Here is a 57115-nt window from a genome sequence, read left to right on the forward strand (position 1 = left end):
CTCCATCGCCCGCACCTTGGGCGCGCCCGACACCGTGCCGGCGGGCAGCGTGGCGGCGAGCACGTCGGCCGGGGTCTTGCCCTCGGCGAGGGTGCCGGCCACCTGGCTGGTCAGGTGCATGACGTGGCTGAACTTCTCCAGCGTCATCAGCTCCTCCACCTCGCAGGTGCCGAACTGGACCACTCGGCCCACGTCGTTGCGGGCCAGGTCGACCAGCATCAGGTGCTCGGCCCGCTCCTTGGGATGCTCTGCCAGTTCGGCGCCCAGCTTGCGGTCGTGTTCCGGCGTGCGGCCCCGAAAGCGGGTGCCGGCGATCGGCCGGGAGATCACCCGGTCGCCCAGCAGCTGCACCAGCGGCTCGGGTGAACAGCCCACCAACACCAGCTCGGGCTCGCGGACGAAGAACATGTAGGGGCTGGGGTTGATCTGGCGCAGCACCCGGTAGACGTCAAAGGGATCGGCGTCGAGGTCGAACTCGTAGCGGGTGGACAGCACCACCTGAAAGATGTCGCCGTCGAGGATGTGCTCCTTGGCCACCTCAACCGCCTGGCAGTAGGCGGTCTCATCCAGGCTGGCCCGCACCGGCGGCACCGGATCGTCGCTGCGGGGCGGGTGGACGAGCGGCTCGTCGAGCGGACGGGCACCATCGGCGGTCAGCGTGTCGAGCGCCGCCACCGCGTTGTCGAACAGATCGTCCAACGTCGCCTCGTCGGCATCGGGCGGCACGACGACGTTGACGATCAGCGTGACCCGCTGGCTGAAGTGGTCGTAGGCGGCCAGCTCGCCGATCACCGACTGAACCGCCTCGGGAAACCCGCGGTCGTCGAGGGGCGTATCGGGCAGGTGCTCCACCTCGCGGACGACGTCGTATCCCAGATAGCCGACCAGGCCGGAGTGCAGCGGCGGCTCGGCGCCCTCGGGGAATCCGATCGACTCGCTGCTCGGGGCGGTCAGGATCCGCCCCATCGCCTCGATCGTCGCCAGCATGCCGACGGGGGGCAGCTCGGCGAGCAGGTCGCTGAGTGGCCCCGGACGGGCGTCGACCGTGACCTGACCGCCGGCCAGCGACAGGCGGGCCAGTGGGCGGCGGCCGACGAAGGACCACCGACCCCATCCCCCGCCCAGTTCGACCGACTCGAGCAGGAAACCCGGCTCGTCGCCCTCGCACAGGCGGGCGAACGCCGCCACCGGGGTGGTGAGATCGGCGAGCAGCTGGCGCCAGACCGGCACGACGGTGAAGTCGGCAGCCAGCTCGCCGAAGCGCTCGCGGGTCAGCTCGGAGTTCATCGTTCGGCGTTCTCTGTAACGAGCGATCGAAAGAAGCAGCTGCGTGAGCCGGTATGGCAGGCGGCCCCTACTTGATCGACCCGGAACAACAGCGCGTCACCGTCGCAGTCGTACGCGGCCGAGCGCAGGTGCTGCACATCTCCAGAGGTATCGCCCTTGCGCCACCGCTCCTGGCGGGAGCGCGACCAGTAGACCATGCGTCCGGTCTCGATCGTTTCGATCAGGGTCTCACGGTTCATCCAGGCCACCATCAGCACCTCGCCGGAGTCGTCGTCGACGACGACGGCGCAGATCAGGCCGGCCTCATCGAAGCTCAGGGCGTCCAGCGGTGGGTCGACGGCGCTCACAAGTACAACCCGGTCGAGCCCTCGGCCAGACGTTGGGCGGCCACGGCATGCACGTCACGTTCGCGCAGGATGATGAACGTTTCGCCCCGCACCTCCACCTCGAAGACGTCCTCGGGGTTGAACAGCACCTGGTCGCCTTCCTTGACGCTGCGCACGTTGGGCCCCAGGGCCCGCACTTCGGCCCAGCTGAGGCGCTTGCCCCGTTCGGCGGTTGCCGGGATGAGGATGCCGCCGGTCGAGCGCCGCTCGCCCTCGGAGTCGGGCGCGACCAGCAAACGGTCGGCGAGCATCTTGATCGGCAGCGGTTCACCGTCGTGGTCGACGGGTCCGCTCGAGGTAGGGGTTTCGGGGGCGCTGTGATCAGTCATCGGCACCGGGCAACCTACTCGCCCGGGCTCCCCCGCCGGCGGCTAGTCGACCGTCCAGGTCGTGCCCGACGCGAGCATGGCGGTCAGGTCGTCGCGGCTGCCCGGACCGGTCACCTCGGCAGCGCGATGCACCGGCGCGGTGACGTCGCGGAAGATGCCCATCGGTGTCGGCTCGGTGGGTTCGGGCGCCATCAGCGCCAGGGCCATGGCCGCGGTCGGACTCACACGTCGTTCCTCGTGCACGTAGAGGCTGCCGGCGCCCACCTCGTCGACCTCGACCACCCGAGCCCCGTCCAGGTCGATATGCACCCCGGCATGGCCGTCCTCGCCAAAACGGGCGGGCTGACCGTCGACGAGCGGGATCAGCATCTCGGAGCGGACCGACTTGCCGGTGACGTCGGTGAACGCACCGTCGTTGAACACGTTGCAGTTCTGCAGGATCTCGACGAAGGCGGCCCCCTGATGGGCGTGTGCCCGGCGGAAGATCTCCTGCATGCCCACCCGGTCCATGTCGTGGGTGCGGGCGACGAACGTGGCGCCTGCGCCGAGCGCCACCGCCAGCGGGTTGAGGGGGGCATCGACCGAGCCGAACGGCGTGCTCTTGGTGGTCTTGCCCACCTCGGAGGTCGGGGAGTACTGCCCCTTGGTCAGGCCGTAGATGCGGTTGTTGAACAACAGGATCGTCAGGTTGACGTTGCGGCGCAGCGCGTGCAGCAGGTGGTTGCCACCGATCGACAGCAGGTCGCCGTCGCCGCCGACGACGAACACCGACAGCTCGGGTCGGGCCAGCGCCAACCCGGTGGCCAGCGCAGGCGCCCGGCCGTGGATCGAGTGGATGCCGTAGGTGTCCATGTAATACGGGAAACGGGCGGCACACCCGATGCCCGAGATCACCACCGTGTCCTCCCGGCGGATGCCCATGTCGGGCAACGCCAGCTGCATCGCGGCGAGGATCGAGTAGTCCCCGCAGCCCGGACACCAGCGCACCTCTTGGTCGCTTTGCCAGTCGGCCCGCTTGGTGGTCGGGATCCCGACGCGTTGTTCGTCGAGGACAGGTTCGTCGATCACGCTCATCGCAGTACCTCCGAGATTCGGGCGGTCAGTTCGGCCGCCGAGAACGGTTGCCCCTCCACTTTGGAGACCGGGTGGGCATCGACGAGAAACTCGGCGCGCAGCAGGCGGCTGAGCTGGCCGGAGTTCAGCTCGGGGACCACGATCGTCGAGTAGCGCCCGAGCACCTCGCCCAGGTTGGCCGGAAACGGGTTGAGATGGCGCAGGTGCACGTGGGCGGTGCGGTGACCGGCGTTGGCCAGGCGGGCCATCGCGTGGGTGATCGCCCCCCAAGTGGAGCCCCAGCCGACGATCAACACGTCGGCGTCGACATCGCCTTCGACGACGGCCGGCGGGATGTCACCGGCGATACCCGCCACTTTGGCGGCCCGCAGGTCGGTCATGCGCTGGTGGTTGTCGGGGTCATAGGAGATGTTGCCGGTGCCGTCCGCCTTCTCCAGGCCACCGATGCGGTGCTCCAGCCCCGGCGTGCCGGGCACGGCCCACGGTCGAGCCAGCGTGTCGGGGTCACGCTCGTAGGGCCAGAAGTCGCTCCCACCATCGGGGCGCTCGTGATTGGGTTCGGTCGTCTTGGCCACCGAGATGTCGGGCAGCTCGGACACGTCGGGCAACCGCCACGGCTCCGATGAGTTGGCCAGATAGCCGTCGGACAACAGGATCACCGGCGTGCGGTACTTCAGTGCCAGCCGGGCCGCCTCGATCGCCACCTCGAAACACTCCCCCGGCCGTGACGCAGAGATCACCGGCAGGGGACTTTCGCCGTGACGGCCGTACAAGGCGATCATCAGGTCGGACGCCTCGGTCTTGGTCGGCAGTCCGGTCGCCGGCCCGCCCCGCTGGATGTCGACCACGATCAGGGGGAGCTCGAGCGACACGGCCAGGCCGAGCGCCTCCGCCTTGAGTGCCAGGCCCGGCCCGGAGGTGGTCGTCACCGCCAGGTCGCCACCGAAGGCGGCGCCGATGGCGGAGGTGATCGCCGCGATCTCGTCCTCGGCCTGAAAGGTGCGAACGCCCGCATCGGGGTGGCGGGCCAGCTCGTGAAGGATCGCCGAGGCGGGGGTGATCGGATAGCTGCCCAGAAAGACGGGCAACTCGGCACACACACCGGCGGCGATCAGCCCCCAGGCCAGGGCGGTGTTGCCGTCGACCGAGCGGTAGGTGCCCGGAGCGCGTTTGCTGGCGGGCACGATGACCGCGTTGGCGCCCAGCTCGGCGGTTTCACCGAATGCGTGGCCGGCGCTGAGTGCCCGGCGGTTGGCCTGGCGCACCGCGTCGTCACCGCTGAACTTCTCGTCAATCCAGGCGTTGACCGCCTCGGTGTCGCGGGTGTACATCCAGGCGAGGATCCCGAGGGCGAAGAAGTTCTTCGACCGTCCTGCGTGGCGGCCCGAGACGCCGGTGCCCTTCACCGCCAGCTTGGTGAGGCTGGTCATCGGCACGTCGATGACCTCGTAGGCGTCGAGTTCGGCGGTGCCGCGCGGGTCGGCGTCGTAGCCGGCCTTGGCCAGGCTGCGCTCGTCGAACCCGTCGCCGTTGAGGATGAGGGTGCCGCCCTTGGCGAGTCGGGCCAGTTCGCTGCGCAACGCCGCCGGGTTCATCGCCACCAGCACGGCGGCGTCGTCCCCGGGGGTGGTCACCTCCCGGTCGGCGATGCGCACCTGGAAGGCCGAGACGCCCGGCAGGGTGCCCGCCGGAGCTCGGATCTCCGCCGGGAAGTCCGGCAGCGTCGCCAGGTCGTTGCCGGCCAGCGCCGCCAGGGCGGTGAACCGGTCCCCGGTGAGCTGCATGCCATCACCGGAGTCCCCGGCCAGCCGGATGGTGACGTCGTGAACGATTTGTGGTGTGGCCACATCGAGCGACATGTATTCCCCTTGAAAGTGCGGTGAACCAGGTCTACCCGTCTGCGGGAACACCCAACCAATCAAAGCTGGCAGCGTTCACATATGAGCCGCCTCCGGCGGCCTTTGCGGCGACGGTAGCACCGTCGGCGCAAGGGGCTAGGGAGCCTCGCTCCCCGGGGCGGACGGCCCGGGGCGGACGTCCACGCCGGCCGCAGCCAGGTGCGCTTTGGCCTCCCCGATCGTGTGCTCGCCAAAGTGAAAGATCGAGGCGGCCAGCACCGCGTCTGCGTGGCCCTCGGTGATGCCCTCGACCAGGTGGTCAAGGCCGCCGGCCCCCCCGGAGGCGATGATCGGAACGTTCACGACGTCGGCGACCGCTGCGGTCATCTCCAGGTCAAAACCGTCGCGGGTGCCGTCTCGGTCCATCGAGGTCAACATGATCTCGCCGGCACCCAGCTCGACGACCCGGGCGGCCCACTCCAGCGCATCGAGGCCGGTCGTGGTTCGCCCGCCGTGGATCACCACCTCGTAGCCGCTGGGAGCATCGCCCCGGCGGGCGTCGATCGAGACGACCACGCACTGGCTACCGAACTCGGCCGCCAGCGCACCGATGAGCCCGGGGTTCTCCACCGCAGCCGAGTTGATCGACACCTTGTCGGCCCCTGCCCGCAGCAGGCGTCGGGCGTCGTCGACCGACCGGATGCCGCCGCCGATCGTGAACGGGATGAACACCACCTCGGCGGTGCGCGCCACCACGTCGACGATCGTCTCGCGCTGATCGGACGAGGCGGTGATGTCGAGGAACACCAGCTCGTCGGCGCCCTCCGCGTCGTAACGGGCGGCCAGCTCGACCGGGTCGCCGGCGTCGCGCAGGCCGACGAAGTTCACCCCCTTGACGACGCGTCCTGCGTCGACGTCGAGGCATGGGATCACGCGGGCGGTCTTCATTGGCTCTCCTGAACACTGGTGACGAAGTTGTCGAGAAGATCGAGCCCGACGAGGCCCGACTTCTCCGGATGGAACTGGACCGCCCACACGTTGTCGCTGGCGACGGCGGCCACCCCCGGGCCGCCGTACTCGCAGGTGGCGATCACCGTGTCGTCCATCGGGGCCACGTAGGAGTGAACGAAGTACATCCAGGCGTCCTCGACCCCGGCGAGCAGGCGGTGGGTGGGCTCGGTGGCCTCGAGCCGATTCCACTGCATTTGGGGGTGCTTCACCCCGTCGGGCAGCCGACGGACGGTGCCCTCGAGCACCCCCAGCCCGGGGCGGCCCGGCGACTCATCGCTGGCGTCGTAGAGCAGTTGCATCCCGACGCAGATGCCCAGAAACGGCCGGCCGGAGGCCGCAAAGCTGCGGACGGATCCGGCCAACCCCGAGGCGTCGAGCGCGTCCATGCATGCACCGAAGGCACCGACCCCGGGCAGCACTGCAGCTGCGGCGCCATCGATCACCTCGGGGTCGCTGACGAGCGCCGCGTCTGCGCCAAGGTGTTGCAGGGCCTTCTCCGCCGACCGCAGGTTGCCGATCCCGTAGTCGATCACGGCGATCTTTGGAGTGCTCACCGGCGTGGCGGGGGTGACAGGGTGCCCTTGGTCGAGGGCACACCTCCCCCATCGACCCGCACTGCGTCGCGCAGGGTGCGGGCCAGCCCCTTGAACGTGGCCTCGATCAGGTGGTGGGTGTTGGTACCCGCCCGCTTGGTGACGTGCAGCGTGATCGCGGCCGACGTGGCGAAGCTGACGAGGAAGTGCTCGGCCATCTGGGGGTTGAACGGCGGGTTACCCAGCGGCAACGCCTCGTTGACCGGCAGGTCGACCACCACGAAGGGCCGGCCCGAGAGGTCGAGGGCCACCTCGATCAACGCCTCGTCCAAGGGGTAGAGCCCGCTGGCGAAGCGCCGAACGCCGGCCTTGTCACCCAGCGCGTCCCGGAAGGCCTCGCCCAGGGCGATCCCCACGTCCTCGACGGTGTGGTGGCTGTCGACGTGCAGGTCACCGGTCGCCTTCACCTCGAGGTCGAACCCGCCGTGGCGGCCGATCTGGTCGAGCATGTGGTCGAAGAACGGCAACCCGGTCGACACCTCGACGGTGCCGGCGCCGTCCAGGTCGATCGCGATCGCGATGTCGGTCTCGGCGGTGGTGCGCCGCCTGGTGCCCGTGCGGCCCTCCGGTCGATCAGAAGTCATGGGGCCAGTCTGCCCCCCGAGGCTGGCTTGGGTGGAACCGGATTCCGGTTTCGAGCCATGATGTGCGCTCTCGGACCGGCGCTAGGGGGCGATCGTGGGATCACACAGGCGTTGGAGCGGCATCCGACTGGCCTCGTTATTCATGGTCGGCACGATGACGATCGCCACCGGTGCGTGTGCCGACGACGACGTCACCGCCGGGGCGCCCGAGGTGCCCGGGCCCGCTTACAGCGGCTCGGTTCGGGTGTCGGCGCTCGACAACATCTACCGACCCGAGGCGTTGAAGGTGGTGACCGACACCGAGGTGGTGTGGAGCAACGACGGCCGCAACGACCACAACGTGATCGAGAACCCCGACAACCAAGGGTCGGACGACGCTGGTTTCGGCGTGGAGACCGCCGACTTCGCCCCGGGTGACGAGTACTCGGCCACGTTCCCGACCCCCGGCGCCTACCGCTACTTCTGCTCGCTGCACGCCACCGCCACCGCCGGCTCGATGCGGGGCACGGTCGTCGTGGTCGACGCCGACTCGGCCACCGACGTGGTCGAGGGCTGAACCCAATCGCTCAACAGGACATCCCATGGGGGGAATGATGACCAGACCACACAAGCCCACCCGGATGCTGGGGGTGCTGTTCGCGTTCGCGTTGTTGGTCTCGGCCTGTGGCGGCGATTCCGAGGACGCGGGCTCCGCCTCTGAGACCGACCAATCGGATGGGGATCAGGGCGCCTCGGGCACGACCATCTCGGTGCCCGAGGACCACCAGACGATCCAGGCGGCGGTCGACGCGGCCAAGCCGGGCGACATGATCATGATCGGCGAGGGCACCTACAACGAGGCGGTCGACGTCGAGACCGACCGCCTCACCATCCGGGGTGCAGATCGCAACACGACGATCCTCGACGGCCAGTTCAAGCTGGAGAACGGCATCCGGGTGCTGTCGGCCAAGGGCGTCGCCGTCGAAAACCTGACCGCACGCAACTACACGACCAACGGGTTCTTCTGGACCGGCGTCGACGGGTACCGGGGCAGCTACCTCACCACCTACCGCAACGGCGACTACGGCATCTACGCCTTCGACTCGGTCAACGGATTGCTCGAGCACAGCTACGGATCGGGCAGCCCCGATGCCGGCGTGTACATCGGGCAGTGCTACCCGTGCAACGCGGTGATCGACGATTTCGTCTCAGAGAACAACGGGCTCGGGTATTCGGGCACCAACTCCGGGGGCAACCTGGCGGTCGTCAACTCGGTCTTCCGCAACAACCGGGCCGGCATCGTGCCCAACTCGGGCAGCTACGAGCTCTGCTACCCCGAGCGGGAGACCTCGGTGATCGGCAATCTGGTGTACTCGAACAACAACGGCGACACCCCGGCCATCGACGTGGCGCTGCTGGCGATGGGCAACGGCATCGTCGTCCCGGGCGGGGTGCGCAACACGATCGAACGCAACCGGGTGTGGAACCACACACGCACCGGCATCGGGCTGGTGCCGTTCCTCGAGGAGGACGCCAACGACAACATGCCGGAGGCCTCCGACTGGGAGCAGCCCTGCGACGAGCAGAAGGCCAAGCCGGCGACCGCACCCGAGGACGTCGAGAACCCGTTGCTGTGGAACCCGCAGGAGAACATCGTGCGCGGCAACGTCGTCTCCGAGTCGGGCATCGCCGACCTGGGCATCGGTTCGGTCGACACCGACCTCTCCGAACTGGGCAACTGCTGGTCGAACAACAAGGCCACCACCAGCCGGCCCAAGGACCTCGAATCGCTGGCGCCCTGCGACGGCGACCAGGTGGGCAAGGTGGCCGCCAAGGGCTGGGACGTCGACGAGCTGGATGTGGTGAGCTGGCTGGCCGAGCAGGGCGACCAGCCCGAGCCCAAGGACTACAAGGACTCCCCCGAGCCGCCCGAGCAGGACAACATGCCCGACGCCGCCACCGCCCCGGCCGAACCGGCCACCAACATGCCGCCCAAGGTGGACCTGGCCAGCATCGAGGTGCCCGAGAAGCCCGTTTCGTGAGGCGGGCGGGCCGGTTGGCCCTGGCGGCGCTGTGCTCGCTGATGGTCGTTGCGGCGTCCTGCGGCGGCGGCGGCGGCGGCGGCGGCGGCGACGATGCGGCGCGGGCCGAAGCGCTGGCCAAGCGGACCGGCCCACAGGGACGGGTCCCCCAGTTTCTGGTCGAATGCACGTTCAGCCACTTCGCCCCCGACGACCCGATCGTCTGGCCGGACGCACCCGGTCGCTCCCACAACCACACCTTCGTCGGCAACGACTCGGCCGAGGCATCGTCCACCGTTCAGTCCCTCGACCGAGCGGGGACGACCTGTCGCAACCAACAGGATCGGGCCAGCTACTGGGCACCGACGCTGTACGACCATCGCCAGCCGGTCGTCCCCGACAAGGCCGACGCCTACTACCGGCCGGGCCCGATGGTCGACCCGACCACCATCGAAACCTATCCGCACGGGCTGAAGATCGTGTCGGGCGACCACACCAAGAACGCCCAACCGCCGGAGGTGGCCCGCTGGAGTTGCGGCACCGGCGGCGAGCGCCAGGCGACGGCGCCAGAGTGTCCGCCGGGGCGCAACCTCCGCCTGGAGGTGGTGTTTCCCGACTGCTGGAACGGGACCGATACCGACTCGGACGACCACCGCAGCCACATGTCCCGATCGGTGGGCGGGCTGTGCCCCGACACCCATCCCGTACCGGTGCCCGAGCTGATGTTGGCCTACACCTACCCGATCAGCGGACCGGGCCACGAACTGCTGCTCGCATCCGGGGACACCGGGACGGCCCACGCCGACTTCTTCAATGCCTGGGACCCCGACACGCTCGCCGGCGAGATCCGCTCGTGTCTGCACCGTCAGGTGATCTGCGGGGTGGCCTCCAACCGGCCGACCAGCTGACCCAGCTAGCCCAGTCGGTCGATCAACTCGCCGGCGCGGCCGCTGCCATCGGGGCGGGCCGAGCGGGCGCGCTCGACCGCCTGATCGAGGTTCTTGCGTGCCTTGCGGCCCGTGACGTTCGCCGACTCGAGCAGCGCCTCGGCCTGAGCCTCGGAGGCGCCCTGGAGACGCTTGGCCGCCTTGTTCGCCTTCTTGCGGCCGCGACGGCTGGCATCCTGGGCGGCGTCGCGCAGGTCGTGTGCCCGCTCCTCGCCGGCGAGCCTCAGCGCCACCGCGCCGTCGACGGCATCCTGGCGGGCTCGTTCGACGGCCGCCTTGGCGTCGGCCTTGGCCCGCTTCCGCGCCTTGCGGCCCTTCACCTTGGCCGCCTCGGCCTCGGCCTTGGCGCTGGACAGCGCATCGGCCATCAACGTCTTCGCCTGCTTGCGGGCCTTCCGGGACGACTTGGCCACCGAGTCGGCCTCTGCCCGAGCGGCTTCCTTCAGCGACTTGCTCGCCTTCTTCGAACCATCGAGGGTGTCCTGCGCCAGCGCCTGCAGCTCGGCGCGCACCTCGTCGGAGGTCGCCTTGTTGCGCTTGGCGGCCTTGCGCGACAGCTTCTGCTGCTCGGCCTTCGCGGCCTTGGCCGCCTTCTTGCGGGAATTGCGGCTTTGCTTGGCCACTTTTTGACCCCGCTCACCGGCTGCACCGGCAACGTCGCCGCCTTCGACGCGGGCGACCTCGGCCACCCGGTGGGCACTCTTCAGGCCGGCGTCGGCCAAGTCGGAGAGTTCCTCGCGGGCAGCGTCCGCCAGCTTGGCGGCCATCGTCTTGGTCTCCTCGAGCGTCTCGCCCAGCTCCTCGCGAGCCGACCCGGCCACCTCACCGGCCTGCGCCTTCAGCACGTCATAGAGCCGCTTGGCGCTCTGGGCGCCTTCATGGGCCTGTTCGGCGGCGGCGTCCTTGGCCTTCGCCGCCGCACGGGACGCATGCGCGCCCGTGTTGGCAACGGTGCTGCGAACGTCGTCGGCTGCGTCCTGGGTTTTGGTCATCGTTCCTCCGGGCAGTGAGCGTCGACCGCCGATCCTAGCGGCGGCTGCCCGATGTTCAGTACCAAGCCGAGGGCATCGATAAACACCCGGTTCTCCTCGGGTGTTCCGACCGTGACCCGCAGGCAGCCCTCCAGCCCTGGCCACGATGCGCAGTTGCGTACGAGCACTCCCCGGTCGACCAGCGCCTGCCACACCTCCTCGCCCGAGCCGTCGTCGGGCCGGAACAACAAGAAGTTGGCCGAGGACGGCCAGGTGCGCACCGGCAGCTCCGCGAGCCGGGCCTCGATCCAACCTCGCTGCTCGGTGATGCGCGACACCCGCCGGTCCATCTCGCCGACGTAGTCCAAGGCCAGCTCGCCGGCGGCCTGGGTCATCACGTCGAGGTGGTACGGCAGGGCCACCCGCTCGAGATCCTCGATCAGCCAGGTGGGGCCCAGCAGGTAACCGAGGCGCACCGCCGCCATCGACCAGGTCTTGGAGAAGGTGCGGGTGACGACCATCGGTACTGCGTCGGCATCGTCGACCCCGCGCACGAGCTCGATCGCCGACCAGGGGGCGAACTGCCCATAGGCCTCGTCGACGACCAGCAGCGTGCCGGTCTCACCGCACGCCTCCAGGGCGGCCCGCACCGTGTCGGGATCCTCGGCGACGCCGGTCGGGTTGTTGGGGTTGCAGAGAAACACCAGGGCCGGGCGATGGCGGGCGATGGCCTCGCCGACCGTGTCGGGCGCGAGGGTGAAGTCCTCGGCCCGAGGCTCGCTGACGACCTCGGTGCCGGTCACCCGGCAGATGTGGCTGTGCAGCGCGTAGGTGGGCTCGAACGTCAGCGCGCGGCGCCCGGCCCCGCCGTAGGCCAGCGCCAGGCTCTGCAGGACCTCGTTCGACCCGTTGGCGGCGAACACCCGGTCGGGCGTCGTCCCCTCCACCTCGGCGATTCGGGTACGCAGCGCCTCGGCGCCCCGGTCGGGATAGCGGTTCCAATCGGCGCCCGCCAGCGCCTCGGCCAGGCGAGGGCCGAAGTCGGCCGGGGGCGGCTCGGGTGCCTCGTTGGTGTTCAGCCGCACCGCAACATCGAGCTGGGGCGAGTGGTAGCCGGGGATGAGAGCGACGTCGTCGCGCACCGCCGGACGGATGAGGCTCATCGACCGATCCCCCGCTGGCGCACCGATTGGGCGTGGGCGATCAGGCCCTCCGCTTCGGCGAGGGCGATCACGTCGTCGCCGAGTCGTGCGAGCGCGTCCCGGTCGAGGGTGACCGTGTGGTGCTGGCGCAGGAAGTCATCGACGGTGAGCGCCGAGGAGAACCGGGCGGTGCCGCTGGTGGGCAGCACGTGGGAGGGGCCGGCAACGTAGTCGCCGACCGAGGCCGGGCTGAATCGTCCGCAGAACACGGCGCCCGCGTTGCGCACCCGCGCCGCCACCGCCTGGGCGTCGGCGAGGTGCAGTTCGAGGTGCTCGGGGGCGATGTGGTCGCTGACCGCCAGGGCGCCGTCGAGGTCGTCGACGAGCACCGCGTGCCCGGCGCTGGCCAACGTCGCCTCGATGTCGGCCCGGCGGGGGGCCCGAGCCACCTGGGCAGCGATCTCGACGTTGATCGCAGCGGCGACCTCGGCATCCCAGGTGATCAGCCAGGCCAGCCCGTCGGGCCCGTGTTCGGCCTGGAGGATGACGTCGGCCGCCGAATCCCCAGCGGGCACGCTGCCATCGGCGATGACCACCACCTCGGAGGGGCCGGCAAAGGCGCTGGGCACGCCGACCTGCCCGGCGACCTCGCGTTTGGCCAGCGCGACGAAACGATTGCCGGGCCCGCAGATGACGTCGACCGCCGGGATCGACTCGGTCCCGTACGCCAGCGCAGCGATCGCTTGGGCCCCACCGACGGCGTAGACCTCCTCGACCCCCGCCGCACGGGCCGCCGCCAGGGTCACCGGGGTCACCCCGTCCGGCCCGGCGGGCGGCACGCACACCGCCACCTGGTCGACCCCGGCGACCAACGCCGGCACGGCGGTGTGGATCACCGTCGAGGGGTAGGCCGCTCGGCCGCCGGGCACATAACAGCCGGCCCGCGTCACCGGGGAGTACGAGGACATGATCCTCACCCCGGTCGTCGGGTTGACGAACTCGCTCGGAGCGCGCAGCTGGTGGCGGTGGTAGGCGGCGACCGAGTCGACCGCCCGTTGCAGCGCCCCCCGAACCGCCGGATCGGTCGCCTCCCAGGCGCGATCGATCTGCTCGTCGCTCACCCGCAGGGCCTCGAGCTGCGCACCGTCGAAGCGGGCGGTGAGCTCGATGAGGGCGGCGTCGCCCTCGGAGCGGACCCTGGCGATCAGGTCGCGCACCACCGTCAGCGGCTCATCGCCCGCCAGGTCGGGACGGGGAAGGTCGGAGGTGGGGTCGGGTGCCCCGCGACGGTCGAGAACGTTCAGCACGAGCGCGCAGGCTATAACAGGCCGATGAGCATCGTCGCCGAGCTATCCGCCCTGTCCACCGCACTGGACGAGCTCACCGCGAGGGTCGTCAACCTGGCCGACGCCCGAGGCTCCGACGACGAGGACCCGATCCGATCGGACCTCCAGGAGGTGGAGCGCCACCTCACCCAGGCCGGTCGGCGGGTGGCGAAGTCGCTGCGCTCACTCGATGTGTGAGGGCATCTCGTTGCCGACCGAGAACGTGGTGAGCAGCGACGCCAGCTCTCGGGGCCGATCGCCCTGCACCGAATGGCCTGCATCGGCGACCGACGTCACCCAACCGTCGGGCTGACGGCGCAGAAACTCCGCCTCGTCCTCATCGTCGACCACCGGCGAGGTCGCTCCGCGCACGAGCAGGGTCGGCATCTCCAACGCCGAGACCGCCCGCCACAGGTCCTCGTGGGCGTCGTCGCTGCGCTGGCCCATCGGGCGCCGGTCGTAGTTCCACACCCACGACCGGTCCTCTTGGCGATGGGCGTTGTGCAGGATTCCCCGACGCAGTGAGGACGCGCTGCGCGTCGGGTTGAACTCGGTGGTGCGGGCGAAGATCTCGGCGAAGCTGGGGAACGACTGCGGGCCCTCGATGAAGGCGTGCACGTCGGCGGCCTTGTCCCGGGTCACGCCGGGGGTGATGTCGACGAGCGCCAGTCGGCGACAACACGAGGGTCGGGCGGCGGCGAGCGCCAGGGCGGTCAGGCCACCGAGGGACATCCCGACCAGCGCCTCGGGAACAAACCCGAGGCGGTCGAGTGCGGCACCGATCGTGGCCGCCGAGGTGGCCGGATCGTAACGACCGTCGCTGCGCCAACCCGATGAGCCGTGCCCGGGCAGGTCGAAGGCCACCGCATCGACGGTGGGATCGGTGCCCAGCACCGGCGTGAGCGCCGGATCGGACAGGGCGAGCAACACCGTGTCCCAGGTGTGGGCGTTCTGGGCGCCACCGTGCAGAAACACCCACTGCGGGGGGCCGCTCCCCCAGCGGAGATACGACAGCGGGGGCTCGCCGCCGCCGATGTCGACCCGGTGACGGGTCACGTTGGGAACCTCGGGGCCGCCCAGGTCGTACTCGGCGCGGTTCTCGTCGAAGAACGCAAACTCGTCGTAGACGAAGTCCGGGTCGTCCGGGTCGTGATCCGCGTGATCGGGGTGGTGGCTCACCGCAGTCATTCTTACCAGGGCGGTGCTTACCAGGGCGACGCAAACGTCACAGCCAACATCAACCCAGCAACGAGCTGCGCCGCCAAGGCCTGGCGCTGGCAGCGGATCGGGATGGCGGCGGCCGCCACGGTCAGCCAGGGAACGAAGGGCAGCCAGATGCGCTCCACCTCGCCCTTGGACAACCCGGACACCTCGGCGGCGGCCAACCCGGCGAGCACCCCTCCGACCAGGATCCAGGCACCGGCGCGGCGACGACCCGGAAGCGACACCAGGACCACCGGCCCCACCGCGATCGCCAGCGCCAAGAGGTTGGACAAGCGAAAGAAGCCGCCGGGCCTCAGCGAGGCGATGCCCTCGTGGTAGGCGGTCACCGTCACCCGAAGACCATCGAGCAACCAGAAGCCGGCCCACGCCATCAGCGCCACCGGCACCACCGCCCCCAGCACCGCCAGGCCGGCCGGTGCCCACCGGCGTCGCCACGCCAACAACGCCAGGCACAGCCCGGGCGGGACGAGAAACAGCGGTGCCCCGTAGGTGCCCAACACGAGCAACCCGGCGAACGTCCCTCCGAGGGCGGCCATCGCACCACCCGCCCAAGTCGGTCGAGCCCCACCCTCTCCCGGCGCAACGCAGCGTCCTTCCCCCGAACGCGGCCAGGCGCCGCTGCGCACCGCCGCCAACGCCAACGCTGTGCCCGAGGCCACCGCCACCGCGGCAAACACGGCGTCCATCGACGTGGCCACCCACAGCACCGACGGCGTCAACCCGACGAACACGGCCGCCCGTCGGGCCTCCCGCTCGGTGGCCAGCGCCCGCACGGCGATCAGCACCAGCGGGCTGGCCAGGCATGCCACGCCCACCAGCACCAGCGCCGTGCCGCTCGCCCCGCGGATGCCGATTCGATCCAACGCTTCCAGGCCGAGCACGGGCCCGGGCGGGTGGCCCTGCACATGGATGGGATAGCCGCGCAGCTCGTCGACGAACCGGCCGATGAACACGAGCGGGTCGGTCGGCGAGTTCCGCGCGGCAGCGAGGTATTCATGGGGGTCGTCCAACGGTGCGCCGAGGCCCGTCCATCCGCCGGGCAGGTTGATCGCCAGGGTCCATCCCAGGCTGACCAGCCAGGAACCGGCGAGCAGCCCCACCCAGCTCAGGGTGCGCGTCAGCCTCGGCCACCAGACGACCAGCGCGCCGCCGAGCAGTGCCGCAACGATCAGCTCCGGGGCCCAGTCGGTCTCCCACAGGCCGAAGAGCGGTGCGGCGCCGAGCATGATCGTTCCGCCCGAGTCCCAGATGTGTTGCTGCCAGGCCCCCATCACCCAGAGCAGACCAACCCCGACGACGAGGATCGCCAGCCCCGATGCCACGCGCCACGGGGACCAGCGGGCTGGCTGATCGTCGATCGGATCCGTCGTCACCGGGTCTTACACCTGGGCTGGGGGACGCCGCAACGGGGCATGGACGAACTCGGCCAGGCCAACCTCGGGCGCCACCCGCGCACGGAAGCCCAATGCCTCGGTGGCCAGCGCCGGATCGGCGGTGACGTGGCGCACGTCGCCGGCCCGGTAGCGCCCGACCACCTCGGGTGCCAGGCCCCGCCCGTCCTCAGCCGCCATCGCCGACGCCATCCCGAGCAGGGTGATCGGCCGACCGGAGGCGATGTTGAGCGCCCCTCGGTAGGGCTCCGAGCGCTCGAGGGCGGCGACGTTGGCGGCGGCCACGTCGGCAACGTGGACAAAGTCCCGCCGCTGCCCCCCGTCCTCGAACACCTGGGGGCGGGTGCCCGCCTCGAGCTGGGAGCGAAAGATGGACGCCACGCCGGCGTAGGGCGTGTCGCGGGGCATCCGGGGCCCATAGACGTTGTGATAGCGCAGCGAGGTCGTCACCACCCCCAGCTCGGCCTCGGCCGTCGCGCACAGGTGTTCCTGGGCCAGCTTGGTCGTCGCGTAGACGTTGCGCGGGTCGAGCGGGGCGTCCTCGGGCACCAGTTCGGTCGACAGCTCGCTTCCGCAAAGCGGACACCGGGGCTCCCAGCGCCCGGCCTCCAGGTCGGCGCTGCGCCGGGCCAGCGGCACGACGACGCCGTCGGACTCACAGCGGTAGCGCCCCTCGCCGTAGACCACCATCGACGAGGCCAACACGATGCGGCCCGACCAGCCCGCAGCCGACATCGCCCCGAGCATGACGGCGGTGCCGAGGTCGTTGTTGGTGACGTAGGCCGGAGCGTCGGTGAGGTCGACGCCCAGGCCCACCTTGGCCGCCTGATGACTCACCGCATCGAGGCCGTCGAGCATCCCGTGCCAGGTGGCCGGATCGGCGACGTCGGCCCAGCGCCACTCCGCCTCGGGGTTGAGCCAGTCGGGGGCGCCATCGTGGGCGGCCGGATCGAGGTTGTCGATCACCGCCACCCGGTGGCCCGCCTCGATCAGCTGATCGACGATGTGGGAGCCGATGAACCCGGCCCCGCCGGTCACCAGCACGTTCATGCCCGTCCTCCCATGTCCCGATCTCCCGTGTCACGACTTCGTCGGGTAGGTCCCGGTGTTTCGGTCGCCTACCGTGTGTCAGCTTGGACGCCGCATCGCCCGCACCACCAAACGACGCCATCGCCGTCGATGTCGTCCTGCCCGCCCTGGACGAGGTGGAGGGCGTCCGCTGGCTGCTCCCCCGGCTCCCAAGCGGCCACCGGGCGATCGTGGTCGACAACGGTTCGACCGATGGCACCGCCGAGGCGGCGGAGGCGGGCGGTGCACTCGTCGTGCGAGAGCCGACCAAGGGGTTTGGCGCCGCCTGTTTCGCCGGGCTGAGCGCCGCCACCGCACCGGTGGTGGCGTTCATGGACGCCGACGCCAGCTTCGACCCCGCCGACCTGCCGAAGGTCACCCAGCCGGTGCTGGAAGGCCGAGCCGACCTTGTCCTCGGGGCGCGTACGCCCGAAGGCCGGTCGGCCTGGCCGCTGCACGCCCGGGTGGCCAACCGGTTCCTCGCCTGGGAATTGCGTCGACGTGCCGACGTCGACCTCACCGACCTGGGTCCGATGCGGGCCGCCCGCCGCCGGGACCTCCTGGCGCTGGGGATCGCCGATCGACGATCCGGCTGGCCCCTCGAGATGGTGTTGCTCGCCGCCGAGGCAGGCTGGGACATCGAGGAGGTGGCGGTGCGGTATCTGGCGAGGGCGGGGCGATCCAAGGTCACCGGGACGATCCGAGGCACGATGACCGCAGTATCCGACATGAGCCGGGTCCTCGCCCGTGGCTGAGCGCGACCTGACCGTCATCGTGTTGGCCAAGGCCCCGGTACCCGGTCGGGTGAAGACCCGCCTGTGCCCGCCGTGCACCCCCGAGCAGGCGGCAGCGCTGGCGATGGCCGCCGTACTCGACACCCTGCACGCCGCCGCCGACGTGGATGCCACCCGGCACCTGCTCGTGCTCGACGGCGACCCGGGGGGCTGGGTTCCCGACGGCTGGGAGGTGGTGCCCCAGTGCGACGGTGGCCTGGACCGTCGCCTTGGAGCCGCTTTTGCCGCCGCCGGTGGGCCGGCGGTGCTCGTCGGCATGGACACCCCGCAACTCGATCCGGCCGTCGTGGCCCGGGCCGGTGCCGCCGTGGTCTCCGCACCCGGCGTCGGGGTGCTGGGCATGGCCAACGACGGCGGGTTCTGGATCGTCGCCCTCTCTGCGGGCGGGCCAGAGGACTTCGAGGGTGTCCCGATGAGTGACGCCGACACGGGCGCCCTCCAGCTGGAGCGGTTGATCGAGCGGGGACACCGGGTGGAGCTGGTCGAATCGCTCACCGACGTGGACTCGTGGGATGAGGCGCGGGTGGTCGCCCGCGCTGCGCCGACGGGCCGCTTCGCCACCGAGGTCGAACGCGTCGCCGCCCGCCTCGGCTGAGGCGGGCGGCGATCTCTCGGGTGGGCCGTACAGGATTCGAACCTGTGACCCCCTGCGCGTCATGCAGGTGCGCTAGCCAACTGCGCCAACGGCCCGTGAAGTTTCAACCTTACCGCACCGCCGCAGTACCCATGATCCCAGGGATCAGTTTTTCGGGCGGGATGCCTGCTTCTTGCCCCGACCCAGGAACGTGCCGACCAGGCCGAGCACGGCACCCGCCAAGCACAACCACAGCCCGATGAGCGCGTTGGCCTCATCGAGTTGCAGGGACACGAGCAGGTACACCACCCATCCCAGGCCGGCGAGCGACCCGACCAGCGCCAGCGTGCGCTTCAGTGCACCGACGCCGCTCTTCATCGAGGCGAGGTACAGCACACCGGCGATGACGAGCACCGCTCCCGCCGCCAATGTGCCAGGGGCACCCCAGAGTTTGTCCTGGGCATTCTTGAACCCGGTGAGGACCACCCGCTGGCCCCCGACGAGCCCCTCGCCCCAATCGAGAAAGCTGCCGACAATCAGCGCCACACCGCCGAGCAACAACAACAGGCCCCCGAGGAGGGCCATCGGCCCGCCACCCCGGGTTGGCCCGGTCGGGGCGGCCGGCTGCTGAGGTACCCCGTAGGGCTGCTGGTACTGCTGGGGCTGGTACTGCTGTTGGGGCTGCTGGTACTGCTGTTGGGGCTGCTGGTACTGCTGCTGGGGCGGTCCCGCCGGCTGTTGCTCCACCGGCGGCTGCTGGATGATCGGCTGTTGCATCGTGGGCGGTGAGCCGGGCACGGTCCAGCTGCCGGCCGGCGGGGCCTGGGGGCCGGAGGGCGGCGGAGCCGTCGGCTGCTGCCACTGCTGGGTCGCCTGCTGATCCCAGGACTGAGGTGCGGCCCCCGACTGGTCGTCCCCGGCCGGCGAGAGGTCCGACCATGCGGGCGCTCCGGGTTGGGCTTGGCCCCCCGTTTGGACCTGGGGTTCTTGCGCGGTCGGTGGCACGTAGGGCGGCGGCTGGCTCGCAGGCCGGGCCTCGACCGGGGCCTCTGCCGGCACCTCGGGCTCGGGCTGGGGCTGGGGCTGGGGCTGGGGTGATGCCTCCTGGTGCTCCGGGGCTGGGTCGCTCGGTTCCGTTCGGCCGGCCTCACCGACCGTCGAGGTGTCGCTCGCCTCGTCCGGGGACGGTTGATCGCCGCCGTTCGCGTTGGTGGCCTCGTCGTTACTCGCCATCGGTCCTCCTCGGTGTCACCTCGACCTGACCAACCAAGGTAGTCACTCGAGGTCTCCGCTCAGGGGAACGCCGAACGCGAAGCGGGGCCGGACCCTGACAGGTCCGGCCCCAACCGAGGCCACGACCGGATTCGAACCGGTGTACAAGGCTTTGCAGGCCTCTGCCTAACCACTCGGCCACGTGGCCACGAGCTAGCATCGTACCTGCTACGCCGGACCAATCAACACTCCGGGATTCATGACCCCGTTTGGGTCGAGGCGTCCCTTGACCGCAGCCAACGCCGCCGCGAACAGTTGCGGCCGTTGCCGGTCGTAGGCGGGACGGTGATCGCGGCCGACGGCGTGATGGTGCGTAGCGGTCGCCCGCTGCGCATCGATCACCTCCATCGAGGCCGCTTTGACCATGTCCCAGCGGTCCACCCGCTCGGACGCGCTCGTCGGCCGGTCGCCGATCGGTCGGGCGAGCACCGTGTAGTAGGGCGCCAAACCGTCCGGGTAGGCGTGGGTGATCCGCATCGACACGATGCCATCGAGCCCCGCCTCGGCCATGGCGGCCTGAAGCCCGGCGCGCAGCGCCGCATCGGTCTCGGCGAAGCGGCTCCACAGGCAGGCGGTCTCGAAGGTCTCGATCACCGCGCCCAGGGCGATCAACGCATCGCGCCGGTAGGGCGCACGCAGGAACGACGAGCGCCAGGCCTCCTCGGCACCGGCCCGCCCGGAGGACGCCCCCTCGGCGTCGGGAACGGCGGGGTCGTGGCGGATCGAGACCCCCTCGTCGTCCACGACCCCGGAAAAGTCCCGGCACAGCGCCAGCGCACGGTGCAGCGGTTGGTCCAGCGGATGATCGGCGCCCTCGAACCCAACGATCAGGACGGCGCCGGTGCCGCCAGGAACGTCGGTGCTGGCCAGCAGCGCCTCCACCGGATCGAGCAGGCGGCAGTTGCTGGGCCAGAGCCCGCTTTGGGCCAGCGCCCGCAGCGCGTCGACGGCGTCGGTCATGGCGGCGAAACCCACCGAGGCCGACGCCCGGTACGCCGGGCGGGGCTGCACCCGCAGCCAGGCGTCGCAGATGATGCCCAGCGAGCCCTCCGATCCGAGCACCAGCCGGTCGGGCGACGGCCCGGCCCCGCTGCCGGGTAGGCGACGGCTCTCCCATGGCCCAGCGGGCGTCTCCATCGTGATCGATTCGACGAAATCATCGATGTGGGTGGGTCCGGTGGCGAAGTGGCCGCCGGCCCGGGTGGCCACCCATCCACCGACCGTTGAAAACTCGAGGCTCTGGGGGAAGTGCCGCAACGTCAGACCGTGAGGGCGCAGCGCCTCGTTGACGGCGGGGCCGTAGGTGCCGGCGGCGAAGTGGGCCGCCCGGTCGGTCGTGTTCAGCTCCAGGAGGCCCGATAGGGCCTCCAGGTCCACCGAGACCGCCGGGCCTCCCACGTCGGGCTCCACGCCACCGCAGACCGACGACCCGCCGCCGTAGGGGATCACCGCCACGTCGACGTCGCCCGCCCACCCCAGTATCGACGCCACCTCGGTCCGGCTCGATGGGCGCAGCACCGCATCGGGCGGATGGTCGAAGCGACCGGCGTGGGCACGGGCGACGTCGCGGTACGACCGCCCGTAGGCGTGCTGGGCACGGTCTCGGACGTCGGTCGAGGCCATCCCCGCCAACGAGCCAGGCACGGCCACCCTCGGCCTCGGCAGGGCCAGGTCGCGCACCGGCACCGCCGCCGACGGCGTCAGGTCGTCCCAGCCCAACCGGCGATGCAACATGGCGGCCAGGCCATCCTGATCGGCAATGGTCGGCTCATCGGCCGCCCTCCCCCACGCCCAGTGCGATCTCATCGTGTGCCCCCCCCCTCGTTCGATGAACGATATCCCCCAAAAACGCCGGTACCCCCCGGCAGAACCGGGGGGTACCTCATGGAGCGGACGACGAGGTTCGAACTCGCGACCTCAACCTTGGCAAGGTTGCGCTCTACCAGCTGAGCTACGTCCGCACGGCCTGAGACTGTACTACACGACCCTCGACGGATTCCTATCGCTCGCCGCCGTCAGGACTCGTCACCATCGGGCTCCTCGGGTCGCACGACCCGCACCCCACGCTGGTATCCCCGGTCTTCGGGATCGGGTGGTGGAAGGGGGGGAACGTCGGGCCGGTGGCCACCGCCGACGCCCTCACCCCAAGGGCCGGCCGGGCGGTCGCGACGACGGCGCCGCACCACCACTTGCGGTTCATCCTCGCCGGGTCCGTCGCCGCTCGCCGGCGGCCGCTTCGGGGCGGACGTCGTGACGATCGCCGAGTCCTCGACGGGCTGAGGCGGCTGCGGAACCCGACGGGCCTTGGTCGGCTCCCGCTCGACGGCCCGTTCGACGTGTGGGCGGTTCTCCGCATCTGCGAAGGGCCTGTCCGGTTGTGGCGGCAGGTCCTCGGGGGCTGGCACCTGATAGGCGCCGCGACCTTGGGGCGTAGGAGGCACCGCATCGGGCGGCGGAACCTCTGGTCGCCCGGGCGACGCTCCCGAACCGAGGGTGCTGATGTGCTCACCCAGGGGATCGGCGGCATCGACCGGCGCCGGCGGCGGGTCCTTGGGCGGGACCGGGGACGACCCTGAAGCCGGATGCCCGGGTTCGCCGAGCGGTGACGACGGGAAGCTGGCCATCACCCGGCGGCCAGGCGCCGGCTGCGCAGGCGGCGCAGCCTGGTCATCGGGCAGCTGGGCGTCGGATGGGCGCACAGCGGCCATCGGTGCCGGACCCGAGGCCGGGACGTCGGGCCGAGCCGGCTCGTCGTCGGGCTCGGCATCGTCGAAGTCGGCATCGTCGCCATCAGCGTCGGCGTCGGCGTCGCTGCCCTCATCGTCCTCGGGTGCGGTCGACTTCCAGAACAGCAGGGTGGCCACGGCGATCACCGCCGCCAGCACGAGCAGTCCGATGATGATCAGGTTGAGCAGCTTCTCGTCGCCCTGGGCCGCGTCGTCGGGCGTCGGGGCACTGTTGCCGTCGTCGGCGATCGCATCCGGCGGCACGGTCTGATCCGCGGGTGCCTGGGCGTCGGCCGCAGTGGTCGCCGGTTGGGTCGCAGCGGGATCCGGGTCCTGAGCCCCGGCGATGCCGACGGCACCCAGGCCCAGCATGGCGCTCCACGCCGCCACGATGAGGGCGGCCCGGGCCACCCGTCGGCGTCCCGGTTGGTTGGTGGTCAACTCCAGCTGCACGCAGCACTCCTTGAATGGGCTCCTCGTGGCCCTCGGCCGCCCTCCAGTCAAGCACGAACCGCCGCTCAAACCGGTGACGCTCCCCACCGTGGGCGTCTCTGATGCAGCGAACACCACCAGGTGGTGCGCCCACCGACGCGCCCTCGCACCAGCGGGGCACCGTCACGAGGGCAAACGCCGTCGGGGGCCCGCTGGGGCTGAAGGTCACCGGTGTGGGATCCACCACGCTTCGAGAGCTCGGCGACCACCAACGCGATCGTGTCGGCCAGCAGTACGAGCTCGTCGTCCTTCAGCGTTCCGGCCGGCGTCTCGGGGTGCATCCCGGCCCGCCACAGCACCTCGTCGACGAGCAGGTTGCCCAAGCCGGCCAAGCGTCGCTGATCGAGCAGCGCCGCCTTCAACGGCGTCGTGGTCGTCCCAAAGGCGTCGGCGAGTTGCTCGGCGTGGATGCCGACCGCGTCGGGACCCAGGTCGGACAGGTCGGCATCGAGCTCGACCGAGCCCAGGCGCCGAGCATCCTCGACCGCCAGGCGGTGCGCCACCTCCTCGCCGGGGTGTTGAAGCGACAGCGCGAACCGCACCCACGCCTCCTCGCTGCGTTTGGGGCCGTACACCAGCTCGTCGATCGGGGCGTCGTCGTCCCACAGCAGCCGCCCGGTCATGCCAAAGCGCAGCGCCAACGTCGGCCCATCGGTACCGAGCAGCACCACTTTGCCCAACCGCCCCACCTCGACGACCTCGGTACCGACCAGCGCCGAGGCCAGGTCGTCGCCGCTCAGCCCGCCCCGCACCCAGGAGGGATCGGCCAGCATCACCTCCACGATGGTCGCCCCCACCGCCCGCCCGGCCGTCCTGGCGTAGGCGGCCGCCTCGATCAGCTCGGGCACGCGTCGAGCGCGCTCAGCAGATCGCTGACCACGTCGTCGGGATGCTCGAGGCCCACCGAGATGCGCACCGTGCCCGGGCGGATGCCCGCCGCTTCCAGCTCGTCGGGAAACAGGCTGACGTGGGTCGTCGACGCCGGATGGGTCACCAGCGTTTCCGGGCCACCGAGCGACGGCGCCAGCTGAGCGATCCTGGTCGACTCGACAAACGCCCTCCCGGCCTCGAGTCCGCCGCTCAAGTCGATGGTCAACAGACCGCCGGCCAGGTCCATCTGGGCGGCCGCCAGTTCGGCCTGTGCGAAGCCGGGCAGCCCCGGATACACAACCTCGGCCACCTTGGGGTGATTCGACAACTCGGTGGCCAGCCGGGTGGCGGTCTCGGTCTGGCGGGCCACCCGAACGCCCAGCGTGCGCAGGCCGCGCAGGCCGTTGACCGCATCGAAGGGCGACGCGTTGGCGCCCTGCAGCACGGCGAAGCCCCACACCCAGTCAAGCAGCTCCTTCGACCCGGCCACCACGCCCAACGAGGCGTCGTTGTGACCGGCGAGCGCCTTGGTGGCCGAGTGCAGCACCAGATCGACCCCGTAGCTCAGCGGGCGCTGGGCCAGGGGCGTGGCGAAGGTGGAGTCGACGACGGTCATCGGTCCGGCGATCGCCCCCAGACGTCGCAGGTCGACCAGGTCGAGGCGGGGGTTGGCCGGGGTCTCCGCCACGCACAGCACGGTCTTGCCCGGCCGGATGGCGGCCTCCCATGCGTCCGGGTCGGTGCCGTCGACCGCGGTGACCTCGATCCCGAAGCGGGGACACACCGCCGAGAACAGCATCTGGGTGCCGGCGTACAGGCGGTTTTGGGTGACGATGTGATCGCCGGTGGAGCACAGGCCCAGCACGACCGCCGACATCGCCCCCATGCCCGAGGCGAACGCCCGCGCCGCCTCGGCTCCTTCCAACTCGGCGATCGCCTCCTCGAAGGCGGCCACGCTCGGGTTGCCGTAGCGGCTGTAGAAGTTGGTCGACCCGGGTGCGCTCGCCAGGCGTCGGCCCTCGTCGACGCTTTCGAGGGCGAAGGTGGTGGATGCGTGCATCACCGGGGCCAGCGCCCGGCCGTCGGCGGAGCGGCCGGCGCGGATGGCCGTCGTCTCGAGATGGTCGGTCACGGTCGGCCTCTTTCGTCGGTGCGGTCGGGTTGGGCGGGGTGGTCGTCGTTCGGCTCACCGGCCGGTTCGTCGCCGGCGAGAAAGCTCGACACGATCGGGCCGATCTGATCGATCGCCAGAAGAAACCCGTCGTGGCCCTCGCTGCTGTGGATCGACCGGAAGCCGGCGGTGCCGCCGGCCGCCCGCAGGCCCCGGTACAGGTCGAGCTGCTGATACGGAGGGTAGAGCGCGTCCGAGTCGATCGAAATCACCTGGACCGGTACGGTGATCCGGCGCAGCGCCGCTTCGATCCCGCCCCGTCCGCGGCCAAGGTCGTGGAGGTCCATCGCCCGGTTCATACGCAGGTAGCTGTTGGCGTCGAAGCGTCGAGACAGCTTGTCCCCGTGGTAGTCGAGGTAGCTCTCGACGTCGTAGCGGACCGCGGCGTCGAGGTCGCCGCGCGCCGCCACACGAGCCCGTCCAAACCGTTCGGCGTAGGCCGACTCGCTGCGGTAGGTGATCTGGGCCACCGATCGCGCCACGGCCAGTCCGGCGTGGGGGCCACAACCCGGGGCCCGGCCGTAGTAGTCGCCGCCGGCAAAGTTCGGGTCGTTGGCGATCGCCCGCCTGCCGACGAGCGACCAGCCGATCTGTTGCGCCGAGGCCGCCGTCGTCGTCGCCATGGCGACGAGCCGTCCCAGACGGTGGGGGTACATCACGGCCCACTCCAGCCCCTGCATGCCCCCCATCGAGCCGCCGACCACCGCATGCCACACCTCGATGCCCAAATGGTCGGCGAGGTCGGCCTGGGTGCGGACCATGTCACGAATCGTCACCCACGGAAAGCGGGACCCGTAGGGCCGACCCGTGCCCGGTTCGGGGTGGGCAGGCCCGGTGCTGCCCTGGCTACCGCCGAGCACGTTGGGGCAGACCACGAAGTAGCGGTCGGTGTCGATCGGACGCCCGGGGCCGATCATGGCGTCCCACCAACCCGGCGTCGGGTGCGCCGGCCCCGCGCGACCGGCCGCATGGCTGTCACCGGTCAGCGCATGGGGCACGAGCACGGCGTTGTCGGCGGCCTCGTTGAGCCTTCCCCACGTTTCGTAGGCGACGGTGACCTCGGAGAGCTGGCCGCCCGCTTCGAGCTTCAGGGTGCGCCCCCGCCCGACCGGGGCGAACCGGCGGCGCCCCGGCGGGTCACCGGGCACCCAGGCACCGCTGACCGGCAACGGATCCTGTGACGCTGGCGCGCCCGATGGCTGATCGGGTGTTCGCTCGGTGGGGGCAGTGGTCATGGACGCTCGGGGGTAGGTGAACCGCGGCGTCGGGGCAACACACAAGGCGACGGACACGTTGGTTGTCCCGGTGGACCGCATCCCCACCGCTAGGCGGGATGGCACCTTGGGTGTCCGTCCCAGGTTGCCGGACCCGACACCAACGGGTCGCTCGAAATGCTGTTGACGAGCCGAAGGGTAGTCCAGGGGCCATCCGGCCGCATGTTGGGGAAGCGCTGGGTTTAGCCGTGGCAAAAGGCGTACCCTTGCCCCGATGGATCTCGTCGAGTCAGCCCCGGAGCACGCGTCGAGCGAGTCTCCCCCCGTGACGACCGCCGCTGGCTCCGGCTGCCCCATGCACGCAGCCTCCGACGAGGCCGTCGCCCTTTGCCCGGTCGATGCGGCCGCGATCGCCGCCGGCACCCCCGAGCGCTCCGCCTGGGATCTTCGGGCGCGCCGGGTGCTCCGTCTGCCCGCCGACGCTCCCCGGGAGAGCCTCCTCGGCGCCAACAACGCCTTCGCCAAGTCGATGTGGATCTCGGCGACCCGCTGCCTCGTGACCTACGTGGCGCTGCCCCTGCTCGGGCCACTCGTCGGCCTCTCCGGCGTCTTCGGCCCGGTGCTGGGCATCGTGTTGTCGCTGGTGTCGATGACGGCGATCTTCTTCTCGGTACGCAGGTTCTTCGCCGGCGATCACCCCTGGCGTTGGCGCTACTCGGTGATCGGCGGTGGCGTGTTCATCCTGTTGATCGTCCAACTGTTTCAGGACGCCCACACGCTGCTCAGCTGACCGGTCCCGACCCCGAGGGCCTCCGCCGATGGCTGCGCCCGGGCGGGTCAGAAGTCGATGACGACTCGCGCCGGTCCAGTGAGTTCCGATGTGTCCTCGACGGCTGTAACGCCTTCGATGAGCCAGGAGTTGGCTCCCTCGCGGTTGACCGACCCCACGACCGTCGACTTGAAGTCGGTGGATGCGGGCCCGCGGACGTCGCCGTCAAAGGAGACGATCACGCGGCCCGAGTCGTCGATCACGTCCCATGGCGGCACCGATCCGTCGAACTCGAAAACCACCCGATTCCTGCTGCCCTCATCGCCGGTCCGAACTTCAACCAGGTTGTATGTCGCCCGTGCGCCGGACTCGTCAGGCGGAGCGGTTGCCGAGGCGAAGGTCGGACCGGAGAGGTCGACCACCAACCGGTTCGGCCCATCCAGCCACTCGTGTGTCATGACAACGCCGGCGGGAACCGGCACCGTCCACCGGGTGCCCGCCTCCCCCACCACCGGGGTACCGATTCGGGAAGTGTCCAGGATTTCTTGATCCATCGCACCTCCGATCTGGTTCTCGGTGAACTGCACGGTCAGTTCCGAGCCAGACACCCCCACGTTCACGTCGGGTCGCGGACCCGACGTGAACTCGAACACCAGACGGCTGTAGTCGTCGTGCTCGCCGGTGCGAACTTCGACCAGGTTGAACCTCGGTGCTACCGGAACGGCCGTCCGCTGCGGCAGGGGCTTGGGGGCCGCGGTCGGTTTGGTGGTCGCGACCGTGCCCGCCTCCCCGCCTGCAACCAGCGTGGTCTTCGCCAGGGAGAAGTCGGGGGCGTCCGTTCGAAGGGACACCTCGCGCCCGGCCGTCACGGCGCAGTTTGTGAACTCGAAGTCCAAGCGGTGTGACGAACCTGCATTCGGCACCTCGTCGAAGCTGAACTTGGCCGAACACAACACCTCGGAGGTGTCCACCCCGACGACCTCCCATCCCGCTCCCATGGTGAAGCTGCGCCCATCGGGCCAGCAGTCGGGAACCTCGACGTCAACCTGCGCGCGGGTCGACGCTCCGCCTTGCACCCCCGTAGCTGTGGCCACAAGACCCGATGTGCACCGTTCTCCTGCGTCGCCTGATGCGGTCTCGGAACCGCTGCCACACGCACCCAGCGCCACCACGAGCAGGCTCGTCACAACCAGTCGAACGGATCCGGTCCTGTGTGATGAACGCCGCACCGATGCCCTCCAGATTCTTCGAACGAACGGTGGTCGATCCCACCGAAGCGTATTCGGGGAACCTAGTTCGCCGGTGGCGGTCCCGCCAGAGTTTCGAACCATGCACGTACCTCGTTGCCATTGCCGATTCCCGACGCTCTCAACATGAGCTCGCGCACCGCCTGCATCGTTGCGGGATCGACGCCTGAACCCAGTGAGCACCGGCCTGCGAGCAGCGCCGCCGCCTCGTCCCACGGCTCCCGGTGAACCGGCAGCTTCAGGTCGGCGAGCACGGAGGTCGACACCCGCACGCCCGCCCGACCCAGGCCACTGCCCGCCATCGCGCTGACGACGGCCAGCGTGCTGACCGGGGAGCACAGCACGGCCAACAGGTGGGCCAGGTCAATGCCGTCGGGCACCCCGCTGATCACCGGGGTGAGCCCGATGGCCCGGCCCTGACCGTCGGGGGCGGCCTCGATCACCCGGGTCTGGCTGGCGACGAGCACCTTGGGCACGAGCTGGCGTCGGGCCCAGGTCGCCCCCGGGTGATCCGGGTCGTCCAGCGCAGCCAGCGCTACGACCGGCGCCCGCCATGGACGCTTCCCGAACCGCATCGGCTTGCGCCCCCATCGACACACACCGGGGTCGATCAGCCCGGACGAAACCAGCGCGGCATACCCCGCCGGGAGGGCACGTTCCGCCATCTGCTCGTCCGGTGCCGCGCCGTCGAAGCCCGGGGCCTCCTTTGCCAGCTCGAGCATGGCGTAGTACTCGTCGCGAAACCCGGCGCTGAACCGGGCGACCTCGCCCAGGCGGCCGGCGGACCGACCGGTCGGCGACCGCAGCGCCGGCAACCCCTCGGCGGTGGCGACCAACGCGCCCCAGCTGTCCTGGCGCAGCACGTCGGCCGGCACCCGCCCGACCTCGTGCTCGGCCTCCGCCCCGCCGACCACCCGCACCTCCGTGACCCGAGCGCCCCTGCGGATGAGCACGGGTGCCCACACCTCGACCGATGCCCCAAACCCACCGTCGCCCACCCAGGCGGCGCACACCTCGGTTCGGCGGACCAACTCGGCCCGAACGGCGCGCGCATCGCGGGCCGCCAACACCGAGCGGGGTTGGACGAGGCACACCGCTCCCCCAACCGAGATCAACTCGGTCGCCGCCAGCAGAAACAACGCCGCGGTGTCGGTGTAGGCCCCGACCGCTGCCCCGAAACGGGAGGCCAACGATGCGCGGCGCTCGGCATCGTGGCGGGTGCCCGCCCGAAGCTGGGCGAGGAACGGCGGGTTGCCGACGATCAGCCCGACGGCATGGTCGCCGACCGACGCCACCAGCTCCTCGGGTTGGGTGAGGGAGTCGCAGCACGTCAGCGCAGGCTCGTTCAGGGCGACGCCGACGCGGTGACCACCCTCGTCCAGCGCCCACCTGGCCAGCGCGGCCCGAGCGACGACCAACGCGTCCGCGTCGAGGTCGGCTCCGACCAGACGGCTGAGCGCCTCGTTGGCCGTCGGCGGGTGAGCAGCGGGGTCCGACGGCTTGGTCGGGTTCGCAACCAGAAGACGGCCGACCGCCACCAGGAACGCACCGGCGCCACAGGCCGGATCGAGGGCGACCTCGCCCTCGACAAGCGCGGCGCCCTCGGCGCGTCCACCGGCCGGACGAGCCCCCACCGCCAGCGCCACCAGGCCCGAGGCCAGTGCCGGACGGGTGAAGTGCACGCCGGCCGCCCGACGGGCGGCGTCGGCCAGCATCAGCTCATAGAGCGGACCCAGCAGGTCACAGATCGGCACCCCGGCCGGAGGATCGAGGGCACTGGCCGAACCTCCCGACAGGTGATCGACGACGTCGCACCACCCGGGCAGGTCCGATGGCGCCCGGCCGTGAAGCGCCAGGGTGGCCACGGCAGCCAAGGGGGCGACCCCGTCGGCCCGAAAGTCCGAGGCGGTCCGTGCCAGCCAGCGCCCGGCCGGGTCGGACAACGCGTTCAGACGCTTTCCGACTCCAGCTCGTCGAACACGGCCAGGTTTTCCAGCCTGGAGTCGTTGGAGAACACCTCGACCATCGGCAGCTCCAGGCCAAGCCGGCGCTGGATGCGCCGCACCTCGAGCTCGTCCTTCCACAGCACCAGGCTGACCACCCGGCCCGACGCGCCGGCCCGTGCGGTCCGGCCCGAGCGGTGCAGGTAGGTCTTGTGGTCGGCGGGCGGATCGAAGTGGATCACGACCTGGACATCGTCGACGTGGATGCCACGGGCGGCCACGTCGGTGGCCACCAAGGCGCCGAGGCGGCCCTTCATGAAGTTCGACAGCGCCTTCTCACGATGCTTCTGGGGCACGCCGCCGTGCATCGCCTCGGCCTCGATACCCAAGTCGTTCAGTTCCTGGGCAACCCGGTCGGTCCCGTGCTTGGTGGCGCAGAACACCAGCGTGCGACCGGTGTTCTCGATGATCGACGCCGCCACCTTGGCCTTGTCGCGATCGTGCACCTTGAGGAACGTGTGGTGCATCTCCTCCACGGTCTCACCCTTGGAGGCCACCTCGTGGAAGCTCGGGTCCTCCTGGTAGCGGCTGACCAGCGTGTTGACCACGCCATCGAGCGTCGCCGAGAACAGCAGGGTCTGGCACTTGCCCTCGACGTTGCGAAGGATCCACTCCACCTGAGGCAGGAAGCCCATGTCGGCCATGCGGTCGGCCTCGTCGATGACGATGTGGGTTACCTCGGACAGGTCGAGCGCATCGCGCTCGATCAGGTCGATGGCGCGACCGGGCGTGGCAACGACCAGTTCGACGCCTCGGTTGAGCGCCGCGATCTGCTTCTCGATCGGGGCACCGCCGTAGATGGCGAGCACCCGTACGTCGGTGCCCTCGCCCAACGGGGCGAGCTCGTCGCGCACCTGGGTCGCCAGCTCACGCGTCGGGACCAGGCAGATCGCAGTCGGACGCTTGGGACGGGCGGTCTCCAGCTGCTGCAGAAGCGGCAGGCCGAACGCCAGGGTCTTGCCCGAACCGGTCTTGGCCTTGCCAAGAACGTCTCGGCCGGCCAACGCGTCGGGGATGGTCAGGGTTTGGATGGGAAAGGGCGAGGTGATGCCCCGCTCGGAGAGGTTGTCGACCAAAGCAGGGTCGACGCCGAGATCAGCGAAAGTTTTTGTCATGTTGGGCGCTCACGTTACTGCCAGCGGACGGCCAAACCACGATCGCTCGGGGTACCGCGGCTCGAACCGAGGTGGTGCGCCTACGCTCGAAACATGGTTGACCACCTCGAATCCATCGTTGACCAGGCGCTCGGCGGTCGGCCAGGCCACTGGACGTTCGCCGTCGCCGGCCCGAGCGGGCCGGCGACGATCGTCGGCGATCCGTCGAGGAGCTACCGGTTGGCGTCGGTCACCAAGCCGCTGGCCGCAGCGGCGACCTGGTTGGCGATCGAGGAGGGCACCGTCTCGCTCGACGATCCGGCCGGGCCCGAGGGCTCGACCCTTGGGCACCTGCTCGCCCACGCCTCGGGGCTGCCCTTCGAAGGCCGCGATGCAATCGCCGCACCGGGCACCCGACGGATCTACTCCAACACCGGCTTCGAGGTGGCCGCCGAACACCTGGCGGCGGCGAGTGGTCTCAGCATGGCCACCTATCTGCACGAGGGCGTCTGCGCGCCGCTCGACATGGCCTCCACCCACCTGGATGCCAGCCCCGCTTGGGGTGCCACGTCGACGGTGGCCGACCTGATCCGCTTCGGCCAGGAGCTGCTTGCACCCACCGTGTTCGACCCGACGACGATCGACCGGGTGACGAGCGTGGCCTTTGCCGGGCTCGACGGCGTCCTGCCCGGCTACGGCCGCCAGACACCCAACCCGTGGGGGCTGGGCGTCGAGGTGCGGGGCAACAAGTCGCCGCACTGGACCGGGCTCGACAACTCGGCGGCCACCTTCGGACACTTCGGCCAGACCGGCACGTTTCTGTGGGTCGATCCCGAGGCGAGGCGCACGGCGGTGTTTCTGGGCGACCGGGACTTCGGGCAATGGGCGATCGACGCCTGGCCGAGGATCAACGACGCCGCCCTCGGCGCCGAGCTGGAACGCTGAGGGCGAGCCTCAGGGCTCCTGCAGGGTCGCCCCGTCCGCCTCTTCGGGGCCGTTCTCGCCTTCCGGACCGACGGTCGGGTCACCATCACCTTCGGGGTCGTCGCTCGTCGTGTCGACCGGCTCGTCGCCCACAGGCACCGTCTGTGCGACGGCGTCGAACACGAAGGGCTCGACCGCCAGCGCCTCGGCGGTCGCGGCCTTCGAGCGCAACGGCCCCTTCCACAACACGATGACGGTGCCGATGGCGATGCCGATGATCGAGGTCCAGATGTTGACCCGCAGGCCGAAGACCTTGGTGGCCGTGTCCGAGCGCATCGCCTCGATCCAGAGACGGCCCAGGAAGTACAGCGCCACGTACAACCCGAGGATCTTGCCCTTACCCAACCGGCGCTTGGAGTCGATCCATAACAGCACCCCGACGACGCCCAGGTTCCAGATCAGCTCGTACGCGAACGTGGGGTGATAGGTCTCGAAGCCGGGCACGTAACCGTCGAGGAAGCCGCCCTTGGGATCGACCTTGAGCGCCCATGGCACGGTGGTCGGGCGTCCGAACAGCTCCTGGTTGAAGTAGTTACCCAGCCGACCGATCGCCTGAGCCAACGGCAGCCCGGGAATGGCGGCATCGATGCAATCGCGCCAGTCGATGCCCATGCGATATCCGACGTAGACCCCGACGGCGACGCCGACGATGATGCCACCGGGGATGCCGAGCCCGCCGTTCCAGATCTCGAACGCCCCGGGGAACAGGCTTCGCTCGCAGTTGGGGGTACCGCAGTACAGGCGGTCGTAGTCGGTGATCACGTGGTAGATCCGCGCCCCGATCAGGCCGGCGGGAACCGCCCACAACGCAATGCTCGAAATCTGCTCGGGGTCGTTGCCCCGCGCAGCCCAACGCCTTCTGGCCAGCGCCACCGACGCCAGGACGCCGAGGGCGATCATCAGGCCGTACAGCCGAAAGGGGCCGATCGTGTCGAATGGAGGCGCCGGGATGAAGGCGAGGGATCCCAAGCTCATCGCTCGAGTCGCCTCAGGCTTCGCTGGGCTCTGCGGTCAAGGTGTCGAGCACCTTGTCGAGCGCATCCTCTTCGGTCAGGTCGAGCGCAAAGCTCAACTCGGACACCAACACGCTGCGCGCCTTGAGGAACATCGACTTCTCACCGGCCGAGAGGCCCTTGGCCTGGTCGCGCAGGGACAGGTTCCGGACGACCTCGGCCACCTGATACACGTCGCCGGACTTCAGCTTCTCCTGATGGTTCTTGAAGCGACGGCTCCAGTTGGCCGGCTCGCGGATGTCCCGCTTGGCCAGCAGGTCGAACAGGTCCTCGACCTCGTCCCGGCTGATCGGCGGGCGCATGCCAACGTCGTCCACCTTCTCCGACGGAACCGAGATGGTCACCCGGGTCTCTTCCCGCTTGACCTCGAGGACCAGGTATTCGGTGTCCTCTCCGTTGAAGTCGCGCGTCTCCTTGCGGACGATGATCGCCGCACCATGATGGGGATAGACCACTCGGTCACCAACGTCAAACGCCACAGACACCTCTGTCGAAAACGGGGTGGGCCGACACTGCGCTCGGCCCCGAAAATGAACGTGTCAGTCTCGCACGATTCTGAGGCGTTCGCCCAGTCGGCCTCAGCTGCAACCGGAGGTGCCGCCGCATTCCGGACAGGCGTGGCACGACCCGGAGCGCACCATTCGCACCCCGCACTGCATGCACAGCGGCGCGTGCGAGTCCTGGGCGGAGGACGCCGAGGTCGGCGTGGCCATCGGGTCGAGGTCCTGGCCGGTGACCGTCTCCACCGACAGCTCCTCGACGCCGGGCAGCGTGGGCTGAAGCCGCTCGGCGACCGAGAAGATACCCAGCCCGGCCCGCTCGTCCGGATCGAGATAATCGAGGGCCAACCGGCGGAACAGGTAGTCCATCAGGCTGTTGGCGATGCGAATCTCGGGATCGTCGGTCATGCCGGCGGGCTCGAAGCGCATGCCGGTCAGGCCGCGAACGTAGGAGGACAGCGGAACGCCGTACTGCAGGCCATGGGACACCGAGATGGCAAAGGCGTCCATGATCCCGGCCAACGTCGAACCCTGCTTGGAGACCCGCACGAACAGTTCACCGGGGCGCCCGTCCTCGTACTCCCCCACGGTCGCGTACCCCTTGCAATCCGCCACCCGAAACTCGAAGGTGCGCGACCGGCGAGAGCGGGGCAGCTTCTCCTTCGTGCCCCGGAAGACAACCGGCTCCGCTGGGGCCGCCGCTACCGGGTCCTTGCCGGCGGACAGCGGTTGGCCCACCTTGCAGTTGTCGCGGTACACCGCCACCGCCTTGATGCCGAGCTTCCACGACTCGATCAGGAGGGATTCGAGCTCGTCGACCGTGGTCTCCTCGGCCAGGTTGACCGTCTTGGAGATACCGCCGGACAGAAACGGCTGAACCGCCGACATCATCCGCAGGTGCCCCATCGCACCAATCGTCGGTAGCCCCATGGCACAGGCGAAGACATCGATATCGGAGGCCTTCAGGCCCGGTGCGCCCACCGCTGTGCGCTCTTCGGCGATGTAGGCCACGATCGCCTCGATCTCGTCCTGGGCGTAACCCAGGCGCCTGAGCGCCCGCGGCACCGTCTGGTTGACGATGGCCATCGTGCCGCCTCCGACCAGCTTCTTGGTCTTCACCAGCCCGAGGTCCGGCTCGATTCCGGTCGTGTCGCAATCCATCATGAAGCTGATCGTGCCGGTCGGCGCGAGCACCGACACCTGGGCGTTGCGCACCCCCACCCGCTCACCGGTCTCGATCGCCTCGTCCCACGCCTCCGCTGCGGCGGCGTTGATCGCCTGGGACGACGCCAACGTCGAGAGCCCGGCGAGGGCATCACGGTGTTGGTGCAACACCCGAAGCTGGTCGGCTCGGTTGTCCTCAAAGCCGGCGTACGGGCCCATGCGCTCGGCCACCCGGGCCGACGTGCGATAGGCGGCACCGGTCATCAAGGCGGTAATCGAGCCCGCCCACGCACGCCCGGCATCGGAGTCGTAGGGAAGCCCGAGCGCCATCAGCAGCGCGCCGAGGTTGGCGTAGCCCAGGCCGAGTTGGCGAAAGCGACGGGTGGTCTCGCCGATTGCCTCGGTCGGGTAGTCGGCGTTGCCGACCAGGATCTCCTGGGCCAGCAACGTGATGTTGACGGCGTGAGCGAACTCGTCCAGGTCGAAGCCGTCGTCATCGTCGAGGAACGACAACAGATTGAGGCTGGCCAGGTTGCAGGCCGAGTTGTCGAGGTGCAGGTACTCGCTGCACGGGTTGGAGGCGTTGATCGGGCCGGTAGCGGCCGAGGTGTGCCACCGGTTGATCGTCGAGCTGAACTGCACACCCGGGTCGGCACATTCCCAGGCCGCCTCGGCAATCTGGCGCAAGAGGCGGCGAGCCGGCACGGTGCGCAGGGTCTCGCCGGTGGCCACCGCCCGCAGCTCGTAGTCCGCATTGCCCTCGACCGCCTCCATGAACTCGTCGGAGAGACGGACCGAGTTGTTGGCGTTCTGGTACTGGACCGAGTGGGAGTCGGCCCCATCGAGATCCATGTCAAAGCCGGCCTCGGCCAGCACGCGTGCCTTGCGTTCCTCGGTGGCCTTGCACCAGATGAAGTCCTCGACGTCGGGATGATCGACGTCGAGAACAACCATCTTGGCCGCCCGTCGGGTGGTCCCACCAGACTTGATCGTGCCCGCCGAGGCATCGGCGCCCCGCATGAACGACACGGGACCCGACGGCGTGCCGCCACTGGAAAGCCGCTCGTAGGACGAACGGATTCCCGAGAGGTTGACGCCGGCTCCCGAACCACCCTTAAAGATGACCCCCTCCTCCCGATACCAGTTGAGGATCGAGTCCATCGTGTCGTCCACCGACAGGATGAAGCAGGCCGATGCCTGCTTTGGAGCGCCGGCCACGCCGATGTTGAACCACACCGGCGAGTTGAACGCCACCCGCTGGTGCACGAGCAGCCAGGTGAGCTCGGCGGCAAACGTGGCCCGCTCGGCCTCGTCGGCGAAGTAGCCGTCAGCGAGACCCCAGGAGGCGATGGTCGACACGACGCGGTCGATCACCTGACGAAGCGAGGTCTCCCGCTCGGGGCTGCCCTGCGTGCCCCGGAAGTACTTCTGAGCGACGATGTTGGTGGCGTTCTGCGACCACGACTCGGGAAACTCGACGTCGGCCTGCTCGAAGGCCGCCTCGCCAGTGCGGTAGTCGGTGATGCGTGCGGTCCGGCGAGACCAGGAGATGTCCTGGTATCCATCGTCGCCGGGCGCCGTGTGGTGCCTGCGGATTCCGACGGAGGGCGCAACTGGGGCCAGTGTCATGGCTACTCCTCGACCTTGTGGACGGGATTGGGGGGGGTGGTCGATCGACGGGCTCGGCCCGTGGTGAGCGAGCCGTTGCATGGGCGGAAGGGGGGGCTCCCGAAAAATCATTCCGGCACCCGACTCATCGTCGGTGCCGGTGCCGATCCTTCCTCGTCCCAGGTGTCGTCGACCACAGTCGACTTGCCAGCCACCACCGTCCGACCGCCCATGCAACGTTCGTTTCGACCACCATAGAGACCGCCCCACCGGGTCTGTCGAGCCCAGATCTCGTCGTCGACCCATCGGCACCGTGCGCCTTGTCCACAACGCTCCAAACACGCTGTGGACAAGGGTTCCTGGCAACCGCCGGTGTCGAAGACGAGACGGTGGCGAACCATCCGCGAGATCGCAGGGCCAGAGCCGCAAGGAGGCGGACCAGCAAGCCCGCAGCTCCAATCCACAGCGCTGTGGATGCACGTTTGGTGGCCGGTGGACAGACGGGCGCCCACCGGCCGAAGAAAATCTCGGGCCGGTAGGGTGCTCACATGCCCGAGGTGCGAACTATCGAATCCCACTCGACCGCCGTCGAACTCTTTCGACTGCTCGATCGGGAGCCTCGGCCGAGCGCCGAGAATTCGCCCTGGGTCATGGCCAACATGGTGTCGACGCTCGACGGTCGGGCTGCCCTGAACGGTCGCTCCGGGCGACTGGGTGGCCCCCTCGACCGAGCGATGTTCCAGGCGATACGTGCGCTCGCCGACGTCATCCTGGTCGGGGCAAAAACCGTCCGCGTCGAGCGTTACGGACCGATTCGGTTGTCCGCCGGGCTCCAGGAGGCCCGACGCGAGTCCGGACGGACCCCGCTGCCCACCTTGGCAGTGCTGTCCGGAAGCCTCGAGCTGCCTGACGACACGGGCCTGTTCGACGCGCCGGAACGTTTGCACGTGCTCACCGGGTCCTCCACGCCTGAAGCCGATCGGCGCGCCCTCACCGCCATCGGCGTTGCCGTCGAGCCGCTTGCGGGCGTTCGCAGCGCCGCCGAGGAGGCCACCGAAACGCTTGCCCGCTCCGGCGCACCGATGATTCTGACCGAAGGTGGCCCCGGACTGCTCGGAGCGCTGTTGGCATCGCAGTCGCTCGATGAACTCTGCCTGACGCTCGCCCCGCGCCTGGTCGGCGCGGGCCTGGCGTTGTTGGATCGACCGGACCTGGACCCTGATCGCTGGACGATGGCCCGGGCCTGGGCGGCCGAAGACGACCTGTTCCTCCGTTACCTCCGGCCGGTCTAGCCGGCAAGGCCTACCCCGGGTCGGCGCCGTTACTGCTCGGCACCTTCGACAGCCGACCCAGCTCGGCCTGGAAGTCGCCCAGGCCTTGAAACGCCTTGTACACGCTGGCGAAGCGCAGGTACGTGACCTCGTCGAGCTCGGCGAGTTGTTCCAGGACGAGCCGCCCCACCTCGGCGGTCGACGTCTCGCCGCCCTGCCCGGCCAGGCCCTCTTCGATCGCCACCGCCAGAGCCGTGGCGTCGGCCAGTGACACCGGCCGGCCCTTGGCAGCCGACAACACCCCTGCCTCGATCTTGGTTCGGTCGAAGGGCTGCTTGGTGCCGTCACTCTTGCGGACCACCAACGGGGCTTCCTCGACCCGCTCGAAGGTGGTGAAGCGGGCGCCGCAGCCAGCGCACTGGCGACGACGGCGAATACCGGCACCATCATCGACAGATCGGGAGTCCACCACCCGGTCTTCCAGTTCGCTACAAATCGGACATCGCACGAGCGGGCACGGTAACGCCCTGACGCCCAGGGCGCACGACACCGCCTATCCGAGTGGGAGCACCACACGCTGTCCCGCTCGCAAATCCTCTGATCCGTTGAGTTCGATGATCGAGTCCACAGCGTCTCGAATGTCACCCGGACGATCCAGTTCGCCGGCCAGCGACCACCAGGTGTCGCCGGGCACGACCACGTGGGTGCGAACGTCCTCGGCGGCGCCGGCCGAGCCCGACCCGCCACCAACCATCTCCGTCACGACCGCGATCGCCGCCCACATCAGCGCCAGCAGCACCAACGCAGCCACCGCCCGTCGACGGAGGTAGACCCATCGGCTGCGGCGCACCGACGGGCGCACCGGGGCCGTCGGAGCGAGCTCGCCTCGACGGGCTCGAACCGCCGGGTGGGCCGCCGACCATCGCTCTGAGTCGACCACTCGCAGGCGCGTCGCCCGCTCGATCGGCTCGGTTCGAGGATTGGAATCTGATGTCTGTAGCGCAACCATGTCGCAAGTGTCCTGATCGGGTGTGACAGTGAAGCTCGCCGGCGAGTTTCCGAACGAGTGTTCGCTCAGTTTGGGGAACGGACGTTCGACTGTCAAGGACCGATCGCACTCGCGTTCGTCGAACGGGTGTTCTTGCACTCGTAGGTGACCCCGGTTACACTGGGGAACGCTCGTTCGACCACCTCGGTCAACAGATCCATCGAGGAGCGACCATGGCCGCCAAGTCACAGCCCCCCCAGTCACAGCACCCCAAGCCTCAGACCCGGAAATCTCGGCTCTCGAAGGCACAGCCGACCGGCGAGAGCCCCGATCCGCTGACCGCACGCCAGCGTGAGGTGCTCGACTGCGTGATCGACTCGGTCAACGCCCGTGGGTATCCCCCGTCGGTGCGGGAGATCGGCACCGCAGTTGGCCTGACCTCGCCCTCCACAGTCCACTCCCACCTCGCCACGCTTCAACGCCTGGGCTACCTCACCCGGGACTCAACCAAACCGCGAGCGATCGAGGTGCACACCGACGGCAAGGCCGACGTCGCCGAACGGCGGCCGGTACGCCACGTGCCCCTGGTCGGCTCGGTTGCAGCCGGCACTGGCGTCATCGCCCAAGAGCAGATCGAAGAGCTACTCCCGCTCCCCCAGGACCTCACCGGCGACGGTGAGTTGTTCATGCTGACCGTTCGCGGGGATTCGATGATCGATGTCGGTATTTTCAGCGGCGACTATGTGGTCGCTCGTCAGCAGTCGACCGCCGATCGCGGCGAGATTGTCGTCGCCGGCATCCCGGGTGAAGAGGCGACGGTCAAAACGCTGACCACACACTCGTCGGAGGGCACCACCCTCACGCCCGCCAACTCGACGATGGAGCCCCTGTGCTATCCGCCCGGGGAGGTCGTGATCTTCGGTCGGGTGGTTACCGTGCTCCGCAAGCTCTGACCGCTTCCGGGCGGCTCAGTTGGCGTGGAGGTCGGGGTTCAACCCACCCCAGTCGGGCACCCTGGGCACCATCTCCACGGCCCCGGTTTTACCATTGCGCCGAAACAGCATCTGCGAGCCCCCGGACAGGTCTCGGGCCTTGCGAACCGACCCGTCGGCCATCGTCACCGGGGTGCCGGCGGTGAGATACAGCCCTGCTTCGATGACGCAGTCGTCGCCGAGCGAGATGCCGCAGCCACCGTTGGCACCCACCAGACAGCGCTGGCCGATGCTGATCACCTCGTTGCCACCGCCGGAGAGGGTGCCCATCACCGAGGCCCCGCCGCCCAGGTCGGTCTGGTCCCCGAGAACGACGCCGGCACTGATGCGGCCCTCGATCATCGCCGACCCGAGCGTGCCGGCATTGAAGTTGACGAAGCCCTCGTGCATGACGGTGGTGCCCTCACCCAGATAGGCGCCCAGCCGGACTCTCGAGGCGTCTGCGATGCGAACCCCCGACGGCACCACGTAATCGACCATCCGTGGGAACTTGTCGACCGAGTGCACGGTGAGCTGACGACCCTCGGTGCGATGACGGCTGCGGACCTCGGCCAGAGTGTCCGGATCGGCTGGCCCGTGGCTGGTCCATGCCACGGTGGACAGCAGCCCGAAGATGCCGTCCAGGTTGATGCTGTGCGGCCGCTTCACTCGATGCGACAACAGGTGAAGCCGGAGGTAGGCGTCGTGAGCATCGATCGGCGGCGCGTCGAGGTCCTCGATGAAGGTGACGACGACCTCGAAACGGGTGCCGAGCCCCTGATTCTCCGCAAAGCGACTCTCCCGAAGGGCCGCCAAGCAACGCCGGTTGGCTTCGGCATCCTGGGCGGTCGCCTGCAACTGCATGACCACGTCGGCCAACCGGTTTGGCGAGAAGGTCACCGTACCGGGGCCACCTTCGTGGCCGGCGTGACGGGCCAACACCTCGGCGACGTCGCCGTGAGCTGCGACGTTGACCACCTGAAAATAGGTGTCGAGAACCTTGGTGCCGTCACCCTGCACCGAGAAGGTGGCCGTGCCGATGCCGAAGGCGGCGGGTGGGGTGGCTGACATCAAATGCGCTCCCAGGGGATCGAGGATCGTCGCCGTTGCCGGTCAACCCTACGGGCCCCGCATCATAGGGTCGCCCCGCAGAACCGGTAAAAGGTGGGAAGGGACATGGCTACGGAACGTCGACGACGCCGTTCACCAAGAGGTCCCCGAGCACCGCCCAGACCCGATCGATGCTCGCTCGCTCAAGCCGTTCGTCGGCGGTGTGGGCAACGACCGGGTCCCCGGGCCCGAAGTTGGCCGCAGGGATACCGCGCTCAGCAAAGAAGGCGGCGTCGGTCCATCCGAGCTTGGCTCTGGTCTCCAGGTGATGACGCTCGATCAGCCGAGCGAGCAGCGGGTGCCCGAGCCCTGGAGGGGCAGCTCGCGACCGGTCAACCACCGTGATCGCATCACCGTCGGACAACGAAGGGGCCAGCCAGCCCCGCAGCCAGGCCTCCGCCTCGTCGAGGCCGCGGTCCGGGGCGAAGCGGTGGACGACGGTGAGCGTGACCGCATCTGGCACCACGTTGCCGGCCACGCCGCCCTCGATGGCCACCGCCTGGAGGGCCTCATGGTAGGTGCAGCCATCGATCGTCGGTCGCCGAGGCCGCCAGTCGTTCAACCGCAACAAAAGCTCGCCCGCTCGATGGATGGCGTTCTGCCCCATCCATGCCCGAGCGGTGTGGGCCCGGACACCCCTGAGCGCAACCTGCACGCGCACCGACCCCTGGCAGCCCGCCTCCAGCGCACCATCGGTCGGCTCCCCCAGGAGGGCGACGTCTCCGCCGAGCAGGTCGGGTCGAAGGCGCTCCAGCTCGAGCAGCCCCGAATGGGCGGTCGCCACCTCCTCTCGGGCATAGAACACCCAGGTGACGTCGACCGCCGGTTCAGCGATGGCGCAGGCCAGGTCCAACATGACGGCCAGGCCGCCCTTCATGTCGGCCGAGCCCAGCCCCCACAGCACATCGCCGTCCAGTCGCGGAATCGAATTGTCGTTGGCGGGAACCGTGTCGAGGTGCCCAGCCAGGATCAATCGGGCGGAACGGCCGAGGTGGGTCCGGGCCACGACGTTGTCCCCAACCCGGTCCACCGTAAAGGTCTCCCCTCGAGCGCTCACCAGCGCAGACAGGTCAGCCTCGACGAGATCGGCCAGTGCACGCTCGTCGAAGCTCTCCGACCGCACCCCCATCAACCGGCTGGTCGCCGAGAGCAGGTCGGTCGTGAGCTCAGGCACGGTCGTCGGCGACCGGAGGCTCACCTTCGGTCGGCGGTTGGTCGCCGGCATCGGGGCCAGCCGGGGGCCCTGCCCGGGGGAATTCCGGCGGCGGCGGCGGATCGCGGAAGGCGTGATCGGTTGGCGGGCCCCAGCGGCCGGGGAATGCCGACCCGCCCGAAGGTCCTCGTCCGTCCGCCCGGCCGGCCCGGGCACTCCGCGCCCGGACCCACACCGAGGCGACCCCGAAGCAGGCCGCCAAAACCAACCCGGCCGCCGCCGGTGCGAGACCCAGCAACATCCACAAGGCATCGGCCTCCCGGTCGGCCCGATCGAGGACGACGCGGTCGTCCTCGAAAAGGGATCCCGCCGGCTCGCCTCCCTTGACCGCCACGTCGAGGGTGTACGTGCCGGCGCGCGGGATCCTCACGGTGTGAAAGGCCACGTAGCTGCGATCGTCGATGATCGTGCTCAGCACCGGATCCGGCGTGTCCAAGCCCAGCTCGCCCCGATCCGAACGGACGGTGACGTCGAGGGATCCGGGCACCCCCGTCGACGGCGCTGCCTGCTCGTAGAACACGTCGTAGGTGCCCGGTTGTTCGATGCGCACCTTCTCGCTGGAGGGAACCCGTTCACGGACCACGGCATCGCTCGACGGGCCGAGACGCTCCATCGACCGGCCGGTCAGCAACTGGGTGGCGAGAAACCCGACCATCACCGACACGCCGGCTGCGAACAACAACCCCATCGCCCAGCGCATTGCCTTGGACTGAGCCACCTCGTCGGCCGTCTGTACCGCTCCCTCCTGAGGACTCACGGAGTTCCGCCGGACTCGGTACCGGCGCGACCCTCGACCAGTGCCCTCACCCGCGCCCGGTCGCGTGCTCGCCCGACGCCGACCGCCACTCCCATGCCGACCACGAACAATCCGGCGCCAACTGCCGCCCCCCAGATCATGAGGGCGGTGCCGGTCGACGCCACATCGGGATCGGCGACGACGATGGCAACATCGTCACCGGCCGAGGAACCGTCCGGGTCGACCGTCACCGTGTAGTCACCTCCGACGGCGACAAACGAGCCGATCGGGATCATCTCGGTCGACACACCGGCATGGCGATCGATCTTGGCATCGGTATCGACCGGAACCTCGCCATCGCCTCGGGTGACGATCGGTGTCAAATACCCCGGGACCCCTGGGTCCCCGGACAGGGTGGAGCGCTCGAGGTAGATGGCAAACGGCTTGTCCCGGGACGGGGATGTGAAGGACACCTGACCGGGGAAATCTGTTCGTCCCACCTCTTCGGGACCACCGTCGGAGAGAAATCCGATGGCGACCAAGCTGACGGCAAGAATCACCCCGACCACCGCCATCGCAGCCCCCAGATAGGCCCAGATCACCGATGGTCTCACCGACTGGGGGCGCGTCGAGGCGCCGGGCAGGTGAGGGCGCGAGGTTGCCGACGACGTCATCGCCCCCATCATCGCAGCCCCAACCCGTCGGGTGGGTGCACGAGCATGCCTGGAGCGTTCACCGCCGCCAACCGGCGCCGCCGGCGAGGACCCCACGCAGTGCCTCCAGACGCCGGGCGGCCTCATCGATCTCGGCGTCGGGGCGTACGGCGGCCAGGCGGACCCGGCCTGCTCCGGCCGCCCCGTAGATCGAGCCCGGCTGCACCAGGACGCCCGCCCCGGCGAGGGTCGCAACCGCCGCACGGTCGTCATCGCCAACGTCCAGCCACAGGTAAAACCCGCCCTCCGGCAGGCGAACATCGAAGCACCCGGCCGACACGGCCGCCTCCGCCAGGCGTTCGAGGCGTCGAAGATATCGCTCGCGCTGCTCGGTCACGTGTTGCTGGTCGCTCCAGGCCGTCGCTCCGGCAGCCTGCATGGGCCCGGGCACCACCAACCCCAGTTCCCGGCGCCGCTCCCCCAGCTCGGCGATGAGGGCGGCGTCGCCGGCGTAGAACCCGATCCTCCCCCCGGCCAGGTTTGATCGCTTGGAGAGCGAGTGGAGCGCCAACACGCCACTCGTTCCCGAGGAGAGCATCGTCGAGGCCGGCAGCCCCACCTCGCCGACCGGCGCTCCGCTCCACGTGTACTCGACGTAGCACTCGTCGGAGCACACGACGATGCCCCGCTCGCGCCCCCAGGCCGCAGCCGCCTCCAGATCGTCGAGTCCGCCGGCCGGGTTGCCGGGCGAGTTCACCCACAGCAGCCTGGAACGGGCGGCATCGTCGGCATCGACCCCAGCCAGATCGAGCGTGAAGCGATCGGTCATCGGCACCCGCACCACCCGGCAGCCGGCCAGCTCGGCGCCCACAGCGTAGGTGGGATAGGCGACCGCCGGGATGAGCACGGTGTCCCGGCCGCGGCCACATCCCGCCCCGAGCAGTAGGGCCAGGCCGGCGACGAACTCCTTGGTCCCCACGCAGGCCGCCACCGACTCGGGGTCGATCTCGACATCGAGTCGACGGCGCATCCAGTCGGCCGCCGCCTGCCGGAAGACGGGCGAGCCCACCGACTTGCCGTAGGGCCCCAGGCTGTCGGCGGCCGACGCCATCGCGTCGATCACCAGGTCGGGCGGGGGGTCGCACGGCGACCCGAGCCGCAGGTCGATCGCCCCTTCGATCATCGAGGCTCGACTGGCGCCGCCGGTTCGAACTCGGCGAAACGGCCCCGCTGCTCCTCGCGCAGTCGGGTTCGCATCACCATCTGGTCGGGGCCGGACACCTCGGAGAGCACCTCGCCGTGGGCGTGCACCGAGGCGATGACATCGCCCCGGGCCCAAGGGATGTGCAGTTCGACCACCGGGCGCTGCGAGCGGAGGCGGTCACCGATCGCCTCGACCAACGCGTCGATCCCCAAACCGGTTGCCGCAGACACCGCCACCGCACCCGGGCTCGCCTCGGCCAGCCGGTCGGCGTCGGGGGAAAGGTCGGCCTTGTTGAACACCAGCAGTTCCGGGCGATCCCCACCCCCTACCTCGGCGATGATCGCCCGAACCACTGCGATCTCCTCGGCCGGGTCGGCCGACGAGGCATCGACGACGTGCACGAGCAGATCGGCCTCGGACACGACCGACAGGGTGGTTTTGAAGGCCTCGACCAGCTCGTGGGGCAGCTTGCGGATGAAGCCGACCGTGTCGGTGAGCAGCACCACTTCCCCACCCGGCAACGCCAGCTGACGGGTCGTCGGGTCCAGCGTGGCGAACAACCGGTCCTCGACGAGGACCCCGGCATCGGTCAGAGCGTTCTCCAGCGTCGACTTGCCGGCGTTGGTGTAGCCGACGACCACCACGTGGGCGACGCCCGAGCGTTGGCGGGCCTTTGCCTGGGTGGCCCGGTGGCGTCCCACCTCCCGGAGTTCGGACTCGAGCTTGTGCACCCGCCGTCCAAGCCGACGGCGGTCGGTCTCCAGCGCCTTCTCGCCCGGACCGCGTCGGGCGCCTCCGAGGCCACCGGCCTGCTGGGAGAGCGCCCGGCCGCGGCCCTTCAATCGGGGCGCCAGATAGCGAAGCTGGGCCAACTCGACCTGGGCCTTGCCCTCCTGGCTAGAGGCGTTCTGGGCGAAGATGTCCAGGATCACCGCAGTACGGTCGATCGCGGTGCGGCCGAGCAGCTTCTCCAGCTTGAACTGCTGGGCAGGGCTCAGCTCGTCGTCGAAGACGACCGTGTCACAGTCGGTGGCTTCGGCGAGCGCCTTGATCTCGGCCGCCTTGCCGGATCCGACGTAGGTGGCCGGGTCGGGGGCGCGACGCCGCTGGGTGATGCGACCCACCACGTCGGCGCCCGCCGTGTCGACGAGCAATGCCAGTTCGTCCAAGGAATCCTCGACGGTGCCGGCGCCCCCGGCGCCGTCGATGGCGACGGCGACGGCGACCAGCAGGATCCGCTCCCGGTAGGTTCGCTCGATGAGACCTCGGGTCTCACCACCGAACTCGCCAAAACCACCGCGGTGCGACTCCTCGGTGGGCTCGGCCGGCTCGACGACCGATACCGCTTCATCGGCCGCATCGTCATCGGTCAGCGCTCCGCCGTAGAAATCCTCGTCGCCGATGCCGTCGTCGCTGATGTTGTTGCCCTTCATGTTCGTGTTGCTCAATGCGTCTCCACGTCCGCCACATAGGTGGCCGGACCGATCAGCGACGCCGACTGTGACCCGAGTTCGACCGTCACCTCACCACCGGGCATGGAAACGACCACCGTGTCGCCGACCAGCCCCCAGCTGCGGGCCACCCAAGCCGCCACGGTGGCGCCCGAACCGCAGGCCTCGGTGATGCCGACGCCGCGCTCCCACGGTCGCATGACCAGTCGGTCCTCCCCTGACTGTTCGATCAGGTGGACGTTGGCCCCGCCCGGCACGGCGCTCTCCACGCGACGCCCCACCTTGATCAAGTCGACCGAGGCCAGGTTCGGGGCCAACGAGCCAGGGCCGAGCAGAACGACGTGGGGGTTGCCCACCGACGCCGACATCGCTTGGTCGATCCCCAGTTCGCCGATGACCGCTGGCAGCTCCGGGCCGGCGCCGACCGGACCCATCTCGACGCAGACGGTGAGTGTCGCCGGATCGTCCGAGGACGTTGCGATGGCCTGGCGGACCCCGCCGGGCGTGGCCACCGACACCTGACCATCGCTGCGGTTGGCGGAACGCAGCCAGGCCTGAGCCAGACAACGCAGCCCGTTGCCGGAGATTTCCGCTTCGGTGCCATCCGCGTTGTGCAGGCGAAAAGCCACATCTGCATCGGGGGCCGCAGCCCCCCAGATCAGCCCGTCGGCACCAATGCCGGTGTGTCGATCGCACAGCGAGCGGGCGAGCTCTGGGCCGGCCGAAAGCGGGCCGTTGTTCGCTTCGAGGGCGACCAGAAAGTCGTTGCCCAGGCCGTGGTGCTTGGTGAAGTGCATGTGCAGCCCACGCTATCGGTCCTGGCCGGCCGTGGCCCTCGGAATTTCTCTCTCCCGGAATGGCGGCCATTGGACCTCAGGTCGGCTCCCATGCCCCAGCCGTTGCCCAGGCCGCCTGCACCCGGTCGGCGACGGTAGCCGCGTCCGCTTCTGCGTCCACCCACACCAGCCGGGGGTCGCGCCGGAACCAGCGTTCCTGGCGAACCGCCAGCTGCTGGGTGCGTTGCACGGCAGCCGAGACGGCGTCCGTCAGGGTGCGCTCACCGTTGAGGTGCTCGGCCAGCTCTCGGTATCCGAGCGCCTGGGAGGCGGTCCGAGAGAGGCCGCCCGGCAGCTCCACCAGGGCCCGCACCTCATCGAGCAAGCCGGCGTCGATCATTGCGTCGAAGCGCTCGGCGATGCGACCGGCGGTCACCGCCCGCTCCAGACGAAGCCCAACCTGCACGAACGGCGTCGGCGGGTGGGCATCCAGTCCCGGCCCAAACGACGAGAACGGGCGGCCGGCGCCCAGCGTGACCTCCAACGCTCGCAGCACTCGGCGCCGGTTGGTCGGCTCCATTCGCTCGGCCGCCACCGGGTCGAGGCTGGCCAGGCGCCCGTGCATCGACCGGAGGCAGTCCTCATCGACCGCCTCGGCCTCCAGCGTGGCAAGCACCTGCGGAAATCGGCCGGGAAGGGCCAGATCGTCGATCACCGCCTGGTGGTACAACCCGGTTCCACCGACGAGCAGCCCGTGTGCTCCGCGGCCGACGATGTCGTCGAAGGCCTTGTCGGCGGCGCTCTGGAAGCGGGCCACCGAAAACTCCTCATGTGGCTCGACCGTGTCGACGAGGTGGTGGGGCACTCTTCGGCGCTCGGCGAGCGTCGGCGTCGCCGTGCCGATGTCGAGGTGCCGGTACACGGTCATCGAGTCGGCGGCCACCGCCTCCAGCGGGCTCACCAGCTCGGCGAGCGCCAGCGTGACCGCCGTCTTGCCGGAGGCGGTTGGCCCGACCAGCGCACACGGCCGATCCAGCCCGGCCGCACCTGCCCATCGAGCGCGTCCCGACCCGGGTCGCGCAGTACTTCCCACCCCCGCCGGGCGCGGCGCTGCGGCGCCGAGGTCGGCGTCGGACAGGGGGGCCAGGCCCAGATCCCAGCGCACGTCGCTCATCGCCCGCCGAAGCTCGGCACCCAGATCCTCGGGTTCGACCACCCTCAGCCCCGTCCCACCCGCACCAGCGCCACGACGGGCTCGCCCGCCTCGTCGGAGGCCCGCAGATCCACCCGGGCGGTCAGGCTCCACTCGTTGGTCTCCTCCGGGTCGACCAACCACTGGGTGAGCGCCCAGCGATCGTCGTACTCGTCGATCTGCAGGAACCGTGCGCTGCGGGCATCGGCGTCGATGCCGATCGAGTCCCACTCCTCCCAGTAGGGCTCCATCAGGTCGCGCCACCACACCAGGTCCTGCTGGGTACCGTCCTCGAACACCAGCTTGGCCAACGCTCCGTGGTCGTGGCGGGCCAGCGCCTGCACCCAGCGAAACACCTCGGTGCGCACCATCGCACGAAATGCCCGCCGGTCGGCGGTGATCGGAGGCGGCGTGGTGTCGAGGGCCGCTGCGTCGAGCACCGCCACCTCGGCGCCTTCCCCCAGGGCGCCCTCCAACAGCTCGTATTCCTCCAGCAGCGACGAGTCGACCTGGCGGATCACTGCGCCCACCCAGGCGGTGATCTCCTCGAGCTCCTCGGTGCGGGCGCCCTCGGGCACGTTGCGCTGCAGGGTGCGATACACCTCGGTCAGGTAGCGCAACAGCACCCCCTCGGAGCGCTTGACCCCCAACAGCGACACGTAGTCGCGAAAGCCAAGGCCCCGCTCATAGAGATCCCGGGCAACCGCCTTCGGCCGCACCCACTCCCCCGTCACCCATGGGTGACGTTCGGAGAAGCTGGCGAGCATCGCCAGCAACTCGTCGCGCAGCGGTTGGGGCCAACGGATCTCCGCCAGCCGCTCCTGGCGTTCGTCGAAATCGACGCCGTCCATCTTCATCCGCTGGTAGGCCTCGTCGCGAGATTTGCGCTGCTGGGCGATCAGCACCTGGCGGGGATCGTCCAGCGAAGCCTCAACCACCGAGAGCACCGACAACGCGTACTCAGGGTCGTCGGGCTCGTAGCTGTCGACCACCTCGACGACGAAGGGCGACAGGGGCCGGTCGAGGGCGAAATCCTGCTGAAGGTCCCCGTGGACAACGAGGATCCGGCCGTCGCCTCCAGGCTCCTCCAGCCGGGTGAGGATCTCCGCCGCCTCGAGCGAGCCGATGATCGCCGCCGCCCGGTCGGCCAGGGCCAGCTTGGCCCCCTCGCTCTCGTGTGACCCCTCGATCAAACGGGCCAGTGCCACCTCCCCGTCGCCCGGACGCGAGAGCACGTGCAGCACCATCGAGTGGGTCATCGTCAGGCGAGAGTTGAGCCGCTCCGGCGTGCCGGCGGTCAGCCGTTCGAAGGTGTCGCGGTTCCAGTGGGCGTAGCCGCGTTCGGGCGGCTTCTTCTTGACGATCCTGCGCAGCTTGGCGGTGTTGGTGCCCGCCTTCTGCTCCGCCCGGAGGTTCTCGACCACGTGCGGAGGAGCCTGGGCGAGGACGTAACCCTCGGTGTCGTAGCCGCGCCGCCCGGCCCGGCCTGCCACCTGGGCAAACTCCCTGACCGTGAGGATGCGGGTCTCGACGCCGTCGTACTTGTAGAGCTGTGTAAAGAGCACCGTGCGGATCGGAATGTTCACGCCGACCCCAAGCGTGTCGGTGCCGCAGATCAACCGCAGCCAGCCCTCCTTGGCCAGACGCTCGACCAGCAGGCGGTAGCGGGGCAACAGCCCGGCATGGTGCACGCCCACACCATGGGACAAGAAGCGCTTGAGGTCCTTGCCAAAGGGGGTGTCGAAGCGCACCCCGGCCAATACGCCGGACAACTCCTGGCGGTCGGCCTTGGTCAGCACGTTCAACGACGTGAACGCCTGTGCCTGCTCGGTGGCCGCCTGCTGGGTGAAGTGCACCACGTAGGCCGGCACCCGCTCGGCGGCGATCAGCTCCTCGACCGTTTCGGTCAGCGATGTCGTCCGGTATTCGAAGCTCAGCGGCACGGGCCGCTCGATGCCGGTCACCACCTCGACGTCCCGTCCGGTTCGCCGTAGCAGGTCGTCGGCCAACCAGCTGATGTCACCGAGGGTGGCGGACATGGCGAGGAACCGGGTGTCGGCCAACTCGAGCAGCGGCACCTGCCACGCCCAGCCTCGGTCGGGCTCGTCGTAATAGTGGAACTCGTCCATGGTGACGTGGGTCGGTGCGCCCCCCGGCGTACCGCCGAGGGCCTGGTGGGCGAGGATCTCGGCGGTGGCGCAGATCACCGGCGCGTCCGGGTTGATCGTGGCGTCACCGGTGAGCATCCCCACCATCTCGTCGCCGAGCGCTTCCCGAAGCTGGAAGAACTTCTCCGACACCAGCGCCTTGATCGGGGCGGTGTAGACCGAGCGCTCCCCCGCCGCCAGGGCGGCCACATGACCGGCGGTGGCGACCAGCGACTTTCCCGATCCGGTGGGCGTGGTGAGGATCACGTGGCTGCCGGCAAAGAGCGCCAGAATGGCCTCCTCCTGGGCCGGGTAGAGCGCGAGGCCCTGATCGGCCACCCACCCGAGGAACGCTTCCAGCGCGTCGTCGGCGTTGGGGTGTTCGGGCAGTACCAGGCGGGTCACCCGGTGGAGTCTGCCAGCCGCCCGCGTGCCCGGTCCTGTTCGGCCTGGCAGTCGGCGTGCACCCAGCACCGGGCCGAGTGGTCGTTGACGACCCCGAGCGACTGGAGTGTCGAATACACCGTCGTCGGACCAACGAAGCGAAAGCCCCGCTTCTTGAGTGCCTTGGACAGTGCTGTCGCCTCAGGAAGGGCTGCCTCGGGCGATGACCCCGAGGCGCCTCCGCACGACCACAGCAGCTCGCTCAGCGAGTCGCCCGCCACCCACAGATCGAGGGTCGCCCGGGCGTTGCCGACGGTGGCCTCCACCTTGGCCCGGTTGCGCACGATGCCGGCGTCGCCCAGCGCAGCCTCCACCTCGGATTCGCCCCAGGCGGCCAGCACCTCTGGATCGAAGCCATCAAAGCGCTCGCGGAACGCCGGGCGCTTCGACAGGATGGTCAGCCATGACAGACCGGCCTGGAATCCCTCCAGGCACAGCTTTTCAAAGATCGCCCGTTCGTCGGTGACCGGCCGACCCCACTCGGTGTCGTGGTAGGTGCGATAGATGTCGGGGTGGATGCCCCAGGCACACCTCACCCGCCCGTCCTCACCGACCGCCAGGCCTTCGCCGGGAGAAGATGGTTCCGCCGTGTCGGGATCGGTTGCGTTCGCCATCGGTTCACGATGACCCAGCGACGGGTTCGGCGCCAGGGCTGCGCCCGGGTCGCGCTCCCCGGGTCGCGGCCAGAAGGCTTCCCTCGCCCAGGATGGCCGGCGGGCCGGCCTCATTCCCGGATCGGGTGCGGCATCTCGGGAACTACCCTGCTGAGATGCCGTCCGCTCCCGGGCCCTCCCCTGCCAGGTCAGGCTCCGCCAGGCCGGCGGCCCTGATCACCGGGGCCACCGGGGGCATCGGCCGTGCCTTGGTGGGCGCACTCGCCGACCATCGTCAGGTCCTGCTCGGGCGCGACGCCGCCGTGCTCGCCGGGTTGGCCGAAGAACTGCCCGAGGCAAGCTGGGTGGCCGCCGACCTCAGCCAACCCGAGGACCTGGAGCTGATCCTCGGGGTCGGGGCCGGACTGCCCCGACGCCTCGACCTGCTGATCCACGCGGCCGGTGCGGTGCGGGTGGCACCGCTCGAGCACCAGCGCCCCGAAGCGTGGGCAGAGGCTCTGGCGGTCAACCTGGCCGGACCGGCCGAGCTGACCCGCCTGTGCCTTCCGGCGCTGCGGGCCGCACGCGGCCGGGTGGTGTTCATCAACTCGACCGCCGGGTTGGTCGCCAATCCCAACTGGACCTCGTACGCCGCCTCAAAATGGGGTCTGCGGGGTTTCGCCGACGCGCTGCGCCACGAAGTGGCGCCGGACGGGGTGCGGGTCAGCTCGCTCTTCCCTTCTCGGACCGACACCGACATGCAGCGGGCGGTTCGCAACCAGGAGGGCGGCACCTACAACGCCGACGAGTACCTGGACCCGACTGCGGTGGCGCAGGCAGTGCGCGCCATGGTCGACGCCGGTGGCGACGCGGACTGGACCGACCTCACCGTCCGTCCGCTGCGTTGACGCTGGATCGTTCCTACAGGAACTGCTCGAGCAGCTGGTAGCCGTCGACCGCCAGCGTGTCGGCGATGTCGACGCCGTAGGCCTCGAACAGGGCCGGCACCAACAGCGGACCAAGGTTGGAAGCCACCGTCGTCGCCCCGATCATCAGGTCGCACCAACGCGACCCGACCCCGAGCCGACCGATGTCCACCCAGCCGGACAGCCCGCCGCCGCCGATGATCATGTTGGGCAGCGACGGGTCGCCGTGGATGACGACCAGATCGTCGGGGTCGTCGGGGTTCGGCCGATCGAGCGAGGCCAACAACACGTCGAAGTCGATCCGCTGATAGGCGGGGTCGAGGTCGGCCGCTGTGGCCGTCCCAGCGTCGATGCGGGTTCGGGCGACGTTCAGGCGGGTCGTCCAGTCGCTGCGGAACGGGCAGTCGGCGACCGGCAGGTTGTCGTGCCACACCCGCAACGCCTTGCCGAACAGGTCGACCAGACCCTCTGGGCGGGCCCGCGCCTCCCGACGCGTCGCATCGAATCCGCCCAGGCGTTCGGTCACCAGGGTGGCCGTACCGTCGCCGTGGTCGGTGAACCTGACCACCCGAGGCACCGGGGCGCCGACCCCTGCCGACCACTCGAGCCGGGCGACCTCGTCGGCGACGTTGCCCCAGGGAGCGTCCGGTCCAACCGGGCCGGTCTTGACGACCAGCTCCGGACCGTCATCGGCCTCCACGAACTCGACCGACGCACCGCTGTGCCCAGGGGTGGGCACGGACGGCTCGCCGGACCCGGTCATCCGGCGGCGACCTGGATGCGCGTGCGATGGGCCGGCGAATCGCCGATCTCGACGACCTCGCCGACCAGGCTGGTCATGCGGGCCTCGGTCACGCGGGCGGTCAGGTACGTCCCCGGGCGAGGGCGGGCCCCCGACGGTCCGGGCAGGTGGATGCGCTTGTTGTGTCGGGTCAGCCCGGTGATCATCGACGGATCGCGACGCGAGGGGCCGGTGACGACCACCTCGTCGATCCGCCCCACGCGAGCCTCGTTGGCTCGCCTCGCCGACCGGTCGATCACCGCACGCAGGCGTTCCATGCGCTCGACCGAGACCGCGTGCTCGACGAAGGCGTCGGTCATGTCCGCCGCCTCGGTGCCGGGACGGGGCGAGTAGACGAACGTGTAGGCGGCATCGAAGCCGACCTCGGCGCACACCTCCAGGGTCGCCTCGAAGTCGGCGTCGGTCTCGCCGGGAAACCCGACGATGACGTCGGTGGTCAGCGCCAGGTCGTCGATGCCGGCGCGGGCATCGCTCACCACCCGCAGGTAGCGCTCGGCGGTGTAGCCACGGTGCATGGCGGCGAGCACGGCGTCGCTGCCGGACTGCATCGGCAGGTGCAGGTGTTCGCACACCGCCGGCGTCTGGGCCATGGCGGCGATCGTGTCGGTACGCATGTCCTTGGGGTGGGGGCTGGTGAAGCGCACCCGAGCGATGCCGGGCACCGAACCGACGGCGCGCAGCAGGTCGCCGAACAGCGGCCGGGCACGGCCGGGCCCACCCGCTGTCGCCCGCTCGTCGAGCCAGGCGTCGCCGACGGTGAAACGTGGATCGGGAGGGTCGTGTTCGGGTGAGCCGGTCGAAACCGAGGACCCCTCCCCCCGCAGGCGCAGCGTGAGGTCGCGCCCGTAGCTGTCGACGTTCTGGCCCAGCAGGGTCACCTCGGTCACGCCGTCTGCTGCGACCCGTCGCACCTCGTCGAGCACGTCGCCAAACGGGCGGCTGATCTCGGGGCCTCGCACGGCGGGCACGATGCAGAACGCGCAGCTGTTGTCGCAGCCGAACTGGATGGTCACCCAGGCGGCCCAACCCTGCTCCCGCTTGGCGGGCAGGGCCGACGGGAACGCCTCGTGGTCCTCGGCGGCGGTCGCTTCGAGGATCTCGATGATCGGGCCGTCGCGACGCGATGCCTCGAGCAGTTCGCCGACCCGGCCGACATTGTGGGTGCCCATGACGACGTCGCCGGGCGGAGCCCGCCGCTGCACGGTCTCGCGGTCCTTCTGGGCCAGGCAACCACCGACGACGATCTCCAGGTCGGGCCGGCGGTCCTTTTCCGATTTCAGGTGGCCCAACGTGCCGTACAGCTTGTTGTCGGCGTTCTCGCGGATGCAGCAGGTGTTGAGCACGACCACATCGGCGTCGGCCACCTCGGTGGTCGCCTCCAGGCCGTCGGCCTCAAGCACGCCAGCGATGCGCTCGGAGTCGTGCTCATTCATCTGGCACCCGAAGGTGCGCACCAGGTACTTCCGAGCCATGACTTCATCCTACCGGTGCGGGTGGTCGGCGCCGGGGGCGCCGGCACCCCGGCGGTATAGTGGGGCTGACGTCGTCGCCGCCTCGGTGGGCAAACACACGTGGGCTCACCTGGCCCGGCCCGTGACGCTCGGCTCACGCCGACGCTTCCCCCCACCCCAGGAGCACCCACACATGAGCGGGAGAGCCGTTCGAACCCAGGCGCTAGCAGCCACGACCAGCCGTCCGAGCGCGATCCATCCCGGATCGGGCATCGAGACACCCGCCGAGCTGTTCGGCCGCAACGTGTTCACCAAAGCGGTCATGCAGAGCCGGTTGCCCAAGGCGGTCTACGAGTCGCTCCAGGCCACCGTCAACGAGGGCATCCGCCTCGACCCGTCGGTCGCCGACGTCGTCGCCTCGGCGATGAAGGACTGGGCCACCGAGCACGGCGCCAGCTACTACGCCCACGTCTTTTACCCCCTCACCGGTCTGAGCGCCGAGAAGCACGACAGCTTTCTCGATACCGACGGCGCCGGGCTGGCGATCTCCAACTTCTCCGGGGGCTCGCTGGTCCAGGGCGAGCCCGATGCGTCGTCGTTTCCCAGCGGCGGCATCCGGGAGACCTTCGAGGCCCGCGGCTACACCGCCTGGGACGTCACCAGCCCGGCCTACATCCTCGAAAACCCCAACGGCAACACGCTGTGCATCCCGACGGCGTTCGTGTCCTGGACCGGCGAAGCGCTCGACAAGAAGACCCCGGTGCTGCGTTCCCAGCAGGCACTCAACGTGCAGGCCCAACGCATGTTGCGCCTCTTCGGCGTCGAGGACCCCTCGCGGGTGGCGTCCATCGCCGGCGCCGAACAGGAGTACTTCCTGATCGACCGCAACTTCTACTTCGCCCGGCCCGACCTGATGTCCACCGGTCGAACCCTGATGGGCGCCCAGCCGCCCAAGGGCCAGGAGTTCGACGACCACTACTTCGGCGCCATCCCCGAGCGGGTGCTCACCTTCATGCTGGACGCCGAGCGGGAGATGCTCAAGCTGGGCATCCCCACCAAAACCCGACACAACGAGGTGGCACCCGGCCAGTACGAGCTGGCTCCCATCCACGAGGAGGGCAACGTCGCCGCCGACCACCAGCAGCTGGTGATGTCGACGCTCAGCCGCGTCGCCCACCGTCACGGGCTGGTCTGTTTGCACCACGAGAAACCCTTTGCCGGGGTGAACGGCTCGGGCAAACACATCAACTGGTCGTTGGGCAACGCCGAGCAGGGCAACCTGTTGAACCCCGGCGACACGCCTCACGAGAACGCCCAGTTCCTCGTGTTCTGCGCGGCGGTGATCCGCGGCGTCGACAAGCATGCCGATGTCATGCGCGCGGCGATCGCCACGGCGGCCAACGACCATCGACTGGGCGCCAACGAGGCGCCGCCGGCCATCATGTCGGTGTTCCTCGGCGACCAGCTGCACGACGTGTTCGAGCAGGTGGCCCAGGGCGGCGGGGCGTCATCGTCCAAGGTGCACGGCACCCTGAGGGTCGGCGCCGACACGCTGCCGCAGCTGCCCAAGGACCCGGGCGACCGAAACCGCACCAGCCCGTTCGCCTTCACGGGCAACCGCTTCGAGTTTCGGGCGGTCGGGTCCTCGCAGTCGATCTCGGGTCCGCTGGTCGTGCTCAACTCGATCATGGCCGACAGCCTCGACTACATGGCCACCCAGATCGAGCAGGCGGTCGCCTTCGGCTCCGAATTCAACGAAGCTGTCGAGGACGTCCTGAGGGACGTGATGGTCAAGCACGGACGGGTGATCTTCAACGGCGACGGCTACTCCGACGAGTGGCAGGACGAGGCAGCACGGCGGGGCCTTCCCAACCTGAAGGCCACACCCGAAGCCCTCTCGGTGTACGAGACGAAGGAGGCCCAGGAGCTTTTCGATCGTCTCGACGTCCTCACCCCTCGCGAGCTGCACAGCCGCTACGAGGCGTACATGGGCCAGTACGTCATGTCGATCAGCGTCGAGGCCCGCTCGACACTGGAGATGGCGCGGACGTTGATCTACCCGTCGGTCAAGCGTTTTCAGGCCAATCTGGCCGGTACGGAGAACGAGCTGGTCGCCCTCGGCCTCGGCGGCGACACCGAGACCCTCACCCGGGTGACCGAACTGGTGACCGAGCTGACCTGCGCTGTCGCGCCGCTGGCACAGGCGATCGACGGTCTCCCCGACGCGGCGCCGATCGGCGAGCAGGGCACCTACTGCCGAGAGACGATTCTCCCGGCGATGAACGCAGTGCGTGCTGCGACCGACCTGCTGGAGGAGATCGTCGACGACGAGCTGTGGCCGCTGCTCACCTACCAGGAAATGCTCTTCATCAAGTAGGGCCGACTCGGATAGCGACGGAGGCTGGAGTCAAGCGGTGTGAAGCCGGCTCCGCAGCGGGTGGTCGTCGGGGATTTGAACCAGCACCAGCTCCACGCCCTCCGGTGAGGTGATCCGCCACTCGATCAGGCCCCACGGCATCTGT

53 protein-coding genes, 3 tRNA genes and 1 riboswitch (1 of these 57 cut by a window edge) are annotated in these 57115 nt (G+C 69.7%); of the genes, 12 read left to right on the forward strand and 44 right to left on the reverse strand.

Going from position 1 to position 57115, the window contains the following annotated elements; all coding sequences use genetic code 11:
* The 8 genes from PKD89_RS12795 to hisB all read right to left on the reverse strand — a co-directional run.
* Positions 1-1287: anthranilate synthase component I family protein (locus PKD89_RS12795; RefSeq protein ID WP_324332482.1), on the reverse strand; the 1287-nt coding region annotated here is incomplete at its 3' end.
* Positions 1284-1634, reverse strand: coding sequence for a phosphoribosyl-AMP cyclohydrolase (gene hisI / locus PKD89_RS12800; RefSeq protein ID WP_287375054.1), 351 nt, complete (start codon positions 1632-1634; stop codon positions 1284-1286). The genes hisI and PKD89_RS12795, both read right to left, overlap by 4 nt.
* Positions 1631-2002, reverse strand: a complete 372-nt coding sequence (locus PKD89_RS12805; protein WP_287375057.1) for a co-chaperone GroES — start codon at positions 2000-2002, stop codon at positions 1631-1633. The genes hisI and PKD89_RS12805 overlap by 4 nt, the downstream gene beginning before the upstream one ends.
* 42 nt (positions 2003-2044) lie before the next feature.
* Entirely contained in the window at positions 2045-3076 is a 1032-nt protein-coding gene (locus tag PKD89_RS12810) for a 2-oxoacid:ferredoxin oxidoreductase subunit beta (protein ID WP_287375061.1), read from the reverse strand.
* Positions 3073-4935 carry a 2-oxoacid:acceptor oxidoreductase subunit alpha gene (locus PKD89_RS12815; protein WP_287375065.1) on the reverse strand — a complete coding sequence of 621 codons (1863 nt, stop codon included), beginning with the start codon at positions 4933-4935 and terminating at the stop codon, positions 3073-3075. Before PKD89_RS12815 ends, PKD89_RS12810 begins: the two co-directional genes overlap by 4 nt.
* A gap of 135 nt (positions 4936-5070) precedes the next feature.
* Complete coding sequence (gene hisF, locus PKD89_RS12820) at positions 5071-5862, reverse strand: imidazole glycerol phosphate synthase subunit HisF (RefSeq protein ID WP_287375068.1); 792 nt, start codon at positions 5860-5862, stop codon at positions 5071-5073.
* The gene (gene hisH / locus PKD89_RS12825) at positions 5859-6479 is read right to left on the reverse strand and encodes an imidazole glycerol phosphate synthase subunit HisH (protein ID WP_289010863.1); all 621 of its coding nucleotides are present in this window, start codon (positions 6477-6479) and stop codon (positions 5859-5861) included. Before hisH ends, hisF begins: the two co-directional genes overlap by 4 nt.
* Positions 6476-7102 (reverse strand): imidazoleglycerol-phosphate dehydratase HisB, encoded by a 627-nt coding sequence (hisB, locus tag PKD89_RS12830; RefSeq protein WP_287375073.1) that lies wholly within the window; start codon positions 7100-7102, stop codon positions 6476-6478. Before hisB ends, hisH begins: the two co-directional genes overlap by 4 nt.
* 154 nt (positions 7103-7256) lie before the next feature.
* Here hisB and PKD89_RS12835 point away from each other — a divergent pair, with 154 nt between their 5' ends.
* From PKD89_RS12835 to PKD89_RS12845, 3 genes are read left to right on the forward strand one after another with little or no spacing between them, the layout of a single operon-like run.
* Complete coding sequence (locus tag PKD89_RS12835) at positions 7257-7658, forward strand: cupredoxin domain-containing protein (protein ID WP_287375076.1); 402 nt, start codon at positions 7257-7259, stop codon at positions 7656-7658.
* A gap of 37 nt (positions 7659-7695) precedes the next feature.
* The gene (locus PKD89_RS12840) at positions 7696-9123 is read left to right on the forward strand and encodes a right-handed parallel beta-helix repeat-containing protein (protein ID WP_289010862.1); all 1428 of its coding nucleotides are present in this window, start codon (positions 7696-7698) and stop codon (positions 9121-9123) included.
* The gene (locus PKD89_RS12845; protein WP_289010861.1) at positions 9120-10010 is read left to right on the forward strand and encodes a DUF1996 domain-containing protein; all 891 of its coding nucleotides are present in this window, start codon (positions 9120-9122) and stop codon (positions 10008-10010) included. The genes PKD89_RS12840 and PKD89_RS12845 overlap by 4 nt, the downstream gene beginning before the upstream one ends.
* Before the next feature lie 5 nt (positions 10011-10015).
* Here the strand turns inward: PKD89_RS12845 and PKD89_RS12850 are convergent, their stop codons facing one another.
* The 3 genes from PKD89_RS12850 to hisD are packed head-to-tail and all read right to left on the reverse strand — an operon-like array spanning position 10016 to position 13469.
* The gene (locus PKD89_RS12850; protein WP_289010860.1) at positions 10016-11041 is read right to left on the reverse strand and encodes a hypothetical protein; all 1026 of its coding nucleotides are present in this window, start codon (positions 11039-11041) and stop codon (positions 10016-10018) included.
* Complete coding sequence (locus PKD89_RS12855; RefSeq protein WP_289010859.1) at positions 11038-12183, reverse strand: pyridoxal phosphate-dependent aminotransferase; 1146 nt, start codon at positions 12181-12183, stop codon at positions 11038-11040. The genes PKD89_RS12850 and PKD89_RS12855 overlap by 4 nt, the downstream gene beginning before the upstream one ends.
* Positions 12180-13469, reverse strand: coding sequence for a histidinol dehydrogenase (hisD, locus tag PKD89_RS12860; RefSeq protein WP_289010857.1), 1290 nt, complete (start codon positions 13467-13469; stop codon positions 12180-12182). Before hisD ends, PKD89_RS12855 begins: the two co-directional genes overlap by 4 nt.
* Positions 13470-13493: 24 nt before the next feature.
* Between hisD and PKD89_RS12865 the strand changes: the two genes are divergently transcribed.
* Entirely contained in the window at positions 13494-13685 is a 192-nt protein-coding gene (locus tag PKD89_RS12865) for a hypothetical protein (RefSeq protein ID WP_287375095.1), read from the forward strand.
* Here PKD89_RS12865 and PKD89_RS12870 read toward each other — a convergent pair.
* The 3 genes from PKD89_RS12870 to PKD89_RS12880 are packed head-to-tail and all read right to left on the reverse strand — an operon-like array spanning position 13671 to position 17152.
* Positions 13671-14666 carry an alpha/beta fold hydrolase gene (locus PKD89_RS12870; protein WP_289010856.1) on the reverse strand — a complete coding sequence of 332 codons (996 nt, stop codon included), beginning with the start codon at positions 14664-14666 and terminating at the stop codon, positions 13671-13673. The two genes, PKD89_RS12865 and PKD89_RS12870, sit on opposite strands and share 15 nt — an antisense overlap.
* Before the next feature lie 26 nt (positions 14667-14692).
* Positions 14693-16084 (reverse strand): hypothetical protein, encoded by a 1392-nt coding sequence (locus PKD89_RS12875; RefSeq protein ID WP_289010855.1) that lies wholly within the window; start codon positions 16082-16084, stop codon positions 14693-14695.
* A gap of 6 nt (positions 16085-16090) precedes the next feature.
* Positions 16091-17152 carry an NAD-dependent epimerase/dehydratase family protein gene (locus PKD89_RS12880; protein ID WP_289010853.1) on the reverse strand — a complete coding sequence of 354 codons (1062 nt, stop codon included), beginning with the start codon at positions 17150-17152 and terminating at the stop codon, positions 16091-16093.
* Positions 17153-17235: 83 nt separating this feature from the next.
* Between PKD89_RS12880 and PKD89_RS12885 the strand changes: the two genes are divergently transcribed.
* Both PKD89_RS12885 and PKD89_RS12890 read left to right on the forward strand, forming a co-directional pair.
* A complete protein-coding gene (locus tag PKD89_RS12885) occupies positions 17236-17925 on the forward strand; it encodes a glycosyltransferase family 2 protein (RefSeq protein WP_287375106.1) in 690 nt (229 codons plus the stop codon).
* Positions 17918-18559, forward strand: coding sequence for a TIGR04282 family arsenosugar biosynthesis glycosyltransferase (locus PKD89_RS12890; protein ID WP_289010851.1), 642 nt, complete (start codon positions 17918-17920; stop codon positions 18557-18559). The genes PKD89_RS12885 and PKD89_RS12890 overlap by 8 nt, the downstream gene beginning before the upstream one ends.
* Positions 18560-18580: 21 nt before the next feature.
* Here PKD89_RS12890 and PKD89_RS12895 read toward each other — a convergent pair.
* The 9 genes from PKD89_RS12895 to metX all read right to left on the reverse strand — a co-directional run bounded on the left by PKD89_RS12895 (position 18581) and on the right by metX (position 26304).
* Positions 18581-18654 (reverse strand) — tRNA-Val (locus PKD89_RS12895).
* Positions 18655-18703: 49 nt separating this feature from the next.
* Positions 18704-19771: a hypothetical protein gene (locus PKD89_RS12900; protein WP_289010849.1), complete on the reverse strand. Its 1068-nt coding sequence runs from the start codon at positions 19769-19771 to the stop codon at positions 18704-18706.
* A gap of 116 nt (positions 19772-19887) precedes the next feature.
* A tRNA-Cys gene (locus tag PKD89_RS12905) sits at positions 19888-19958 on the reverse strand.
* A 20-nt stretch (positions 19959-19978) separates the two neighbouring features.
* Complete coding sequence (locus PKD89_RS12910; protein WP_289010847.1) at positions 19979-21616, reverse strand: FAD-binding oxidoreductase; 1638 nt, start codon at positions 21614-21616, stop codon at positions 19979-19981.
* A gap of 79 nt (positions 21617-21695) precedes the next feature.
* Positions 21696-21771: transfer RNA gene (locus tag PKD89_RS12915), tRNA-Gly, on the reverse strand.
* A gap of 54 nt (positions 21772-21825) precedes the next feature.
* A complete protein-coding gene (locus PKD89_RS12920; RefSeq protein WP_289010846.1) occupies positions 21826-22989 on the reverse strand; it encodes a hypothetical protein in 1164 nt (387 codons plus the stop codon).
* Positions 22990-23054: 65 nt separating this feature from the next.
* Positions 23055-23876: a DNA-formamidopyrimidine glycosylase family protein gene (locus tag PKD89_RS12925; protein WP_289010845.1), complete on the reverse strand. Its 822-nt coding sequence runs from the start codon at positions 23874-23876 to the stop codon at positions 23055-23057.
* Positions 23864-25030 carry an aminotransferase class I/II-fold pyridoxal phosphate-dependent enzyme gene (locus PKD89_RS12930; RefSeq protein WP_287375122.1) on the reverse strand — a complete coding sequence of 389 codons (1167 nt, stop codon included), beginning with the start codon at positions 25028-25030 and terminating at the stop codon, positions 23864-23866. The genes PKD89_RS12925 and PKD89_RS12930 overlap by 13 nt, the downstream gene beginning before the upstream one ends.
* The gene (gene metX / locus PKD89_RS12935; RefSeq protein WP_287375124.1) at positions 25027-26304 is read right to left on the reverse strand and encodes a homoserine O-acetyltransferase MetX; all 1278 of its coding nucleotides are present in this window, start codon (positions 26302-26304) and stop codon (positions 25027-25029) included. Before metX ends, PKD89_RS12930 begins: the two co-directional genes overlap by 4 nt.
* A gap of 48 nt (positions 26305-26352) precedes the next feature.
* Positions 26353-26469: riboswitch (SAM-I-IV-variant riboswitch) on the reverse strand.
* Positions 26470-26608: 139 nt separating this feature from the next.
* On the opposite strand from metX, the gene PKD89_RS12940 reads away from it, so the two are divergent.
* A complete protein-coding gene (locus PKD89_RS12940) occupies positions 26609-27073 on the forward strand; it encodes a hypothetical protein (RefSeq protein WP_289010843.1) in 465 nt (154 codons plus the stop codon).
* A 47-nt stretch (positions 27074-27120) separates the two neighbouring features.
* Here the strand turns inward: PKD89_RS12940 and PKD89_RS12945 are convergent, their stop codons facing one another.
* The 3 genes from PKD89_RS12945 to PKD89_RS12955 form a co-directional block, all read right to left on the reverse strand.
* Complete coding sequence (locus PKD89_RS12945) at positions 27121-28146, reverse strand: hypothetical protein (RefSeq protein ID WP_289010842.1); 1026 nt, start codon at positions 28144-28146, stop codon at positions 27121-27123.
* Positions 28147-28343: 197 nt separating this feature from the next.
* Complete coding sequence (locus PKD89_RS12950; protein WP_289010841.1) at positions 28344-30242, reverse strand: N-6 DNA methylase; 1899 nt, start codon at positions 30240-30242, stop codon at positions 28344-28346.
* Positions 30243-30247: 5 nt separating this feature from the next.
* Positions 30248-31417: a DEAD/DEAH box helicase gene (locus tag PKD89_RS12955; RefSeq protein WP_287375131.1), complete on the reverse strand. Its 1170-nt coding sequence runs from the start codon at positions 31415-31417 to the stop codon at positions 30248-30250.
* 93 nt (positions 31418-31510) lie between these two features.
* On the opposite strand from PKD89_RS12955, the gene PKD89_RS12960 reads away from it, so the two are divergent.
* Positions 31511-32341 (forward strand): serine hydrolase domain-containing protein, encoded by an 831-nt coding sequence (locus PKD89_RS12960; protein ID WP_289010840.1) that lies wholly within the window; start codon positions 31511-31513, stop codon positions 32339-32341.
* Positions 32342-32350: 9 nt separating this feature from the next.
* Here the strand turns inward: PKD89_RS12960 and lgt are convergent, their stop codons facing one another.
* From lgt to PKD89_RS12975, 3 genes are all read right to left on the reverse strand, one after another.
* A complete protein-coding gene (gene lgt, locus PKD89_RS12965; protein ID WP_289010839.1) occupies positions 32351-33355 on the reverse strand; it encodes a prolipoprotein diacylglyceryl transferase in 1005 nt (334 codons plus the stop codon).
* 13 nt (positions 33356-33368) lie between these two features.
* On the reverse strand, positions 33369-33872 hold the full coding sequence (locus PKD89_RS12970) for a CarD family transcriptional regulator (RefSeq protein WP_287375137.1): 504 nt from the start codon (positions 33870-33872) through the stop codon (positions 33369-33371).
* Between the two features lie 99 nt (positions 33873-33971).
* Entirely contained in the window at positions 33972-36686 is a 2715-nt protein-coding gene (locus PKD89_RS12975; protein WP_289010838.1) for a vitamin B12-dependent ribonucleotide reductase, read from the reverse strand.
* 527 nt (positions 36687-37213) lie between these two features.
* Here PKD89_RS12975 and PKD89_RS12980 point away from each other — a divergent pair.
* Positions 37214-37957 (forward strand): dihydrofolate reductase family protein, encoded by a 744-nt coding sequence (locus tag PKD89_RS12980; RefSeq protein ID WP_289010837.1) that lies wholly within the window; start codon positions 37214-37216, stop codon positions 37955-37957.
* A 10-nt stretch (positions 37958-37967) separates the two neighbouring features.
* Here PKD89_RS12980 and nrdR read toward each other — a convergent pair whose 3' ends face one another.
* Positions 37968-38444 (reverse strand): transcriptional regulator NrdR, encoded by a 477-nt coding sequence (gene nrdR / locus PKD89_RS12985; protein ID WP_289010836.1) that lies wholly within the window; start codon positions 38442-38444, stop codon positions 37968-37970.
* A gap of 45 nt (positions 38445-38489) precedes the next feature.
* Complete coding sequence (locus tag PKD89_RS12990) at positions 38490-38945, reverse strand: LysM peptidoglycan-binding domain-containing protein (protein ID WP_287375145.1); 456 nt, start codon at positions 38943-38945, stop codon at positions 38490-38492.
* Positions 38946-39157: 212 nt separating this feature from the next.
* On the opposite strand from PKD89_RS12990, the gene lexA reads away from it, so the two are divergent.
* Entirely contained in the window at positions 39158-39877 is a 720-nt protein-coding gene (lexA, locus tag PKD89_RS12995) for a transcriptional repressor LexA (RefSeq protein WP_289010835.1), read from the forward strand.
* 15 nt (positions 39878-39892) lie between these two features.
* Here lexA and PKD89_RS13000 read toward each other — a convergent pair whose 3' ends face one another.
* The 10 genes from PKD89_RS13000 to PKD89_RS13045 form a co-directional block, all read right to left on the reverse strand.
* Complete coding sequence (locus tag PKD89_RS13000; RefSeq protein ID WP_287375148.1) at positions 39893-40966, reverse strand: tetrahydrodipicolinate N-succinyltransferase N-terminal domain-containing protein; 1074 nt, start codon at positions 40964-40966, stop codon at positions 39893-39895.
* A 109-nt stretch (positions 40967-41075) separates the two neighbouring features.
* On the reverse strand, positions 41076-42179 hold the full coding sequence (gene dapE, locus PKD89_RS13005) for a succinyl-diaminopimelate desuccinylase (protein WP_289010834.1): 1104 nt from the start codon (positions 42177-42179) through the stop codon (positions 41076-41078).
* Complete coding sequence (locus PKD89_RS13010; protein ID WP_324332485.1) at positions 42172-42975, reverse strand: hypothetical protein; 804 nt, start codon at positions 42973-42975, stop codon at positions 42172-42174. Before PKD89_RS13010 ends, dapE begins: the two co-directional genes overlap by 8 nt.
* Complete coding sequence (locus PKD89_RS13015) at positions 42972-43628, reverse strand: hypothetical protein (RefSeq protein ID WP_287393477.1); 657 nt, start codon at positions 43626-43628, stop codon at positions 42972-42974. The genes PKD89_RS13010 and PKD89_RS13015 overlap by 4 nt, the downstream gene beginning before the upstream one ends.
* A 58-nt stretch (positions 43629-43686) precedes the next feature.
* Positions 43687-44790 carry a pyridoxal phosphate-dependent aminotransferase gene (locus PKD89_RS13020; RefSeq protein ID WP_287375158.1) on the reverse strand — a complete coding sequence of 368 codons (1104 nt, stop codon included), beginning with the start codon at positions 44788-44790 and terminating at the stop codon, positions 43687-43689.
* Positions 44787-46259 carry a GTPase HflX gene (hflX, locus tag PKD89_RS13025; RefSeq protein WP_289010832.1) on the reverse strand — a complete coding sequence of 491 codons (1473 nt, stop codon included), beginning with the start codon at positions 46257-46259 and terminating at the stop codon, positions 44787-44789. Before hflX ends, PKD89_RS13020 begins: the two co-directional genes overlap by 4 nt.
* The gene (dapF, locus tag PKD89_RS13030) at positions 46256-47059 is read right to left on the reverse strand and encodes a diaminopimelate epimerase (protein ID WP_289010831.1); all 804 of its coding nucleotides are present in this window, start codon (positions 47057-47059) and stop codon (positions 46256-46258) included. The genes hflX and dapF overlap by 4 nt, the downstream gene beginning before the upstream one ends.
* A 76-nt stretch (positions 47060-47135) precedes the next feature.
* Positions 47136-48254 carry a tRNA (adenosine(37)-N6)-dimethylallyltransferase MiaA gene (gene miaA, locus PKD89_RS13035; RefSeq protein ID WP_287375168.1) on the reverse strand — a complete coding sequence of 373 codons (1119 nt, stop codon included), beginning with the start codon at positions 48252-48254 and terminating at the stop codon, positions 47136-47138.
* A gap of 2 nt (positions 48255-48256) precedes the next feature.
* Positions 48257-50782, reverse strand: a complete 2526-nt coding sequence (locus tag PKD89_RS13040; RefSeq protein WP_289010830.1) for a DEAD/DEAH box helicase — start codon at positions 50780-50782, stop codon at positions 48257-48259.
* A complete protein-coding gene (locus PKD89_RS13045; protein WP_289010829.1) occupies positions 50779-51435 on the reverse strand; it encodes a DNA-3-methyladenine glycosylase I in 657 nt (218 codons plus the stop codon). The genes PKD89_RS13040 and PKD89_RS13045 overlap by 4 nt, the downstream gene beginning before the upstream one ends.
* 155 nt (positions 51436-51590) lie before the next feature.
* Between PKD89_RS13045 and PKD89_RS13050 the strand changes: the two genes are divergently transcribed.
* Complete coding sequence (locus PKD89_RS13050) at positions 51591-52322, forward strand: SDR family oxidoreductase (protein WP_289010828.1); 732 nt, start codon at positions 51591-51593, stop codon at positions 52320-52322.
* 13 nt (positions 52323-52335) lie between these two features.
* Here the strand turns inward: PKD89_RS13050 and PKD89_RS13055 are convergent, their stop codons facing one another.
* Positions 52336-53103, reverse strand: a complete 768-nt coding sequence (locus tag PKD89_RS13055) for a phosphotransferase (protein WP_289010827.1) — start codon at positions 53101-53103, stop codon at positions 52336-52338.
* Entirely contained in the window at positions 53100-54614 is a 1515-nt protein-coding gene (locus tag PKD89_RS13060) for a MiaB/RimO family radical SAM methylthiotransferase (protein WP_289010826.1), read from the reverse strand. Before PKD89_RS13060 ends, PKD89_RS13055 begins: the two co-directional genes overlap by 4 nt.
* A 172-nt stretch (positions 54615-54786) precedes the next feature.
* Between PKD89_RS13060 and PKD89_RS13065 the strand changes: the two genes are divergently transcribed.
* Positions 54787-56970, forward strand: a complete 2184-nt coding sequence (locus PKD89_RS13065) for a glutamine synthetase III (protein ID WP_287375188.1) — start codon at positions 54787-54789, stop codon at positions 56968-56970.
* A 30-nt stretch (positions 56971-57000) separates the two neighbouring features.
* Here PKD89_RS13065 and PKD89_RS13070 read toward each other — a convergent pair whose 3' ends face one another.
* Positions 57001-57115, reverse strand: the 3' end of a protein-coding gene (locus PKD89_RS13070) for a VOC family protein (RefSeq protein WP_287375190.1). It continues 275 nt past the right edge of the window; only the last 115 of its 390 coding nucleotides appear in the window; the start codon falls outside the window, past its right edge; it ends in the stop codon at positions 57001-57003.

It is taken from the genome of Candidatus Neomicrothrix sp. (genome assembly GCF_035329545.1).
Lineage (GTDB): Bacteria > Actinomycetota > Acidimicrobiia > Acidimicrobiales > Microtrichaceae > Microthrix > Microthrix subdominans.

Bases quoted from the DNA above. Each gene is read 5' to 3' on its own strand.
- PKD89_RS12805 (WP_287375057.1), bottom strand. From the start codon at position 2,002: ATGACTGATCACAGCGCCCCCGAAACCCCTACCTCGAGCGGACCCGTC.
- PKD89_RS12810 (WP_287375061.1), bottom strand. From the start codon at position 3,076: ATGAGCGTGATCGACGAACCTGTCCTCGACGAACAACGCGTCGGGATC.
- PKD89_RS12815 (WP_287375065.1), bottom strand. From the start codon at position 4,935: ATGTCGCTCGATGTGGCCACACCACAAATCGTTCACGACGTCACCATC.
- hisF (WP_287375068.1), bottom strand. From the start codon at position 5,862: ATGAAGACCGCCCGCGTGATCCCATGCCTCGACGTCGACGCAGGACGC.
- hisB (WP_287375073.1), bottom strand. From the start codon at position 7,102: ATGACTTCTGATCGACCGGAGGGCCGCACGGGCACCAGGCGGCGCACC.
- PKD89_RS12835 (WP_287375076.1), top strand. From the start codon at position 7,257: ATGACGATCGCCACCGGTGCGTGTGCCGACGACGACGTCACCGCCGGG.
- PKD89_RS12840 (WP_289010862.1), top strand. From the start codon at position 7,696: ATGACCAGACCACACAAGCCCACCCGGATGCTGGGGGTGCTGTTCGCG.
- PKD89_RS12850 (WP_289010860.1), bottom strand. From the start codon at position 11,041: ATGACCAAAACCCAGGACGCAGCCGACGACGTTCGCAGCACCGTTGCC.
- PKD89_RS12855 (WP_289010859.1), bottom strand. From the start codon at position 12,183: ATGAGCCTCATCCGTCCGGCGGTGCGCGACGACGTCGCTCTCATCCCC.
- PKD89_RS12865 (WP_287375095.1), top strand. From the start codon at position 13,494: ATGAGCATCGTCGCCGAGCTATCCGCCCTGTCCACCGCACTGGACGAG.
- PKD89_RS12880 (WP_289010853.1), bottom strand. From the start codon at position 17,152: ATGAACGTGCTGGTGACCGGCGGGGCCGGGTTCATCGGCTCCCACATC.
- PKD89_RS12900 (WP_289010849.1), bottom strand. From the start codon at position 19,771: ATGGCGAGTAACGACGAGGCCACCAACGCGAACGGCGGCGATCAACCG.
- PKD89_RS12910 (WP_289010847.1), bottom strand. From the start codon at position 21,616: ATGAGATCGCACTGGGCGTGGGGGAGGGCGGCCGATGAGCCGACCATT.
- metX (WP_287375124.1), bottom strand. From the start codon at position 26,304: ATGACCACTGCCCCCACCGAGCGAACACCCGATCAGCCATCGGGCGCG.
- PKD89_RS12955 (WP_287375131.1), bottom strand. From the start codon at position 31,417: ATGACAAAAACTTTCGCTGATCTCGGCGTCGACCCTGCTTTGGTCGAC.
- PKD89_RS12960 (WP_289010840.1), top strand. From the start codon at position 31,511: ATGGTTGACCACCTCGAATCCATCGTTGACCAGGCGCTCGGCGGTCGG.
- lgt (WP_289010839.1), bottom strand. From the start codon at position 33,355: ATGAGCTTGGGATCCCTCGCCTTCATCCCGGCGCCTCCATTCGACACG.
- PKD89_RS12975 (WP_289010838.1), bottom strand. From the start codon at position 36,686: ATGACACTGGCCCCAGTTGCGCCCTCCGTCGGAATCCGCAGGCACCAC.
- PKD89_RS12980 (WP_289010837.1), top strand. From the start codon at position 37,214: ATGCCCGAGGTGCGAACTATCGAATCCCACTCGACCGCCGTCGAACTC.
- PKD89_RS12990 (WP_287375145.1), bottom strand. From the start codon at position 38,945: ATGGTTGCGCTACAGACATCAGATTCCAATCCTCGAACCGAGCCGATC.
- lexA (WP_289010835.1), top strand. From the start codon at position 39,158: ATGGCCGCCAAGTCACAGCCCCCCCAGTCACAGCACCCCAAGCCTCAG.
- PKD89_RS13000 (WP_287375148.1), bottom strand. From the start codon at position 40,966: ATGTCAGCCACCCCACCCGCCGCCTTCGGCATCGGCACGGCCACCTTC.
- PKD89_RS13015 (WP_287393477.1), bottom strand. From the start codon at position 43,628: ATGACGTCGTCGGCAACCTCGCGCCCTCACCTGCCCGGCGCCTCGACG.
- PKD89_RS13020 (WP_287375158.1), bottom strand. From the start codon at position 44,790: ATGATCGAAGGGGCGATCGACCTGCGGCTCGGGTCGCCGTGCGACCCC.
- dapF (WP_289010831.1), bottom strand. From the start codon at position 47,059: ATGCACTTCACCAAGCACCACGGCCTGGGCAACGACTTTCTGGTCGCC.
- PKD89_RS13045 (WP_289010829.1), bottom strand. From the start codon at position 51,435: ATGGCGAACGCAACCGATCCCGACACGGCGGAACCATCTTCTCCCGGC.
- PKD89_RS13050 (WP_289010828.1), top strand. From the start codon at position 51,591: ATGCCGTCCGCTCCCGGGCCCTCCCCTGCCAGGTCAGGCTCCGCCAGG.
- PKD89_RS13055 (WP_289010827.1), bottom strand. From the start codon at position 53,103: ATGACCGGGTCCGGCGAGCCGTCCGTGCCCACCCCTGGGCACAGCGGT.
- PKD89_RS13060 (WP_289010826.1), bottom strand. From the start codon at position 54,614: ATGGCTCGGAAGTACCTGGTGCGCACCTTCGGGTGCCAGATGAATGAG.
- PKD89_RS13065 (WP_287375188.1), top strand. From the start codon at position 54,787: ATGAGCGGGAGAGCCGTTCGAACCCAGGCGCTAGCAGCCACGACCAGC.